This window comes from Pyxidicoccus xibeiensis, from assembly GCF_024198175.1.
GTDB classification, from domain to species: Bacteria; Myxococcota; Myxococcia; order Myxococcales; family Myxococcaceae; genus Myxococcus; species Myxococcus xibeiensis.
The window spans coordinates 1-57,671 of sequence record NZ_JAJVKV010000006.1; the positions used below are offsets into that span (position 1 = coordinate 1).

A 57,671-nucleotide genomic window follows, 5' to 3' on the forward strand; every position below is an offset into this window, starting at 1 on the left:
TTCCCTGGCCCGCCGCTTCTTCGCGCCCTTGGCTCTCACCCCTCCTCGACAACCACGCCATACTCAAGAAGTCGAGCGCTTCGGCTCCTACCCTGAGCATCTCCCCCCCCTTTTTCGACGGTCTGACTGTCGGACAGGTTTGCGCCATGCTCCGCCGGTAGGGGCCCTGCCCCATGCGCCCCGCTCAGGATGAGCGCCCTCACCTGAAGCGGGACACCTCCGCGACAGACCGCCCTGGCCCCACGAGGGCCCGCTCACCTGGAGCGAGCGGGCCTCCCGCGACGCGGAGCCTCGCCTCAGGCCCGCTCGACGCGGACCCTGGCGGGCAGGCCGTTGAGGCTGACCTCCTCCTCCTGGCCGGTGAGCCCCTCGGAGCCCACGTGGAGCTCAGCGGCCAGCGTCTCCCGGGAGATGAGCTCCCGGGAGGCCTCCGTCACGCGCTTCACCCGCGCGTCGCCGTCCACCCACACGCGGATGCGGTCCGAATAGCCCAGCGCCAGGTCCTTGCGCGCCGCCTGGACGCGAGCGAGCAGCTCGCGCACCAGGCCCTCGTCCACCAGCGCCTCTGTCAGCTCGGTGTGCAGCACCACCACGCCGACCCCGGCACCCGCCGCCGCGTAGCCGGGCTGGGCCTCCACCAGCGTCTCCAGCTCCTCGGCGGGGAAGACCAGCGCCTCGCCGCCCACCGTCATCGCCACCTGCCCCGTCTGGAGCAGCTCACGGTGCAGCACGCGGCCATCCGCCGAGTCGAACGCCTTGCGCACCGGCGCCAGCTTCGGCCCGAGCCGGCTGCCCACCGCCCGCAGCTGGGGCCGCACCCGGTAGCGCACCACGTCCGCCTCCGGGCTGCCCGGCTCCACGAAGTGCACCGCGTGCACGTTCAGCTCGTCCGCGATGAGCTCCCGGTACACCGCCACGCGCTCGGTCAGCTCCCTGCGCGCGAGGATGACGTCCGCGCGCGACAGCGGCTGGCGCACCTTCAGCTTGTTGTCCGTGCGCACCTTGAGGCCCAGTGACACCAGCTCGCGCACCGCGCCCATCTCCGCCGCCAGCGCCTCGTCGATGAGGCTCACGTCCGCCTCCGGGAAGCGCGCCAGGTGCACGCTCTCCGGCTGCGATTCAGGCCACGGCTTGCGCACCAGGTTGCCCCACATCTCGTCGGCGAAGAACGGGATGAAGGGCGCCGCCAGCGCCGCCAGCGTGGTGAGCGTCTCGTACAGCGTGAAGTACGCGTCCTGCTTGTCCTGCTCGAAGCCCGGCGCCCAGAAGCGCGAGCGTCCCCGGCGCACGTACCAGTTGGACAGCGCGTCCACGAGCGCCACCAGGCGCTGGGCCGCGTCATACACCTGGTAGCCGTCCAGCGAGCGGGACACGTCCCGCAGCGCCAGCTGCACCTCGGAGAGAATCCACCGGTCCAGCACCGGCCGCGCCTTCACCTCGCGCCAGCCCTGGCTGTGGCGGGTGGCCTTCCACGGCGCGTCCGAGGCGTCCGCGTTGCCCGCCGCCGGGTTGAAGCCGTCGATGTTCGCGTAGATGGTGAAGAACGCGTAGACGTTGCGCAGCTTGACGTGGAAGTCCTTCTGCAGCAGCCGCACGTTGGACAGCGAGTGCCGGGTGTTGGACCAGGTGGGGCTCGCCGCGTAGAAGAACCAGCGGAACGCGTCCGCGCCGGGAGCGCGGGTGGACGGGTCCTGCAGCACCACGCGCGCGGAGGGTGCCAGCCGGGGCACCTCCACCGGCATCACGTCCGCACCCTTCGAGGACGGCGCCACGCCGAGCGCCTGCACTTCCGAGGGAGCCAGCAGCATCACCCGGCGCTTGAGCTTCTTGTGCGCCTTCACCGTCACGGGGACGGCCACGTCCGGCCGGTCCGGGCGGAACAGCCGCACGCTCGCGCCCTCCTGGAGGTCCAGCCCCTCCAGGTCCTCGCGGGCGATGAGCGCCACGCCGGCCTCACCGGGCGCACCGGCCTCCGTGGCCGAGAGCACCGCGAAGTCCATCCGCACCTCGTCCAGGATGATCTCCGGCGGGGTGTAGTTGCCCTTGGACTTGGACTCCTTCTTGCCCTCCTTGTCCGAGACGTGGCCCAGCACGATGCAGCTCTTGTACGGGTGCGGCAGCCCGCGCGGGGGTGACAGGCCCATGCGCCGCTGCGTCTCCTCGTCGAAGAGGAGCGTGCTCACCATCAGCAGCGAATAGAACCAGCCGCGCGTCTGGTCGATGGCCTCGGAGATGAAGTCCGCGGGGAAGGTGCGGTCGAAGGCCTCGCGCGAGCCCGGCGCATGCGGGAAGCCCCACTGCGCGAAGGGCATGCAGCCCGAGTCGAACCACACGTCCACCACCTCGGGCACGCGCCGGAAGCGACCCGGGGTGCCGGGCTTCTCGTACGTCACCTTGTCGATCCACGGCTTGTGGGCGATGAGGTGCTCGGCGTTGGCCTCGTGCGGCTTGCCCTTCAGGAAGGCGGCCAGCTCGGCCTCCACCGCGCCCAGGGTGCTGCCCGGCTTCTCACGCAGGGCCTGGAGTGAGGGGACGGCCTCCACCTCGCCCGTCTCCGAGTGCACCCACAGGGGCAGCGGCGTGCCCCAGTAGCGCTCGCGGGACAGGGCCCAGTCCACGTTGTTCGCGAGGAAGTCGCCGAAGCGGCCTTCCTTGATGTGCTCGGGCACCCAGTTGACCGCGCGGTTGTTGGCGATGGCCCGGTCGATGACGGAGGTGGTGCGGATGTACCAGGCGGGCCGGGCGTACTGGATGAGCGGGTCGTCATCCGCGCGCCAGCAGAACGGGTACTCGTGCCGGTACTGCTCGGCGTGCACCAGCAGCCCGCGCTCCTTGAGGTTGCGCTGCAGCTCCTTGTCCGCGTCCTTCACGAAGCGGCCGGCCACCAGCGTCAACTCGTCGGAGAAGGTGCCGTCCGGCTTCACCGCGCAGAACAGCTCCAGCGCGTCCGGCTGGGCGAAGCGCTCGCGGTCCGCGCGGAAGGCCTCGTAGTCGTCCTCGCCGAAGGCCGGCGCCGTGTGGACGATGCCCGTGCCGCTGCCGAGCGCCACGAAGTCCGCGCCCACCACGCGCCACGCCATGACCTCCGTGCCCCCCACCTTCAGGGGCAGCGTCACGTCGCCCGCGCGCTGGTGGTACACGTCGTAGGGCGGCACGTAGCGCAGGCCCACCAGCTCGCGCCCCTTGTGCGTGGCGAGCACGGGCAGGTCCTTCTTGAGCTTCTTCGCCAGCTCGTCCCGCTGGCCGGCGGCGAGGATGAGCTTGCGGTCCCCCGCGTCCACCGTGACGTAGTCCAGGGCCGGGTTGACGGCCGCGTACATGTTGGACGGCAGCGTCCAGGGCGTGGTGGTCCAGATGAGCAGCGCGGTGTCCGGCGTGTCGCGCAGCGGGAAGGCGACGTAGACGCTCGGGTCGTCCACCGTCTTGTAGCCCAGGCCCACCTCCGCGGCGCTCAGCGCGGTGCCGCCCTTGGGCCACCACCACACCACCTTGTGGCCCTGGTACAGCAGGCCCTTGCGGTACAGCTCGGCCAGCGCCCACCACACGCTCTCCACGAAGCTGCGGTGGTAGGTGACGTACGCCTCCTTCAAGTCCACCCAGAAGCCGATGCGCTCCGTGAGCCGCTCCCACTCGGTGGTGTAGCGGAAGACGGACTCGATGCAGCGCTCGGTGAAGGGCTCCACGCCGTAGCGCTCGATTTCCGCCTTGCCGTGGATGCGCAGCTCCTTCTCGACCTCCACCTCCACGGGCAGGCCGTGCGTGTCCCAGCCACCCTTCCTTGGCACCTGGAAGCCCTGCATCGTCTTGTAGCGGGGGAACAGGTCCTTGATGACGCGCGTGAGGACGTGGCCGTTGTGGGGCAGGCCGTTGGCGGTGGGCGGTCCCTCGTAGAAGACGAAGGTGGGAGCCCCCTCGCGGGCCTCCAGGGAGCGCTCGAAAATCCGGCGCTCCTTCCAGAAGGAGAGGATGCGGCGCTCTTCCGCGGGGAAGTCCAGCTCCGCGGGGACCGCATTGAAGAGGGGGGAGTCCGTCGTGAGACGGGGGACAGTGTCCTCGGCGTGGTGCGCTTTGGGAGACTGGCCCGTCGTGGCCTTGCTCTCGTCGCTCATGGCCGTGGGCCGTAGCACGCCGGTGGGGGCGGATTCAACGCACGCACCGGGAGTGTGTTCGGGAGCCCAGCGGTTATCCTCCGTGCAGCGCCCGGAGCGCCTCCTTCCACCCGAGCGCCTGCGAGGACTTCATGCACCTGGATGACTACAGCCGCTACGACGCAATGGGACTGGCGGAGTTGGTTCGCCGCAAGCAGGTGAAGCCCGAGGAGCTCCTGGAGGCCGCGGTCGCCGCCATCTCCCGGGTGAACCCGCGCCTCAACGCCGTCATCGACGTGCGCGACGCCCAGGCGCGGGAGGCCCTGAAGCAGGGCGTACCGGACGGCCCGTTCCATGGCGTGCCCTTCCTCATCAAGGACCTGGTCGCTCACGCCGCGGGCGTGCCCACGGACATGGGCAGCCGGCTGGCCCGGGGCACGGTGTTCCCGACCGACACCGCGCTGATGGCCCGCCTCAAGCGCGCGGGGCTGGTGACGGTGGGCCGCACCAACACCCCCGAGTTCGGCAACAACGCCACCACCGAGCCCGTCCTCCACGGCCCCACGCGCAACCCCTGGAACCTGGAGCGCAGCCCGGGCGGCTCCAGCGGCGGCTCCGCGGCGGCGGTGGCGGCGGGCATCGTCCCCGTGGCCCACGCCAACGACGGCGGCGGCTCCATCCGCATCCCCGCCGCGCACTGCGGCCTGTTCGGCCTGAAGCCCACCCGCGGCCGCATCTCCATCGGTCCGGACATGGGTGAGGCGCTCAACGGCATGGGCATCGAGCACGTGGTGTCCCGCACGGTGCGCGACAGCGCGGCGATGATGGACGCCACCTGGGAGCCGGAGCCCGGCGACCCCTACTACGCGCCCCCGCCTCAGCGCCCCTTCCTCGAGGAGGTCCGCCGCAAGCCCGGGAAGCTGCGCATCGCCCTGTGCCGGACGGCCTTCTCCGGCGTGCCGGTGAGCGCCGACTGTGTCGCCGCCGTCGAGGACGCGGCGAAGCTGTGCGCGGAGCTGGGCCACGAGGTGGTGGAGGCCGCGCCCGTCTACGACGCCGCGATGCTGAACACCGCGATGACGACGGTCTGGTCCTCGGCCATGGCGGGCTGGGCCGTCCCACTCTCCCAACTGACGGGCCGTGCGCTGGGCCCCGAGACCCTGGAGGCCACGACGCTCGCCGTGGTGGAGCACGGCCGCAACCTCAAGGTCTCCGACCTCCAGGCGGCGCTGGCCGGCTTCAACCAGGTGTCCCGCATCATGGGCGCCTTCTTCCAGCAGTACGACGTGCTGCTGACGCCCACCGCGGCGGTGCCGCCCTACAAGCTCGGGGTGCTGGACGCCACCGTGCCCAGGAAGCCGGAGGAGTGGTACGCGTACGTCTTCAGCCTCATCCCCTTCACCGCGGTGTTCAACGTCACCGGCCAGCCGGCCATGTCGGTGCCGCTGCACTGGAACGGCGAGGGGCTGCCCATCGGCCTCCAGTTCGTCGGCCGCTTCGGCGACGAGGCCACGCTGTTCCGCCTGGCCGGCCAGCTGGAGGAGGCCCGCCCGTGGGCCCAGCGCCTGCCGCCGGTCCACGTGACGAAGGCCGGCTGACAGGGGCGTGAGGCAGGAAGCCTCCGAAAGTGCGCCTGGGGCTCACCGCTCACCGCGGAGAGCCCCGCCCGCACGTCGCGAGTCGCTCAACCCACGGTGATGCGCGCGAGCGCCTCCCGGAGCCGCTCGGGCATGGCCACGGCCTTACGCGTCTGGCGGTCCACGAAGACGTGGACGAAGTGGCCGTGGGCGGCGGCCTGGGCCTCGCCCTCCTTGAAGATGCCGATGCCGTACGTGACGGAGCGGTTGCCCAGCTTGTCCACGCGCAGCCCCGCGCGGAGCTGGTCCGGGTACGCGAGCGGCGCGCGGTAGGCACACTTCGACTCCACCACCAGGCCGATGATGGGGCTGGTGTGGATGTCCAGGCCGCCCTCCTGGATGAGGTAGTGGTTCGCGACGGTGTCGAAGTAGCTGTAGTACGTGACGTTGTTGATGTGGCCGTACACGTCGTTGTCCATCCACCGGGTGGTGATGGGCAGGAAGTAGCGGTAGCGGTCCGCGGACTCGTCTTGGGACACGGCTCTCTCCAGGGGACTACCAGTAGCTCAGCGCCTGACGGAACAGGTCCGTGAGGACGGGGCGGGACATCTCGCGCGGCGCGTTCTGCAGCAGGCGCTGCTGCGGGAAGGCGCCCTCGGTGAGGGCTCCGACGTCGGCCTCCGTGTAGCCCACGCCGCCCAGCCCGTTGGGCATGCCCACCGCGCGCATGATGCGGATGAGTTCCCGGGCCAGCACCTCGCCGGCGTCGCCGGGAGCGGCGCCCCGGGAGTCCGCGCCCAGGCCCTGGGCGGCCTCCAGGTGGCGCTCGGGGCTGACCTCCGCGGTGAACCGGAACACGGCCGGGGCATTGACGATGACGGCCATGCCGTGCGGCACCAGGGGCTCGTCGTCAGGGTAGCCCGAGGGGCGGAAGTCCCGCACCAGCCCGGCCACCGCGTAGGCCATGCCGTGCGGCGCGTGCACGCCCGCGTTGCCGAAGGCGATGCCCGCCAGGGTGGCGGCCCACATCACCTGCTCCCGGGCCTCGGTGTCCGCCGCGTCCTTCACCGCGCGCTCCAGGTACAGGCCCATGAGGCGCAGCGCCTCGCGGCAGCCCAGGTCGCTCCACGGGTTGGCGCCCTGGCTCATCGGCCGCAGCGAGGGCTTCGCGGGCGCGGGGCGGTGCGTGTACGGCCGCGCCGTGTAGGACTCCAGTGCGTGGGACAGGACGTCCAGCCCGCTGGCGGCCACGACTTCCCCGGGAAGGGTGTCGGTGCAGTCCGGGTCGATGAGCGCCTCCGTGGGGCGCAGCGCGTGCGAGGCGATGCCCGTCTTCGCCGCCATGGACAGCAGGTCGAAGATGGTGATGCCGGTGACCTCGCTGCCCGTGCCGGACGTCGTGGGGCAGGCGATGTGCGGCTTGAGCGGGCCAGGCACCGGGCGGCCCGCGCCGACGGGCGCGTTGACGTACGTCAGGAAGTCCGCCGGGTACGTGGCGTAGAGGTTCGCGCCCTTGCAGGTGTCGATGACCGAGCCGCCGCCGAGGGAGACGTACCCGTCGGGCTTCGCCTCCGTCGCGAAGCGGGCGGCCTCCAGGAAGGACTGGTCCGTGGGCTCGATACGCACGTCGGTGAAGACGACGACGTCCAGCCCGGCGGCGAGCAGCGACTGGCGCACCTTCTCGAAGTGCGGCAGCCGCGCCACGCGCGCGTCGCTGAACAGGGCCACGCGCTTCATCCCCAGCGCGCGGGCCCGATCTCCCACCTCCGCCAGGCAGCCCCGGCCGAAAGTCACTCGGGACGTATCCACGGTGAAGGCCCCGTCACAGCCCTCGCCCACGGGGTGGTAGTGGCAACAACCCATTGCGTCCTCCTCCTCACGGTGCGGACGCAATGTACAGCGGATGGAGCGCGCGCCTCCGTCAGAATGGAGGCGCTCAGGCACCATGCCGCCCGCTCCGGTCGGCCAGCGGACTGTCAGACCCGACACACTCCCTCCCGACGGAGGCAGTCACCTCCGCCGGGCCCGAACGCGCCACGAGACAGCTACCCAAAGCAGCGGAGTTACTGGCAGAGGTTGTATGTCCGCAACTCTTTGCAGGCATAGAACATCTGAACTCTTGCTATTCTGAACCCGAGCGACCTCCGGCACTCGATGACCTCGCCTTGCTCATTGCAGGACCCAAGTGCAGGTGGATACCCGGAGCAGACGCTGGAGGCCTCTGCGTACGCTCGGGCCCAGGCTTCGCTTTCCGCCTCGCCGCATGATGAGTCGAAGCCAGTTGTCTTCGCCTGAAGAAGGGGGAAGGGGCAATGCTCGGCCATGCGCGGGGAGTCCGGGGGCAGCGGGTCCGTCTGCACGTTCGCGGGCTGGCTCGAGCACCCTTGGACACCAGAGTGGAACAGCACGATTCGAGGCACGTTGTCGGCACCCCGATGGGTGAAGTCAACGTAGAGACAACCATTCCACTGCCACCCCGCCGGCACGGCGAGGTGGAGGTTGACACTTTCCTGCGTCAGATTCCGCGGCTTGGTCCACACGGACCCGAATGGCGTCGACGTGCATGCCACAGGGGTGAGCTTGAGATAGAAGGGGTCAGTGCTACCGTCTGTCTGATAGCATTCACATGCCGCCTGCGCGCTGCGCGAAACGAAGAGCACGGCAAGGACTGCAAGCAACACCGTTGGACGCATTTCCTGGGCCTCTAGCGGGAAGAATGATGCCCGGCGACTCTGTCATATCGAGCGGCCCTTCCTCTACCGCCGGAGCCCCAGCAAGGCGCGCGCCTCCGTCAAAGGCGCGCGCGGGGGACGGCGTCAGTCGTAGCGGCTGGTGAGGCTCAGCTTCCACGCACGCAGCGTGCCGCTGCCCACACCCGCCGGGTTGGCGATGCGCAGCCGCCAGCGCCCGTTGACGGACGCATCACGGGAGATGCCCCGCGTGACGGAGATGCGCGACGGGGGCGTCCCCTCGTTGGGGCCGTCCCACAGCAGCGCCGTGTCCCCGCCCGGGTCCACCAGCGTCAGCACCAGCCGGTGGGGCGCGGTGTGCGCCAGGTCCAGCTCCACGATGATGTCCTCGGGCACGGTCGCCAGGCCCACCACCGGCTGGGAGGTCTCCACCAGCGGGCTCGTCGACGAAAGCGTCACGTCCGCGTAGTGGGTGAACGTCCCCGCCATCCACGCGGGCCGGCACCAGCCCTCCGACAGGCCGGACGGCACGCCCGCGCAGACGTAGCCGGCGTCGCACGGCACGAAGACGGAGCAGGTGCCATTGCCCGTCTGCGGAGGCGGGGCGCCCACGCAGCGGCCATAGGGGCTGGAGTTGTCATTGGGCCTGCCCTCACAGACGAGCCCGGCCTGGCACGTGCTCTGGTCCGTGCACGGGTCCCCGGCGGGAGCCGCCCGCGTCCCGGTCTTGAGGAGATTGAGCGCGGCGGAGTCCACGTGGGCCAGCCGGGACAGCTCCACCATGTGGAAAATGGGGCGCGCGGCCAGGATGCTCTGCACCGCGGCCGGGGCAAGCCCGAAGTCAGTCGCCAGGTTGGAGCCGCTCCGGGTGTTGGCGGCCTCCAGGGCGCGGCGGGCCTCTGCCACGTTGAAGGGCACCCCATCGAAGCTGCCCACCAGCGCGTCCACCGGCAGCTCCGTCACCCGGCCGGTGCCCCGCGCGTACCACTCCAGGTCCGCCAGGGCCGCCGGGCCCACGTAGGGCACCGCGTCCACCTGGGCGATGGAGACGAAGCGCCGGTCATCCGCCGTGTTCTCCACGCCGTCCGGCCCCGCGCGCCAGGCAATCAAGCCCTGCGCGGCGCGGACGTCCAGCGGCACCTCCGTGTCCAGCACGGCCAGCGTGGTGGAGCGGTCATTGAGGAAGGCCAGCACGCCCGTGGTGGCAGGCGTGCCATCCGCCAGCGCCTGCGTCTGGGACATCAGGACGGCGGGCGACGGCTCGGTGGAAGGAGGGGCCCCGCAGCTGACGAGGACAGGAAGGACCGTGGAGATGGATAGAAACAGGGAGAGTCTGGAGGTCATGCTTCCCCGTGTATCCCAGGTCCCTGACACAGCCCAGCCAGCGTTCACGTCCGGCGGCAGAGGGTTGGCGGCGGAGGGTGCCATCAGCATCGTTGAGCCAGGAGTGACCTCTCCATGGCTCGCCTGCACGACAGCCCAGAACATCTGGACCCGCGGGCGGGGCGCGAGGTGGCTCGGGCCGAGGCGCCAGCCTGCCAGGACGGCGAGTCGCACGGCTCGGGGCGCCTCCTGGAGCTGGTCTTCGCCAGCATCAGCGAAGGGGTGGTGGCAGTCGGCGAGGACGGGGCCTTCCTCCTCTTCAACCCGATGGCGGAGCAGATACTGGGCGTCGGAGCGATGGACGTGCCGTTCTCGGAGTGGGCCCACCGGTACGGCCTCTACCTTCCCGACCAGGTGACGCCCTACCCCATCGGGCAGATGCCCCTCGCACGTGCCATGCTGGGCGAGTCCGTGGGCCGGACGGAGATGTTCCTGAGGAGCGATGCGAGGCCGGCGGGGGCCTGGCTGCTGGCGAGCGCCCGGCCCATCCGGGACGCGGCCGGCGTGCTGCGCGGCGGGGTCACCGTCTTCAGCGACATCACCCGCTTCAAGCAGTCGGAGGAGGAGCTGCGCAAAGGGGAGGAGAAGTACCGCTCGCTCTACCGGAGCACCCCGGTGATGATGCACTCCATCGACCGCGAGGGGCGGCTCATCAGCGTGAGCGACTTCTGGCTCACCACCCTCGGCTATGAGCTGGGCGAGGTGCTCGGCCACAGCTCCGTGGAGTTCATGACGCCCGAGTCCCGCCGGTACGCGCGCGAGGTCGTCCTCCCCGAGTACTTCAAGACGGGCTCCTGCAAGGACGTCCCGTACCGGTTCGTGAAGAAGAACGGCGAGCCCATCGACGTCCACCTGTCGGCCATCGCGGAGCGGGACGCGAAAGGGCACATCTTCCGCTCGCTCGCAGTGCTCATCGACGTGACGGAGCAGAAGCGGACGGCCGAGGCGCTCGCCGAGAGCGAGAAGCGGCTGCGCGCCATCCTCGACAACGCGACGGCGGTCTTCTTCCTGCTCGACCCGGAGCAGCGCTACATCTTCGTGAACCGCGAGTGGGAGCACCTGTTCCACCGCAGCCGCCGGGAGGTCGCCGGCAAGACAGTCTATGACGTCTTCCCCGAGGACATCGCCGAGGTCCTCCACCGCAACAACCAGTCCATCCTCCAGACCGGCACGCCCCTGGTCCAGGAGGAGCGCATCCCCCACGAAGACGGGCTGCACACCCACCTCACGCAGAAGTTCCCGCTCATCGACTCCACGGGGGCCACGTACGCGGTCTGCGGCATCTCCACCGACATCACCGAGCGCAAGCGGATGGAGGTGGCCCAGCGCTTCCTCGCCGAGGCCAGCCGGGAGCTGGTGACGTCGCTCGACTTCAGCGCCACGCTCCAGCGTGTCGCCGAGCTGGCCGTGCCCTCCCTGGCGGACCTGTGCATCGTGTTCATGCCGGGAGAGGAAGGCGTCCTGCGACCGGTGGCCGTCGCCGACAGCTCGCCGGCCCGGGCCGCCAGGGTGCGGGAGTTCCTGCATCGCCACCCTCCCACGCCGGACGCCCCCCAGGGGCCGGCCTGGGTGATGGCCACCGGGCGCTCGGAGTCCTCGCGAACGTCGCGGTGCCTGCTGGACCCCGCCGCCCTGGAGGACGCCCGATGGGACGAGGTCCGGACGCTCCAGGACAGGCCCTCCTTCTGTGTGCCGCTGCGCGCCAGGGACCGCATCCTCGGCGTGCTGTCCCTCATCTTCGCGCACGCGGACGCCGCCTCCCCCGTCACGGACCTGGCGCTCATCGAGGAGCTGGGACGCCGGGCCGCCTACGCCATCGACAACGCCCAGCTCTACTGCAAGGCGCAGGAGTCCATCCGCACGCGGGACGAGTTCCTGTCCATCGCCTCCCACGAGCTGAAGACGCCCCTGACGTCCATGAAGCTGCGCGCGCAGCAGATGCAGCGGACGCTGGCGCGCCAGCCCGGCAGCCCCGAGCTCGCCGGGAAGGTGGCGGGCATGCTGACCGTCTTCGACGAGCAGCTGCGGCACCTGGCGCACCTGGTGGAGCACCTGCTCGACGTCTCGCGCATCAACGAGAGCCGCATCGACCTGCGGCTGGAGGAGCTGGACCTGGTCGAGGTCGCCCGCGGCGTCGTGGACCACCTCCGCGAGCCGCTGGAGCGGGCCGGCTGCGACTTCGAGCTCGCCGCGAAGACGCCGGTGCCCGGCCGGTGGGACCGGCTCCGGCTGGAGCAGGTGATGTTCAACCTGCTGACGAACGCGATGAAGTACGGCGCTGGCAGGCCCATCCGCCTGGAGCTGGTGCCCCTCCCGGACAGGGCGCGGCTGCGCGTGGAGGACCACGGGATGGGCATCCCCCACGAGGCGCAGGCCCGAATCTTCGAGCGCTTCGAGCGGGCCTCCTCCCGCAACTATGGCGGCCTGGGGCTCGGGCTCTTCATCACCCGGCGCATCGTGGAGGCGCACGGCGGGCGCATCTGGGTGGAGAGCGAGCCGGGAAGCGGCGCCCGCTTCGTCGTCGAGCTGCCCCGGACGTCCCAGGCGTGAGCGGCGCGTGGGTGGCCCGCGGCCTTCGTCCCCGGGGGCGGCGGCTTCGTCCCCCGCCGCGGCGGTTCCGTCACATCACTCCCGGACGTGTGCAGCCGCACCGGTATCAAGGCCGCATCCGCGCGACCCGCGCGTGAGCGCTTGATTCCACCGGTACAGACCGCGGCAAGGAGCACACGGATGTCATTCCACACGTCGAGAATCGGCCTCTTCCTGGCGGGGGCGCTGGCCCTGGCCGGAGCACCGGGCTGCCAGGAGGAAGACCCACCTCCCCTGCCGGAGCCCTCCCGCGAGACGGGCGTCACCGCCCAGGGCCTCGCCTGCGGCAACAGCCTGGTACCGGTGATGACGGGGGCGACGGCGCCCTCCGGCACTGTCACGCGCTCGGGCGTCCTCGGCGCGTCCTACGAGGCATGGCAGGCATTCGACGCCGTGGACTCCGCCGCGTCCATGTGGCTCTCGCAGGTGGGCCAGGCTCCCGCGTGGCTCGCCTACGAGTGGCCGGATGCGGCGCGGACGGTGACCCACTACGCCATCACCTTCGTCAATGGCGGCCTCACCTCCCGGGCGCCGAAGAGCTGGACGCTGGAGGGGTGGAACGGCACCGCCTGGGTCGTGGTGGATACGCGCAACAACGAGGTCAACTGGGGCGGCACCGAGCGGCGCCGGTACCCGGTCCCCTCGCCGGGCGCCTACCGCAAGTACCGCGTGAGCTTCACGGACGACAACGACGCCCGCGCCGGCATCGAGACCATCTCCATCGGCCGCCTGGAGCTCCTCAGCTGCGCCTGTGTCATCAAGAACGAAGTCCCGGACATGACAGGCACGACGGTGCCCTCCGGCACGGTGACGCAGTCCAGCGTCTTCGACGGTGACACCCTGGGCTGGAAGGCCTTCGACGCCGTGGACACGGGCGCGTCCCTGTGGATTTCCTTCCCCTCGCAGGCGCCCGTCTGGCTTGGCTACGAGTGGGCCAGCGGGACCCGCACGATTACCCGCTACGCCCTCAGGCTCGCCAATGGGGACCTCACCTCCCGCGCGCCGAGGAACTGGACGCTGGAGGGCTGGAACGGCACCGCGTGGGTGGTGGTGGACAGGCGTAGCAACGAGGGCAACTGGGGCTGGACCGAGCGCCGGGAGTACGCGGTGGCCTCACCGGGCGCGTACAGCGCGTACCGGCTGCACGTGACGGACGACAACGACGCCCGGACGGGCATCGAGGTCATCTCCCTGGGCCGCATGGAGCTCCTCACCTGCGTCATGGACGTGACGCCTCCGGCCAGCCCCGTGCTGACGGGCTTCAGCCCCGCGTCGCCTTCCACCACCACGCAGCCCGTGCTCGCCGGCACCGCCGAGGCCAGCTCCACCGTGCGCCTCTTCTCCGGAAGCGCGTGCGCGGGCACTGCGGTCGCCACGGTGGTGGCCTCGGCGGGTGGCGCCTTCTCCAAGGCGCTGACCGTGACACCCAACACCACCGCCACCTTCAGCGCCACGGCGACGGACGCCTCGGGCAACGTGTCCGCGTGCTCTCCCGCCATCAGCTACCGCCATGACACCATCGCGCCCGCCATCCCCGTGTTCACGGGCTTCATCCCCGCGTCGCCGGGCAACACCCCGCAGCCGGTGCTCGCCGGCACTACCGAGGCCGGCGCCACCGTGCACTACTTCGCCGGGGGCTCCTGCGCGGGCTCGGGCACGGCGCTCGGCACCGCGGTGGCCGCGGCGAACGGCGCCTTCTTCCGCACGGTCTCCGTGAGCGCCAACACGACGGCGACGTTCAGCGTCATGGCAGTGGACGCCGCGGGCAACACTTCCGCGTGCTCGCAGGCCGTCAGCTACCGGCATGACAACGTCGTGCCCGCAACCCCCGTGTTCACGGGCTTCACCCCCGCGTCGCCGGGCACGTCCCTGACGCCGCAGCTCGGAGGCACCACGGAGAAGAGCGCCGGGGTGACGCTTTTCCGGGGCAGTGGCTGCGTGGCGCCTTCGGTGGCCACCGTCACCGCCGACGCCACCACCGGTGCCTTCACCTCCACGCTGACGGTCTCCGCCAACCAGTCCACGACCTTCTCGGCACGCGCCGTGGACGCGGCGGGCAATGCCTCCACCTGCTCGGCTGCCGTCACCTACGTGAATGACTCCAGCCCCCCGGGGCTCACGGTCATCGACGGCATCATCCCCTTCCCGACACCGCCCTTCGTCGGAGCGGTGCGCGCCCAGACCGAGCCCGGGGCGCGGGTGGCGCTGTTCTCCAACGCGACGTGCACCGTGCAAGTGCCGTCCGGCACCGAGGTCGTCGCGAACACGAGCGGCGGCGTGCTGCTGCCGCTGACGCAGGAGCAGGTGGGCTTCCTGGTGTTCGCGAGGGCGCGCGACGCGGTGGGCAACACGTCTTCCTGCGTGTCCTTCGTGGCGGACTGCCCGGTGGGCCGGGGGGACTGCGATGGGAACCCGGCGAACGGCTGCGAAGCGGACTTGATGACCGACGAGGGGAACTGCGGCGCGTGCGGCACGACGTGCGACGGAGCGGCGTCCGCGAGTGCCGTCTGCGGCGCGGGCACCTGTGGCCTGGGCTGCGCGGTGGGCACCTTCGACTGTGACGGCGCCGCCGCCAACGGCTGCGAGTCCTCCACCGCGTGCGACAGCGCGGTGTGCCAGGTGGACGCGCCCGAGGAGCTCCTCGTCACGGCGCTGTCCGTGGTGGAGGACCCCGTGCGGACCACCGGGACGGGCGCGTGGACGTTCGGCACGCTGATGCGCCAGATGAATGGCGGGATGGACCCGTCCGGGCTGGTGCGCACCTGGCTCCGCACCTGGGAGCAGAATCAGCTCGTCGGGCCTTCCTTCGTGCCGGCCCGCACGAGCATGAGGCCCATGGTGCTCGGTCCGTGGGAGGCGCGCAGCGGCGGCGCCAGCCAGCCCCTGGACTTCAGCACCGCGCCCTTCCGGCTGCTGGCCATCGTCAACCGCATGGACCTGCGGCGCGAGGGCGTGCACTCGGGCGAGGGACGCTTCGTGTTCGGCGTGACGTCCGCGGGCGGCACCCCGCTCCCGTTCACCGTCATCCTCGAGTACACGCTGCCGGGCGGCGGCCCGGAGGAAATCCAGCGCTGGGCGCGTGACTGGCACGAGCTGGGCCGACTGGGCGTGTCCCACCCCACCTACAACGCGAAGCTCCAGGCGCTCACGGACCGCTTCACGAAATCCTTCGTGACCCAGGGCGGCTTCCTGGGCAGCGCCATCAGCCAGGTGCGCACCAACGAGAACGCGCTGGACTTCGAGTGGGAGCTGCGCGAGTTCCACTTCGGCGCCCAGGGCCTCGTCCCCGCGCCGGTGGCGCTCACGCCCGAGTTCTTCCTCAACGGCTCGCCCCTGGTGAGGGACTTCGTCAACCAGAACCAGGCCGCCATCCTCGCGGGGACGCACGAGGTGCCGCCCCTCTTCCAGGGCCAGCCCTTCCTCGCGGGCTCGTCGCTGACACCCTTCGACTTCTTCTGGCAGGCCCCGGGCACGGACCCGGAGGCGCGGCACCAGTTCTCGCTCAACACGTGCAACGGCTGCCACGCGGGAGAGACGCGCACGGGCTTCCTCCACGTCGGGCCGCGCCCACCAGGGCAGGAGGCCTTCCTCTCTCCGTTCCTCTTCAGCCCCTCGCCCATGCCCGACCGCATCACCTCGGCGCCGCGCGTCTTCAACGACCTGGGCCGGCGGGAGGTGGACCTGGAGAACCTGGTGTGTGGCGTGTCGCAGAACCCCTCCGTGAGGACGGGCGCGGTGGGCGAGGCGCTGCTCGCACCGCGGGGCTTCCCTCCCCGCTCCAACCTGCCAGCCGGCCGCGTCCACTGACGCGAGGCCCCTTAAGCGGGAGAAGGCACGAGAGCGGCTGGCGTAGCACGAGCCACGCCGCTCCTTCGCTTCCTGGACGCCGCGGCCCCACCCCGCTACGGTCCGCCGCCATGTCGGCACCCACGACGGGCTTCTGGGGCCCGAGCACCTCGACGGTGGACTGGTGCGAGACCAACTACGAGCACCTCCACCACGTCGGTGAGCTGTTCAACTCGGCGTCCAGCCTGGTGCTGGTGCTGGTGGGCCTCGTCGGCCTGGTGCTGCACCGGGGCGTGCTGGAGCGCCGGTTCCTGCTGGCCTTCGCGCTGCTGTCCGTGGTCGGCGTGGGCAGCACCGCGTTCCACGCCACGCTGCTGCGCGAGTACCAGATGCTGGACGAGCTGCCGATGCTCTACCTCGCCATCGTCATCGTCTACATCCTGCTGGAGAACCGCCCCCAGCGGCGCTTCGGCACCTGGCTGCCGCTGGCCCTCTTCGGGCACGCGGTGCTGGTGACGTACCTGACGGCCTTCACGCGGGGCCAGGCCCAGTTCTTCCTCTTCCAGGTGAGCTTCGCGTCCCTGGAGTTCTACGCGCTCGGCCGCACCTACTTCCTCCAGCGGCGCAGCCCGGACCCGCGCGCGAAGCGCCTCTTCCGGCTGGGCATCGGCGCCTATGCGCTCGCCATCGTCCTGTGGCTGAGCGACATCCAGTTCTGCCCCACGCTGAACGGGACGCTCCCGGCCAACGGCATTCCCAACCCTCAGTTCCATGCGTGGTGGCACGTGCTCGTGTCGCTCGGCTTCTATGCGCTCCTGCTCGTCATCGCCCATGACCGGCTGGGTACGCTCGGGCGCCGTCCCCAGGTGCGCTCCGCCGCCAGGACCATCCCCCGCATCCTGCCCGCGGACGCCTGAGCCCGGCCGCGCAAGCCCTCGTAATCTCTGGAACTCCATAAATTACAGAGACAACCTCATTGCAATGTTGCCGTATTGACGTTCCGAGTCTTCGTGACGGAGAGTAGGGCTTCCCCCGCCTTCCCTCCTCACGAGGCATTTCTTGCTCAAGCGTTATCGGTGGCTCGTCGCGACCTCCGCGGTCGCGGTGGTCTCGGTCGTTGCCGTGCCCTCAGGTGCCAGTGCGTACAAGCGCTGGAAGGCGCGCGACGCGCGCACGAAGATGGCCAACTTCCTCCACGACGCGCGTGCCGGAGAGCACTCGCCGGAGGTGCTCTCGGAGCTGGCCGCTTCGCGAGCGGAGGCGGAGCCCGAGGAGGGCGAGGCCGAGGGCGACGACCCGCTGCGCCGCCAGATTGCGGCACGGATGATGTGGGGCGTGCCTACCGCGGAGGTGCTGGAGCACCGCTCACGGGTGGCACACGCGGAGGCGAAGCGGTGGGCGCGGATGCTGCCCCGGCCGCCCGCGGCGTGGGACTGGCTCAAGGCGCCGGCCGCCACCAACAAGGCCGTCGTGTCCGGCCTGTCGTGGGTGAACCTGGGGCCCACCAACGCGAACTTCCAGTACAACGGCACCCTCTACAACGAGGTGGACTCCGGCCGCGTGTCCGGCATCGCCGTCCACCCGGCGGACCCGCAGGTGGTGTACCTGTCCACCAGCGGCGGCGGCCTCTGGAAGACCTTCAACTTCGGCGTCGCGGCGCCCACCTGGCATCCGGTGAGCGAGTCGCTGGGCAACCTCGCCATCGGCGCGCTCGACCTGGACCCGAGCCACCCGGACACGCTCTACGTGGGCACGGGTGACTTCGTGGACACCCCGGGCGGGCACGTGGTGAAGACGGAGGACGGCGGCGCCACCTGGAGCGCCCCGGTGCGGCTGACCGGCCAGTACCCCGCGGGCTCCGGCGGCAGGGCCGTCAAGGCGCTGCGCATCCGCGCGGTGAAGGCGGACCCCGCCAACGCCAGCATCGTGCTGGCGGGCACCGACGTGGGCCTGTTCCGCTCCACCGACGGGGGCGCGAGCTTCACCCTGGTGGACCTGCCCAACAGCGCCGCCCCCCAGCGGCCGGAGAACGTGTGGAACATCGCCCATACGGGCGCCGTCGACGGGGTGAGCCGCTGGGTCATCAGCGGCGTGTATGCGTGTGACGCCGCCTCGCTGCCGCCGGACCCGAGCGTGGGCCAGGTGGCGAACGTGGACTGCACCTCGGGCAACCCGGGCGACATCTGGACGAGCACCGACGCGGGCGCCACCTGGAGCTCGCGCCGCGCGGCCGGCACCCTTCCCTCCACCGCCGTGGGCCGCATCACCCTGGCGGCGGGCACGCCCTCGGGCGCCGTCCCGCCGGTGACGGTGGTGTACGCGCAGCTGGGCAACCAGGACGAGTACAACGGCCCCGCGGGCGCGGGCTACTGGCGCTCGCCGGACTCGGGCAACTCGTGGACGGCCATCAACGGAACGCTCGCCAACCGCACCAACTCCTCGACGGACTGCACCACCGTCAACGTGAACAGCGCGCAGGCCTGGTACAACGCGGCGCTGGCCGTCGACCCCGCCAACAACAACAACGTCCTGGCGGGCGGCATGCTGTGCGGCCTGCGCACCACCAACGGCCTGGCCGCCTCGCCCACCTGGGAGAACGTGGCCCACTGGCTGCCCAGCGGCGGCGGCGCGTCCGTCACCGGCGGCACGCTGGACTACGTGCACGCGGACTGGCAGCAGGCGCGCATCGTCCGCACCGGCACGGGATACGTCGCCATGGCGGGCACCGACGGCGGCCTCTACGTCTCCACCAACCTCTTCAGCGGCACGCCGACGCAGGTGGTGTGGAACGGGCAGAACCGGGGCATCGTCACGCACCTGAGCTACTCGGTGGCCTCGGGGGACCCGGCCACGGGCAACCCGTACCTGGCCTACACCGGCCTGCAGGACAACGGCACGCGCTTCCGGGACCCGGCCGCGGGCGCCGCCTCCACCACCTTCAACCAGGTCATCGGCGGCGACGGCTTCGGCGCCACGGCCGCGAGGGACACGGCGTCCGGCAGCACCATCTACTGGGCGAGCGTCAACGGCAGCCGCCGCTTCTGCGTGCCCACCGCCGCCAACAGCTTCTGCAACTCCGGCACCGCGTGGACCACGCGCAACGCCTCGACGGTGGTCGGCTGCACCGGCGGCGACGCCCAGCCGTTCCTCATCCGCTATGCGGCGGCCACCGCCAGCCCCAGCGTCAACACGGTGCTGACGCTCACCGACTACGGCGTGCACCGCATCAGCGGGACGAGCACCACCTGGCAGGCCATCAGCCCGTGCCTCACCGGCTTCACGCGGCTCATCTCCACGTCCGCCAACCATGACGGCGTGTACGGCGTGGCCATGTCCGGCGGCCGCTTCTACGTCACCAGCAACTGCCAGGGCACCACCACCGCCTGCACGTGGACGCGCAGCAGCATCCTGGGCTTCGACGTCAACGGCAACGGCAGCATCACCCTGGACGAGCAGGTCTCCTACACCACGCAGGTGGCCTTCCCGCCCACCACCCCCGCGGGCCGCAACCTGGGGGACGTGTACGTGGCGGCGAGCGCGGCGCCCCAGGCGCTGGACGGCCTCACGGTGGTGCCGGACGCGCTGGGCCACCTCTTCATCACCCAGGACCGCGGCGCCACGTGGGCCCCGCTGCACGGCAACGGCACCGGCGCGGACCTGCCCAACGTGGGCATCAACGCCGTGAAGTACGACCCGTCGGACCTCACCAACAACACGCTCTACGTGGGCACCGAGCTGGGCGTGTACCGCACCACCGACGGCGGCCAGACGTGGCACCGCTTCGGCAACGGCCTGCCGCTGGTGAGCGTGACGGACATGTTCATCAGCCGCACCGGCGCGATGATGCGCGTGGGCACCTACGGGCGTGGCCTGTGGGAAATCTACCCGTCCGCCACCGCCGAGAAGGGCGTCAGCGGCAACGGAGACTGGAACCGCGACCAGCAGCTCGACTTCGAGGACCTGGCCGCCGCCGCCAGCCGGCTGGGCACGGACCCGTCCACCACCGCGCGCCCCTACTACGACTGGAACACCGACATGACCGGCGCGGTGAACGGCACGGACTCCGCCGACCTCACCGAGCTGCTCAACCGCATCGGAGGCCGCCCGTGAGCCGCGCCTCCTCCCCTCCTTCCCTGGAGATGTTCCCCTTGAGCCTGAAGAACCTGGCCCTGCTCGTCTTCACGGGCGCCCTCATCCTGAGCGGCTGCGGTGGCGGCTCCAAGCCCCCGCAGAACCCGCCGCCCACCCCGGTGGTGAAGAAGCTCGCCTTCGCGCAGGAGCCCGGCTTGCTGGCGGCCGGCGGCACCTTCTCCCCCACCGTCGCGGTCGCCGCGCTGGACGAGGCCGGCAACCGGGTGACGCAGCCCGTGTCCATCACGGTGGAGCTGGGCGTCAACATCCCGAATGGCACGCTCTCCGGCACCCGCACCGCCACCACGGTGGATGGCGTGGCGAGCTTCCCCGACCTGTCGCTCGACAAGGTCGGCTACGGCTTCACGCTGCTCGCCAGGGCGCAGGGCGTGGACTTCGTCACCAGCCGCCCGTTCGACGTGGGGCCGGGGCCGGCGAAGGGCCTGGTCTTCTTCAACCAGCCCACCCGCGAGGTCACCCACGAGCGCTTCGTCAGCGTGGTGAACGTGGGAATGGTGGACGCCCACGGCAACTACGTCCTGGACGGCACGGGCGAAATCACCCTGACCCTCAGCGGCGGCGCCACGCTGGTGGGAGTCACCACCGCCCGGACGGACGCGGGCAACGTCGGCTTCTCGGACCTCTCCGTGCACCAGGTCGGCACCTTCACCCTCATCGCCTCCAGCCCCTCGCTGGAGAGCGCCACGTCCGCGCCTGTGGAGATCATCCCGGGCCCTCCCAGGTACGCCGTCCTCCGGAGCCAGCCCGCCACCACCACGGCGGGCGAGCCGCTGGCGAAGGGCCTGGAGGTGGAGGTGCGTGACGAGTACGACAACCTGGTCACCCACTACACCGGTCCGGTGGTCGCGGAGCTCCTGGACCACCCCGTCGAGGAGACGCTGCGTGGCACCACCCGGGTCAACGCGGTGGCGGGCGTCGCCCGCTTCGATGACCTGTCGCTGACGAAGGCTGCCCAGGGCCGGCGCCTGCGCTTCTACAGCCCGAACTCCGAAGGTGCCACCTCCCAGCAGTTCGACATCCTGCCCGGGCCGGCCAGCGTCCTGGCCTTCACCACGCAGCCCTCCAACCTCGTGGCCGGCGCCGCCTTCACCCCCGCGGTGGCGGTGGACCTGCGCGACATCTACGGCAACCTGGCGACGACCACCGCCGCCGACGTCCAGCTCACCCTGGCCAACAACCCCTCGGGCGGCACACTGTCCGGGACGCTGACGGTGAGCGCTACGGGCGGCGTGGCCACCTTCCCGGGCGTGGCCCTGGGGAGGGTGGGCACGGGCTACACCCTCACCGCGAGCGGGGCGGGCCTCAGCGCCACCTCCGCCGCGTTCAACGTAACGGTGGGCGCCGCCAGCCGGCTCGCCTTCGACGCACAGCCTTCCAGCGTCGCGGCCGGCATCGCCATCGCCCCGGCGGTGACGGTGCGGGTCACCGACTCGCAGGGCAACACGGTGTCCACCCCCAGCGCGAGCGTCACCGTGGCCTTCGGCAACAACCCGGGCGTGGGCATCCTCAACGGCACCCGGACGGTGACGACGGTGAACGGCGTGGCCACCTTCTCCACCCTGTCCGTCACCCGGACGGGCGTGGGCTACACGCTGACGGCGGCGGCCACCGGCTTCCCCACCGTCACCAGCGCCGCGTTCAACGTGACGCCGGGCGCGGCCACCTCGCTGGCGTTCCACCGGAACCCGCCCAACGTGGTGACGGCCGGCGCGGCCATCACCCCGGACGTCCAGGTGAGCGTGCGCGACGGCTTCAACAACGTGGTGACGACCTCCACGGCATCCATCACGATTTCGATGTCCACCAACCCGGGCGGCTCCACGCTGGGTGGCACCCGCACTGTCGCGGCGGTGGACGGCGTGGCCAGCTTCCCGGGCCTGACGCTGAACCGGGTGGCCAACAACTACCGGTTCGCGGCGGCGTCGCCTGGCCTGACGGGCACCACCTCCGCCCTCTTCAACGTGACGGCGGGCCCCGCCAGCCAGCTGGCCTTCACCGCGCAGCCGGCGAGCGTCGTCTCGGGCGCCACTCTCGCCACCGTCCGGGTGACGGTGCAGGACGCCCTGGGCAACCCGGCCGCGACGACTGCCTCCACGGTGGCCCTGGCCCTGGGGAACAACCCGGGCAACGCCGCGCTAGGCGGCACGCTGTCCGCGACGACGGTCAGCGGCGTGGCCACCTTCTCCAACCTCACGCTGGACAAGGTGGGCACGGGCTACACGCTGGTGGCGTCCTCCGGCACCCTGCCCACGACCACCTCCACCGGCTTCAACGTGACGGCGGGCGCGGCCGCGCGGCTCGCCTTCACGGTGCAGCCAGGTGACACGCCCGCGGGCGTGGCCTTCAACCCGGCCGTGCAGGTGAGCGTGCAGGATGCGAATGGCAACCCGGTGACCTCCACCGCGAGCATCACCCTGGGCCTGGGCAACAACCCGGGCGGCGGCACGCTGGCGGGCACCACCGTCCTCGGCGCGACGGGCGGCGTGGCCACCTTCCCGGGCGTGTCCCTGGCGAGGGCCGGCACGGGCTACACCCTCACCGCCACCGCCACGGGGCTGGCCACCGCCACCAGCACGGCCTTCGCCGTCGCGCCGGGCGCGGGGACCCGGCTGGTCTTCACCGTCCAGCCCACGCGCGTCTTCGTCGGACAGGCCGTGAGCCCGGCGGTGCGGGTGGCGGTGCAGGACGCCTTCGGCAACGTCGCCACGGGCGCCTCGGACAGCATCACCGTGGCCCTGGGCAACAACCCCTCCAACGCCACGCTGGCGGGCACCCTCACCGCTCCGGCCTCCAGCGGCGTGGCGGCCTTCACGGACCTCGCGGTAGACGCGCAAGGCACGGGCTACACGCTCATCGCGAGCACGGAGGGCCTCACGGGCGCCACCAGCGCGGCTTTCGACGCGGTGGTCGCCGGCACCCGGCTCGTCTACACGGCGCCGGCCGCGAGCAGGCGCATTGCCCTGGTGCGCAACCCGGCCTCCACCGACACCTCTGTGGTGCTGGACCTGGTGGCCCAGGAGGCGCTCACGGGCTACTCGGTGGGCATGAACCTGCCGCTGGACGCGAGCCTCGTGCAGGCCGGGGCCAACGTCATGGTGCCGGGCACGGCGCTGCCCGCGGGCACGGCCCCCACCGCTGCCTTTGGCCGGCTGCCGTCGAGCGGTCCGCTGGCGGGCGTGCTCTCCAGCGGCCAGAGCCAGAAGGCGGCGGGCCCGGGCGCGGTGGCGGACGACTCGGCCATTCCGGCGGGCGCGGTCCTCTACACGGTGCAGCTGGAGCTGCGGCCCGGCGCCACGTCCGGCGTGGTGTTCGACGGCGCCGCGCTGGGGCCGAAGTTCAAGGCGCTGCTGCGCGACAAGCTCGGCACCGACGTGGTGGATGGCAGCGGGTTCGCCATCGGCCGGCTCGCGGTCGAGTAGCACGGCCTGAAAATACGCCCGCGTCAGGCTCCACCTGGCGCGGGCGTCAGGCTCCTGAAGAGGACGAGAGTTCCCGAGAGGCCTCGAGGTGGCGCAACGCTCGCGCCCGCTTCGGCCGTGTCAGGTCCCGTGCATGGCGGCGTCGGATGAGTCCGCCGTCGCCACCCCTGATGAAAGGCTCGTGGATGTCTCCTTCCCGGAACCCGCGTCGCACTCACGCCATCCTCTTCGGTCGCAACCCGCACCAGTCCGACACGTTCGACGTCGAGGCCGACGCAGCCGAGGCGCTCGGAGTCGACACGTACCAGGTCGACCTGTGGACGCTGCTCAACGGCAACGCGGCGCGGGCCCTGGCCGCCGTGCCCGACCGGGGCGAGCTCCGGCTGCTCTACCGCGGCTGGATGCTCACGGAGGAGGAGTACGGCGCGCTGGACGAGGCCGTCTCCGAGCTGGGGCACCAGCTGATGACGACACCGGAGCAGTACGCGGCGGCGCACTACCTCCCCAACTGGTACCCGCGCCTCGCCGCGTACACCGCGCGCTCCGTGTGGACGGAAGGGCCGGACGCGAAGGAGGCCTGGCATGCGGCCAGGGCGGCGCTCGGCCCCTCGCCGTGGATTGTGAAGGACCACGTGAAGTCGGCCAAGGAGCGCTGGGAGGAGGCCTGCTTCGTGCCGGCCGGCGCGACGCTCGACGACTTCGAGCGGACCTGCGCCAACCTGCTGGAGGCGCGCGGCGACCGCTTCGAGCGCGGCTTCGTGGTCCGCCGGTTCCTGCCGCTCAAGGCGTATGGGCGGACGCCGTCGGGGCCGGCCCACCTGGAGTATCGCCTCTTCTTCGGGCACGGCCGCCTGCTTGCCGCAGAGCCGTACCATGAGTTCGACGTGGAGGTGCCGGACTTCACCGCTTTCGAGGCGCTGGGCCGTCGCATCGACTCGGGGTTCTTCACCCTGGACGTCGCGATGCTGGAGGACGGCGGCTGGGCCGTGGTGGAGGTGAACGATGGCGGCGTGTCCGGCCTGCCTGCCAGCCTGGACCCTCGCGACCTCTTCGCCGCGCTCCTGCGGCTCCGGTAGGTCCGGGCCGCCCCAGGCGCTCCGAGAGGAGCCGGTTGGTACGCTTCTCCGGCGCAGACGCACTGCGCCGAAGAAGGAATGACATGTCGAAGCGATTGCTGAACAAGGTAGCGGTCATCACGGGTGGCAACAGCGGTATCGGGCTGGCGACGGCCCAGCTGTTCGTGGAGCAGGGCGCGAAGGTGGTCATCTTCGGGCGGGACGCGGCGACGCTGCGCACGGCGGGCGAGCACCTCGGCGCGGCGGCGCTGACCGTCCAGGGCGACGTCACCCGGATGGAAGACCTGGACCGGCTCTACGCGCGGACCGCGGAGACCTTCGGCAAGGTGGACGTGGTGTTCGCGAACGCGGGCGTGGCCCGGCTGAGGACGCTCGAGAACTCGGACGAGGCGTTCTTCGACGAGGTGATGGCCATCAACCTCAAGGGGACCTTCTTCACGGTGAAGAAGGCGCTGCCCCACCTCAACTCGAAGGCGTCCATCATCCTCAACACCTCGGTTGTGAACTCGCTCGGCATGCCGATGACGAGCGTGTACGCGGCCACCAAGGCCGCGGTGCGCTCGCTCGCGCGCAGCCTCTCCGCCGAGCTGGTGGACCGGGGCATCCGCGTCAACGCACTGAGCCCGGGCGGCATCCAGACGCCCATCGCCATGAAGATGGACAACACGCGCGAGGAGCTGATGGCCTATGGCCAACGGTTCATGGCGCGACTGCCCATGAAGCGGATGGGCGGAGCAGAAGAAGTGGCCCGCGCCGCACTGTTCCTCGCCTCGGAGGACTCGTCCTACGTCCTGGGCTCCGAGCTGGCGGTGGACGGCGGCATCACCCAGCTCTGACGGAATCCACGAAGCCATCCAACGCAGCGCGTATCTGAGAGACACACAAGATGGTGGAATGTGACCGCCACGGGCTCAGCTTTGGAAGCCGCTGTTGCGACCATGTTGCAACGGCTATCGACCACGCTCTGTCTCTAGCCGCGAAAGTATTCGAGGACGGGATGACAGATGTCCATCATCTATGCCCCAGGTGTGTCGAGCCGGTCGAAACATGGCTTTCTGAGTATCGACGAGGGGCCACACCAACGCTTGAGCCGGAGTACTCCACGACTGGCAGATGCTTTGACTGCATGTGTGAGTGGTATGAGGCTACCGGCTTAGGTGATCTCATCATTGTAGTGAAAGGTGCACGCGAAGACCGCCTGAAGATCGAGCAAGAGCGCGGCGCTTGAGCTGAAGTTCACGGTGTCCCCCCGGCATCGTGCTGACTTAGCGCCGGCCTCCATGGCCCCTGTCGCCCGCCTGCTCGAGCTCGTCGGGGGTCCATGGCAGTTCCAGCGCATCCTGCAGCTCGTAGAGGCTGTCAGCGCGGACGAAGCCGCGCCGGCCCCGGCTCACCCGGAAGCGCACCGGCCGGTCCAGCTCGGGAAGCTCCTCCTCCACGAGCGTGCGCGCCAGCTTCTCCGGCAGGTGGAGCCACACGAAGCCGTGCGGCTCCCCTTCCGGGTCCTCCTCCACGTCGTAGAACAGGCCCACGTCCTGCTCCCGCACGCTCACCGTGTCGGGCAGGGACAGGTACGGCTCGCGCACCTCGGGCGGCACCAGCGCCTCCAGGTCCAGCTCCAGCGGACGAGCCTGGAAGTCCTCCATCGACGACACGCCTTCCAGCGCGGCCTCATAGCGCGCGGTCAGCTCGGGCACCGTGAGCGCGGGCGTGCGGCCGCCGGAGCGGCGCCACACCTCGCGCACCTCGTCGACGAGCGGCTGGTTCCGGCGCACGGCCGGATGGTGCGCCTCCCCGCGCGCCAGGGCCTCCGCCAGAGCGTGCCGCGCGCGTCCGGCCAGCTCGGGCCCCCAGGCGTCGAGCACCTGCGCCTCGCGCTCCGGCTCGAAGCCGGAGTGCTCCAGGCGCCACTGAAGTACGAGTGAGCGCTGGAACGTGTCGTACGCGACCTCCGGGCCGCTCCGGCGCGCGTACTTCCGCAGCAGGTCGGCCGGCACCTGCGTGCCCTCGATGGAGGCGTGGATGGCGCCGGAGCGGTCGGCGAAGTAGCGAAGCGTCCCCGCCACCGCGCCCCAGCTGCCGCACACGCTCGTCTTCGCGACCTTCGCCGGCTCGCCGTCCGCCGTCAGCTCGTCCACCACCAGGTCGAAGGGCATGAAGCACGCGAGCAGGTCCGCGAAGCGCCGGTGCACCCCCTCGTCGGCGGGCGGCAGCTGCTCGGGCAGGTCCTTCCCCACGCTGCGGTAGACGCTCGCCATGGCCAGCGCCGCGTCCTCCACCGCCTTGACCAGCACCCCGCGCCGGTCGGCCCAGCGCCCCAGCGCCTCCGTGTCGAACAGGTGGCGAGGCAGCCCGTACACCTCTCCCACGAAGCCCGCCTCCCGGTATGCCTCGGCATACAGGCTGTAGGCGGTGAGGTGGTCACTCCCGGGGACGAGCACGCCCTCCAGGTCGCGCTCGTCGCGCGTCATGCGGTGCAGCGACTCGATGGCGCTGCACACGGCGAGGAAGGGCAGCAGCGCGTCCTCCGCGTTGACGATGAGCTCCGCCCACTCGCGCTCCACCGGCAGCGCTTCCACCGCCCGGCCGTACGCGGTGAGCCTTCCTTCCGCGTCCACGAGGTTGCGCGTCCGCAGCCGGTGGAGCACCTGCGCATAGGCAGCGCGGTCCAGCGGCACCGGCAGGTCCAGCGCGTCGGCCCGCACGCCCAGGGCGGCGGCGGTGAGCGCGACGCGCTCCGTGTCGCCCGCGAGCTGGAACTCTGGCGCCGTGGGCCGGAGGGCCGCGAAGTCGACGACCCGGTCGCTCAGGATGAAGACGCGTCCTCCTTCCACGCGGCCGTGGACGCGCCCGGCCATCTGGAGGAGCTCGTTGTTCCCCAGGTGGAGGCGCGTGAGCACGTTGCGCCCGCCCTCGATGAGGTTGGCGAAGCGCGTGTCGTCGATGACCACCGTGTCCAGCCCGGGCACGTTGAGGGCGCTCTGCCCCGCCGCCGTCATCGCCAGGAGGTACGGCCGGGGCTCCGTGCCCTCGAGGAAGGGCCGGATGACCCGGATGGGCTGTCCGCCGTGGTAGTGCACCGCGTGGATGCGCGGCCAGTGGGTGCGCACGTGCAGCGCGGCCTGCTCGACGGCCGCGCGCGTGGGGAGGAACAGGCCCACGCCGCGGCGGCCAGCCTGGACGTCGGTGAGGAACGTGTCATCGAGGAACGCGAGCGGCGCCCGCCGGTCGACGACGACGGTGGCCGCGCGGGCCGGGTCGAAGGCGGTGACCTCCAGCACGTCGGCGCTGTCCAGGTAGCGCACGTAGAAGGAGGGGTCCACGGTGGCCGACAGCCAGATGAACCGGCAGCCCACGCGCTTGCCGAGCGCGAGGCACAGCTCCAGCTCCGCCGACGTCTGGTGGATTTCGTCGATGACGAGCGTGTCGTGCGGCCGGATGTCCCCGTGCTGGAACCAGCGCCGGGCAATGCCTGTCGTGACGATGATGACGTCACAGGCGGCCGCCTCGGGCGTCGCCTCGCGCTCGCGGTTCACCACGCCCACCCGGAGCGGCGCGCCTCCCGTGCCAACCACCTCCTCCGCGATGGGCCGGATGGCGAGCGTCTTCCCCGTCCCGGTGCCGGCGACGATGCCGAAGCCCTTCCCAGACCGGGCCAGCTCCCGCAGGCGGGCGCCGTGGTGCCGTTCCAGCCAGGTGTCCAGGTGGACGCCCATGGCCAGCTCGATGGTCTCGCACGCCGCGCGCGTGGGGGCGATGACGATGACACGTCCACCCGGCGGCACTGCGGCCTCGGGGGGAAGGGAGCGGTCGAGAGGGGTACGCACGTCCGTAATCACGCACGGAGGGCGCTCGCGAGGAAGCCCGAATCCACCGGTGCTCGCGAGCCAGCGTCGCCTCGCGGACCCTCGCCGGTAGACGATGGAGGCTTCCCGACGGAGGCCCCAGCGAGGACGCCCGAATCCCGCCGTGCCCCAAGCCAGCGTCCCCCCCGCGGCCCCTCGATGGAGCGCGGTGGAGGCTTCCTGACGGACGGCGTGGGCGTCAGTCCTCCGGGTCCCTCAGCACGCGCGCGGCCGGCGGTGGCGCCCTGCCCTCGATGGCCGCACGGCGCACGGCCCGGTCCTCATACCTGCGGGCCATCATCGCGCGCAGGCTGAAGGGCACGCCGCGCTCCATTCGCTGGGCGCGGACCCGCAGCTCCGCGCGAGAGACCTTTCGGAGGTGCGTGAGCCCCACGAGGATGCGGTTGGCCGTCTCGCGCGCGTCAAAGGCATGGAGCTGCGCGAAGCTCGCCTGCCAGGTCTGGAGCATCGCGGGGAACAACGGGTTGGGCGCCCTGTGTACGTTGCTCACCACCGCCCCACCCGGAGCCAGCCGGGCCTGGGCCGCCAGCAGGAACTCCCGCGTCGTCAGCCGCGCGGGGACGCCTCGGGGACCGTAGGCGTCCAGGAGGATGACGTCATAGGCGGGGCCCGGTGCCTCGAGGAAGCGACGCCCGTCGGCCACGTGCGCATGGAGCTGGGAGTCCTCGCGGAAGCCGAAGTAGCGCCGCGCCACCTCGAGGACCTCCGCGTCGCTGTCCACCGCGTCGATGTGGGCCTGGGGCAGCACGGCGCGCAGGAACATGGGAATGGCGCCTCCGCCCACTCCCACCATCAGGATGCGCCGGGGCTCCTCGACGAAGGCCACCGCCGCGACCATCGCCTGCGTGTATTCGAGCTCCAGCCGCAGCGGGAAGCCCGGCCCCACCACGCTCTGGTACGAGCTGTCCCAGCCGAACTGGAGGTAGCGCCGTCCCAAGCGGTCCTCGCTCACGATGCACCGGCGGCCGCCGGGCCTGCCCACGTACAGCACCGTGCGCGGAGTGCCGAGCCAGCGCGAGACGCGCGACAGGAGCATCAGCGACCGCCGGGCTTCGCCGCCTGGACGCGGGCCTGCCCGCCTGGACACACCCGGGCGGAAGAGGACGGCCCTCCAGGGTGCCTCTCCCCACCAGGGTCCTCCTGCGCGCATCCACGTCACACGAGAACCTCTATCACCCGCCGCCACCGGGAGGGGCCTGTACCTGCGCCCCTCGCTCCGACTCCAGCCTCGCGAGGACCCGGGCGAGCCGCGCGCGCCGGAGGACCCCGTCCGGCGCCCTCCCCTACCCCGGCATGACCGAGGACAGCATGGCCCGGCTGGCCTCAATCACCTCGGGAGGCGCCACCTTCAGCGAGCCAGCGTTGTAGGGCGGCTCCGGGTCGTACTCGATGCCAAGCTGGATGCACTGGGCCACCATCGGTCCGACGGCCTTCCCCGCGAGGGCCAGTGCCATGTCGATGCCGGCGGACACCCCCGCGGCGGACACAGTCTTCCCATCGAACACCACCCGCTCCGCCACGGGCGTCGCACCAAAGGTGCGCAAGGCGTCCATTGCAATCCAGTGCGTCGTGGCGCGCTTGCCCTGGAGCAGCCCGGCCGCGCCCAGGATGAGCGAGCCGGTGCACACCGACGTCGTCCAGGTGGACGTCGCATCCAGCGCGCGCAGCCAGGCCTGCACCCTGGGGTCGGCCATCGTCTTCGAAGGGTCCGGGCTTCCGGGGACGACGACGATGTCCGCGCGCGTCACCTCTTCCAGGCGCTTGTCCGCATGGAGCTTCACGCCCAGGTCGGTGCGGATGGGGCCTGCCTCCACGGCGGCCAGGTGGAGGCGCACCTTCGGCAGCAGGCCGAGCACCTGGTACGGGCCGATGAAGTCCAGCGAGGTCATGTTGTCGTAGAGCAGGAACGCGATGTCCATGGTGAGGCTCCCCCAATCGAGTGTGGTGGAGGGAAGGCTACGCTTGCGGCCAGCTGGCAGCCCTGCCAATGATTTGACGATGTCTGCCAACCCGAGCCGATCGCCCCGACGCGTGGTGATTGTCGCCTTCCCCGAGGTGCAGCTCCTGGACATCGCGGGGCCCTCGTCGGTGTTCACCACGGCCACGAAGCTCGTGGGCCCGAAGAAGCCGGGCTACCACGTGGAGGTCGCGGCCCTGCGGCCCGGCCCCGTGGCGACGGAGGGCGGACTGCTCCTCCAGGCAACTGTGCCGCTCGCGCGGGTGCGCGGCGAGGTGGACACGCTGCTCGTCCCAGGGGGCATGATCACCATGAGCCCGGACTCGGAGCTGGCGCTCTCCCCCCACCTGCGCCGCCTGGCCGGCCGCTGCCGGCGGGTGGCGTCCGTCTGCACGGGCAGCTTCCTGCTCGCGCGGGCGGGCCTCCTGGAGGGCAAGCGCGCCACCACCCACTGGCTGGCCTGCGACGCGCTGAAGGAGCAGCACCCCGGCTGCGAGGTGCAGGGCGACCAGATCTACCTCCGGGACGGGCGCATCTGGACGTCGGCTGGAGTCACCAGCGGCATCGACCTGGCGCTCGCGCTCGTGGAGGAGGACCTGGGCCGCAACGTCGCCCGGCAGGTGGCGCGGCTGCTGGTGGTGTATCTCCGCCGGCCAGGCGGGCAGAGCCAGTTCAGCGTGCAGATGGCCTCGCAGTGGGCCTCGCGCGCCCCCATCCGCGACGTGCAGGAGTGGCTGCCGGAGCACCTCCAGGAAGACCTGTCCGTGGAGAAGCTCGCACGGCGCGCGGCGATGAGCCCGCGCAACTTCGCCCGGGCCTTCCGTGATCAGGTGGGCGTGACACCCGCCCGCTACGTCGAGCGGATGCGCCTGGAGGCCGCGCGCGCCTCGCTGGAGTCGACGCAGCAGACGGTGAAGGAGATCGCCACCGAGGTGGGCTTCGGCACCCTGGAGACCATGCACCGCGTCTTCAAGCGGGCGCTCGGGGTGACCCCGGCCGACTACCGGGGTCGCTTCGCCGCCCAGGCCTGAGGCGTCACTCCTGCCGCAGCACCAGCAGCCGCACCTCGGTCATGTCCTCGATGGCGTACTTCACCCCCTCGCGTCCCAGCCCCGAGCCCTTCACGCCGCCGTAGGGCATGGTGTCGACGCGGAAGCTGGGCACGTCGCCGACGATGACGCCGCCGACCTCCAGCTCGTCCCACGCCCGCATCGCCTTCGACAGGTCCTGCGTGAAGATGCCGGCCTGCAGTCCGTAGCGGCTCGCATTCACCCGCTGCAGCGCCTCGTCGAAGGTGCGGAACGACTGGAGCAGCACCACGGGCCCGAAGGCCTCCTCCGCGCACAGCGGCGCGTCCTCGGGGACGCCCTCCAGCACGGTGGCCTCCAGCAGCGCGCCCTTCCGCCCTCCGCCCGTCAGCACCCGCGCGCCCCGCGCCACCGCGTCCTGGATCCACCCCTCCAGTCGCCGCGCGGCGGGCTCGTCAATCATGGGGCCGAGCGTCGTCGCCTCGTCCCTCGGGTCTCCCGCGCGCAGCGCCCGCGCCCGGTTGACAATCCGCTCGCGCAGCGCCCCGTACAGCTCCTCGTGCACGAGCACGCGCTGCACGGAGATGCAGCTCTGCCCCGCCTGGAAGAAGGCGCCGTGGGCGATGCGGTCGGCGACGAGGTCCAGGCGCTCGGCCTGGTCCCGGTCCACCACGCAGGCCGCGTTGCCGCCCAGCTCCAGCACCACCTTCTTGCGGCCGGCGCGGGCCTTCAGGTCCCACCCCACCTTCTCCGAGCCGGTGAACGACAGCAGCTTCAGCCGCTCGTCCTCGATGAAGGGCCCCACGTCCTCCAGGCGCGTGGGGAGGACGGAGAAGGCGCCCTCGGGCAGGTCCGTCTCCGCGAGCACCTCCGCCATCAGCAGCGCGCTCACCGGCGTGCGGTCCGACGGCTTGAGCACGAACGGGCAGCCCGCGGCGATGGCGGGCGCCACCTTGTGCGCCACCAGGTTGAGCGGGAAGTTGAAGGGCGTGATGAGGGACACCGGCCCCACGGGCACCCGCTGCGTGAAGCCCCGGTAGCCCGCCGTGCGCTTCGACACCTCCAGGTTCAGCACCTCGCCGCCGTCGCCCACCGCCTCGCGGGCCGCCGCCTTGAACGTCTCGATGAGGCGGACGACCTCCCCCCGCGCGTCACGCAGCGGCTTGCCCGCCTCCAGGCACAGCGCGAGCGCCAGCTCCTCCGCGCGCTCCTGGAAGCGGCGCACGCAGTGCTCCAGCACGGCCTGCCGCGCGTACGGCGGCATGCGGCGCATCGGGCCGGCGGCCCGCGTCGCGGCGGCGATGCCCTCCTCCACCGCGGCCGCGTCCGCGACCGCCACGCGCGCCACCACCTCTCCGGAGTACTTGTTCGTCACGGCCAGCTCGGCGTTGGGCTGCCGCGCGCGGTTGGCCAGGTAGTACGGGTAGCGTTCAGCCAGCATGACGTTCCTCCCCTGCTCTCGTGTGTCCATGGTTCAGCGCCCCACGCCTTCCTCGGCGCCCGCCAGGAGCGCGTGCGCGTTGCCCGAGTAGTCGATGGGCAGGTCGATGACGTGCACGCCGCCCGACTCCAGGCAGCGCGCCAGCGTGGTTCCGAACTCCGCCGCGCTCGCCGGGCGGTGGCCCTGCGCGCCGTACGCCTCCGCATAGCGGACGAAGTCCGGATTGCCCAGCGTCATGCCGAAGTCCGGCAGGCCCATCTCCCCCTGCTTCCAGCGAATCATCCCATAGCCGTCGTCACGCACGACGACCACTGTCAGGTCCAGCCGCAGGCGCACCGCCGTCTCCAGCTCCTGCGAGTTCATCATGAAGCCCCCGTCGCCGCAGACGGAGAGCACCTTGCGCCGGGGGTGGACCAGCTTCGCCGCGATGGCGGACGGCAACCCCGCGCCCATCGTCGCGAGCGCGTTGTCCAGCAGCAGCGTGTTGGGCCGGCGGCACCGGTAGTAGCGGGCGAACCAGAGCTTGTACATGCCGTTGTCCAGGCACACGACGCCGTCGTCGGGCATCGCGCGGCGCACCTCCGCCACGAGCCGCGCGGGGTGGATGGGGAAGCGGTCTTCCGCCGAGCCCTGGGCCAGCTGCGCCTCCAGCCCCGAGCGGGCCCGCTCGAACGGCGCGAAGTCCCAGTGTGTGCGCGGGCCCACGCCCTCCGCGATGCGCCAGACCGCATTGGCAATGTCCCCCGTCACCTCCACCTGCGGGAAGTAGACGGGGTCCACCTCGGCCGACGAGAAGTTCAGATGGACCACCTTGCGGCGGTGGTCCCGCATGACGAACGGCGGCTTCTCGATGACGTCGTGGCCCACGTTGATGATGCAGTCCGAGGCCTCGATGGCCCGGTGGACGTAGTCGCCGTCGGACATCGCCGCCGTGCCCATCCAGAGCGGGTGGGACTCGTCCACCACGCCCTTGCCCATCTGGGTGCTGAAGAACGGGATGCCCAGCCGGTCCACGAAGACGCGCAGCAGCTCCGACGTGAGCTTGCGGTTGGCGCCCGCGCCAATCATCAGCAGCGGCCGGCGGGCGGAGGCGATGGTCTCCACCGCCAGCGCGATGGAGGCCTCGTCGGCCACGGGCCTGCGGTGGGTGCCGGGCGTCAGGGGCTCGCCCGTGGTGCTCTCCCGCGCGATGTCCTCGGGCAGCTCCAGGTGCGTCGCGCCAGGGCGCTCCTGTTCCGCGATGCGGAACGCCTCGCGCACCGCCGAGGGGATGTGGTCCGCGGAGACGAGCGTGCGGGTGGACTTGGTGATGGGGCGCATCATCCCCACCACGTCGATGATTTGAAAGTGCCCCTGCTTGCCCGCCTTGATGGGCTTCTGCCCCGTAATCATCACCATGGGCATGCCGCCGAGCTGCGCGTAGGCCGCGGCGGTGACGAGGTTGGTGGCCCCGGGCCCCAGCGTCGCGAGGCACACGCCCGCCCGCCCGGTGAGCCGGCCATACGTGGCCGCCATGAAGCCCGCCGCCTGCTCGTGGCGGGTGACGACGAAGCGCACGCTCGAGCCGCGCATCGACTCCAGCAGGTCCAGGTTCTCCTCACCCGGGAGTCCGAAGACGCAGCGCACGCCCTCCGCTTCGAGCGCTTTGACGAACAGGTCCGATGCCTTCATGGGGTCCTTCCTCCGTGATGGGCAAGATGTACGAGCGGGGCTCGATTCGTACATTCGTTTGTTCCCATCGAGTCGATAGGCACCATCTATGATGGCCGGATGGAGCTCCGTCACCTCCGCTACTTCACCGCCGTCGCCGACACGCGGCACTTCGGGCGTGCCGCGCGGCGCGTCCACGTGTCGCAGCCCACGCTGTCGCAGCAGATCCGCCAGCTGGAGGAGGAGCTGGGCACGCCCCTCTTCGAGCGCGCGCGCACCGGGGTGCGGCTGACACAGGCGGGAGAGCTGTTCCGCACCTACGCGTCACGCGCGCTGGAGGACGTGAATGCCGGGCAGGCGGCGGTGGGGGCGCTGCGGGGGCTCGCCACCGGAGCGCTGCGCGTGGGCTACCCACCCAGCATGCGCGGCGTGGTGGTGCCCGCGCTGGCGGCGGTGCTGCGCAAGCACCCGGGGCTCGCGCTGAGCGCGGAGGAGGCGGTGGTGCGGAGGCTGGAGCGACGGCTGGCGGACGGCAAGGTGGACGTGGCGCTGGCCTATGCGCCAGCGCGCTCGCCGGACCTGGACGCGGAGCCCGTCTTCGACAGCCGGCTCGCGCTCGTCGTCGCGAAGGGGCACGCCCTGGCGGGAGCCGAGTCCGTGGGGGCGAAGCAGCTGGTGGACGAGCCCTTCGCGCTGCTGTCACGCGGGCTGCGGGTGCGCTCGCGCGTGGACGCCTACTTCGCCGCCATGCGGCTGGCGCCCCACATCGCGCTCGAGTCGAACGCGGTGGGCACCGTGCTCGCCATCGTACGCGCGGGGCTCGCCGTCACGGTGCTGCCGGAGCCACGCCTCGCGGACGCCGAGCGCCTGGTGGTGAAGCGGCTGTCCCCGGCGCCGCGCTCGGAGCTCGCGGCGCTCCTCTGGCGCAAGGGAGCGCCCCGCTCGCCCGCGGCGGAGCTGTTCGCGGCCGAGGTGCGCTCACGGGCACGGGCTCCGGGAGAGCCCGCCCCGTGAGTCGGTGGCGCCGCGCGCTCAGCCCCTCACGACACCGTCATAGACGCCGTAGCCACCGGGGATGAAGAAGTCCTTGCCCGGCTCCAGGCCGAAGGCGTGCAGGACGGTGGCCGCGATGTCCTGCGAGCGCGGCGCCCGCATCACCCGCTCCCCGGACTCCTCCACCAGCGCCACCGGGGCGCCCATGGGAGAGCCGTTCATCGTCTCGTCGTATCCGCCGAGCATCTGGTTCCCCTGGATGCCTCCGCCCACGAGGATGGCGCAGGTCGCGGGGTGGTGGTCGCTCCCCTGCTTCGGGAAGGTCCGCCCGAAGTCGCTGTAGACGTAGACCAGCGTCTCGTCCAGCAGCGACCGGGACGGGTCGCTCCGGCTCGGCGTCAGGCTCATCTCGAGGCACATCCGCCCGACCTGCTCGAACGCGATGCGCAGGTGGTTGGTGTGTATCTGCGGCCCGTTCGCGCTGTGCGAGTCGAAGGTGTTGTTGGCGAAGCTGGAGGCCCGCAGGTTCACCGACGTCACCAGGTCGGACTTCAGCAACTGCAGCGCGAAGGAATACGCGCCCATCGACGCGCCCGTGCCGCAGGCGTCGGCGGAGCCGATGCACGCCGTCCAGTTCTCGGGATAGTCCGGGTCGGCCTCGAGCTTCTCCCAGGACGGCGTAGTGGCCAGCACCGAGAGGATGTCCCGGCGGAGGGTCCTGCTCGCGCCCTTGTAGGTGTCGTAGAGCTGTTCGAGCATCGCGTCCGTGCCGCTGCTGGACACGCCGCGCACCTCGCGCATCGCCGTCAGCAGCGCCGCATCCACTGCGGTCGCGGGCACCGTGCCAGCGAGCGCCGCGCCGTCGAAGGCGACATCCGGCACGTCGCTCCGGGTGCGGAGCCCCTTCCAGGCGCTGTCGCGCTTTTCGGACAGCGTCGGCTCCACCGAGGCCGCGGAGAGCAGCACCGTGGGGTTCGCCAGCGCGGGCAGCCCGAACGCGCCCGGCAGCGTGCCGCCCAGGCTGACATTGGGGATGGGCCGGTCCGGGAAGCGCCGGGACAGCGCGTTGGCGATGACCGCATGCACCGAGGGGGCGCGGAAGTTCGAGCCCGCCACGCCGCACATGCTCGCGATGATGCCGCTGGTGTGCGCGGCCGTGTTCTGGTCCGCGCCTACCAGCAGCGCGGCCTTGTCGAAGAGCCGGTACGCGGGGTCCGCCCACGCATAGCCCCAGGGCCGGTAGTTCTGCTGGTTCCCCGAAGCGGGGTTCAACCCGGTCCTGTCCGCCGGGTTCGCCCAGTTCCAGAAGATGGGTCCGCGCAGCTTGCGCACGGGACCGGGCGCATCCAGGTCCGCTGGCGAGCGGTCGAAGTTCTCCACCTGCTCGGGCAGGTAGCCAAAGGGGATGAGCCCGCCCTTCGGTGTCGGGATGAACTTGTTGATGCCCGCGCGGGTCAGCGGCGAGAAGAAGGTCTCCCAGTGGAGCCCTCCATCCAGCCAGATGCCCAGGAGCTTGGTGGGCCGCCCCGAGGCCGCCTGCGCCGACGCCACCGGCAACCCGAAGCGCGTCAGGAGCCCGACTTGAGCGGCCCCGAGGGCCAGCTCGAACAGCTTGCGACGAGTGAGCTTCATGGGGGCCTCAGTAGAAGATCCAGTACGGGTGGCGGATGAAGTACGAGCACACGCCCACGTAGGCCGGCTCGGTGTCGGTGGGCGTCGCGAGCGGCACGAAGACGCCCGCGTACAGCGCGTCCACCTGCGCGTCGGTGAACCGCTCGCCCAGGAAGTGCAGCGACCACCGCCGCAGCGTGGCCTTGACGTCCTCGGGGTTGGCGGTGCGCGGCGTGCCGGTGGGGAACAGCACCGTGTTCCCCGGCTTGGCCAGCGCGCGGCGGCACCACCGCTGGGAGACCTGCGTCAGCGTGAGCACGAACGTCGGCGACGGGCTCCGGTCATGGGACACCTGGTTGATGACGGAGCCGCCGCCCAGCGCGTGGTAGCGCTCGCCGGAGATGTTCTGCCGCGGCATCGGCAGGGCGTCCGGCGGCTGCAGCGGGTAGTTGTCGTCCCCTCGCGACTCGGCCATCGGAATGCCGAACTCGTTCGCCGAGCTGAAGTAGTCGTCATGGCCCAGCCCCAGCTGCTGGTAGAGCGCCCGTTGAATCTGGGTGGCGCTCATGCGGGTGATGCGCGGCGCATCGGGGTTCGGGCGCGGGTCCCGCTGCTGCGCCGCGAGGCCCTGGACCCAGGCACGGATGTCGGCCACCGACAGCGTCGCCGTGCCCTCGGTGACGAGCTGGGCATAGGACTTCTGGCCGATGGGCATCTGCTTGAAGGCGCCGGTGCCCCGGCCCTCCAGCAGGCGCACCAGCTCACTCTCGTCCGGACTGCCCGGCTTCACCATCCGGGCGTCGGACACCAGCAGGGCCTGGAAGGCCTCGGTGGAGGCGAAGTAGCCGCGAGCCCCCTGCGAGTGACAGCCCTCGCAGTGGGGCCTGAGGCCCTCCATGACGCGCACGGTCTCCGAGGTGGCCGGCGTGGAGCACGCGGCCTGCCCCTGGGCGCGGAGCGCGGACGGAGTGCCTTCCCCGCTGCATGCGAGCACCCCTGACAACACGAGGAGGAACGAGAAGCGGTTCATGGTCAGTGCCCCCTCTGGAAGAGGTTCGACTGGGTGAGGGACTTGACGAAGGGACGGACCTTGCGACCTCCCGCGATGAAGCGCGTCACCTGGTCGTCCAGGTAGCCCGCCTCCGCCGCCGGGTCGATGTCCCGGCCCAGCACCTGGGCATGCAGGTGCCGCACGACGCACTTGTCGAAGGCGCCCGCCGCGACGATGAGCTTCGCGAAGCCGAGCGGCCCCACCGTCCCGTCGCTGACCTGCCCGAGCAGTGTCTGCTCCGGCGGCAGGAAGTCGAGGAAGAGCACCTCGGGGTTGGTCTCCGCCTGGGCCACGGTGACGGGGGTGAGCAGCGTGTCGGGGGCGTACCACCGGTTCCAGTGGCTGAACGGGTCGACGCCGTAGGGGTACGCGCCCGTGCGCCACCGCACCGGCCAGTGCCAGGCCGTGCCGACGCCGGGCATCAGGTACTTCGCGCCCCAGCCCTCGAACGCGTCTCCGTGCTTCGCGAAGCGCTTGAAGTGGAGCGCCGCGGGGTCCAGCCGGCGGTGGCAGTGCTGGCAGGGGCCCTCCGTGCCCGGGTCCCTCCGGTACTCGTTGAACTCCTGGCCCGAGGGCGGCGCCAGGACTTCGCACGCCAGCGTCTCCAGCGCCCGGGCGCCGCGCACGCGCTCGCGCGGGTAGGCCGCCAGGAAGCCCAGGCTGGTGAGCATGCCGGCGGCGGGAATGCCGCGCGAGGCACCCGTCTGGGTGCGCGGGTCGAACGTGTAGTCGCGCTCGGCCAGGAAGAAGGGGTTGCGCGCGGGGACCTCGTACTCCCTCCATGCGAGCGGGTCTCCCGGCGAGTGCTCGGGGTCCACCGGCGCGCTGGAGAACCGTGACGGCCGCCACCACGAGTCGTCGTCGAGCAGGCTCGTCACGCCTCCCGCGAGGCCCTGCATGACATAGGCGACCTGCAGGCTGGTCGGGCCGACGGAGTAGGTGCCGAGGATGAGGTCGGTGACCGGCCGGTCGTGCCACGCGATGTGGGCGAAGAGCCGGGCGGGCTCCTCGGAGACGAGCCGCCGCTGGCCCTCCGGGTTGTAGGGCACGTAGTCCTCGTGCCCCGGGTACTGCTGGAAGTCGGCATGGCAGCGCACGGCATTCGGACCACAGCCGCAGGTGCCCACCGGACCCAAGCTGGCACAGGTCACCGTCACGGGACGGCCGCTGTTCGGGTCGAGAGCGGTCCCCGTGAGCGCAACACTGGCCGCCAGGCCCACCAGCGTCACCGTCGTCCCGGGAGCCCACCACGGCTCGATGGAGCGCTCGTCCACCGGCGAGCCATCCGTCTTCAGGCCGGTGCAGGCCGTGTCGTCGCCTCGGTAGAACTTCCACGCGCCGGCCTTCGCCGTTCCCGCCGCGCACCGATGGATGGAGCGCTGCTGCTGCAGGCCATACTCCGGCGCGTCGGCGGTCCGCGGGGTGAGCGGCAGGTTGAACCAGTCACGCGCCTGCTCGAACATCGTCCGGTAGAACACCGGCTGCTGGAGCGTCTGGTCGACGAAGGTCGCGACGAAGGCCCGCTGCGCGGCGTCGTCGCCCGAAGCCCCCAGCGCCGCGTACTCCTCGCCGGTCGGCGGAGTGCCGCGCAGCGCGAGCGACGCCCGGCGCAGCAGCCGGCTCGGAGAGAGCAGGTCGTTCCTCTCGCCAGCGTCCGGCGTCTCCGTCGGGGGAACGTCGACGCAGCCCGCGTCCTGCGGGTCCCCGGGCGGCTCGGTGGGCGGAATCCCTCCAGCCGAGCCGGAGCAGCCCACCCAGACCACGAGTGGCAGGACCCACCAGAGAGGACTCGACCCGCGACTCGGGGCGGGTGGCTCCAGGCCAGCATGAAGAGGAATCGAGACGCGACGTTTCATCGGCGGCCATTCAGCAACCCATGTGCCATGAGCATCCAGAAGCGGACACACCGTGGCCCCTCCTGTGTGGCGGCATGCGCGCGGCGAGAAGTGAAGCCGGCACAACGGGGGATGTGCCCCCCACGTTGAGGCCCCTGCCCCCCAGTCTCAGGGCGTGAGCATATGAAGCGACCGCGACGGTCGCACCGCGAACACGCGGTCCTCCACCAGCCGGATTGCCGCCACGGCGGCACGCTCTCACCGTGCGTCTTTTCTGGAAGGAGGCCTCCCTTGAAGACTTCCCGCTGGTCCTCGCCGCGTGGGCTCGCCGCGCTCGCGCTCTCCGCCGTGGTGCTCGGAGGCTGCGACGACAATGACGAGGCTCCGTCGGACTCGGAGCGCGCCACGGAGGCCCTGCTGCGCATCTCGCGCGACGCGCCCACCGCGCTGCCGGACGACGTGCCGGAGCCACTGCTCCGCGTGACGTTGGGAGCCGTGGAGTACAACCTGCGTGAGCTGCTGGGCCGGGAGGAGGGCACGCGTCCCTCCGCGCGCATCGTGGCCGCGTACAGGACGGTCGACACGCCGTCGGACGCGCCGCCCCTGGGGACACCGTCCGCGAGCCTTCCCGTGGACTCCACACCGTCGGCGCCCGCGGCCCAGGTCTACGAGTGCCGCCAGGTCGGCGTCGCCTTCACCTGGACACAGGTCCAGCCCGAGGCCGGCCTGCGGCCCTTCACCACGGGGGTTGTGCCGGGACTGGAGACGCTGGTCCTCGACCACTTCCGCTACCCGGGCGACATCGACTACGGGGCGCCCACCGGGACGCCTCCGGCCGGTCCTGCCTGGCGCGTGGCCGCCCCGGCACTGAACGGGGGCGAGCCCACCTCCGGGCAGACGCTCTTCGTTGGCGTCGCCGATGCCTCGGTGCACAACGGAGCGGGCAGCGTCCCCCTGCTGCGACTCTCCAATGCCGCGCGCATCGACCAGGGGCTCCCCTCGGACGTGTTCTCCCGGACCACGGCCGACGGCACCCAGCGCGGCTATGTGCTCCGGCTCGCCACCGCGGGAGGCGTCGCGCCCACGACGGGCTGCACAGGCACCGGGGACCTCGGGAAGCGGGAGCGGGTGCCGTACTCCGCGGCCTACTTCTTCGTGGAGGTCCTCACGCCGCCGTGACGGTGACCTCCACCTTCGAGAGGACGTGGTCCAGCACCGCCGCGTGCCTGACCAGGTGCTCGAAGCGCTGGAGCACACCGGGGCTGGAGTCGAACAGCCGCGCCAGCTCCTCCGAGGACGCGGCCACGCTCCCGAGTACTTCGAAGAGAGCAGCGTCCGCCACGGAGGGAGCGGAGCGGCCCCCCGCGGGCCAGGCTCGCGCTCCCCCCGTGGGCACTCACCAGAACTTGAGCTTCTTCACCGCCGACTTCGCGCCGTCCTTCATGGCCTTCGCGCCGTCCTTGACCGCGTTGCCAATCTTCTCCGGGCCGACGGCGCCCACGACGCTGGACACCGTGGAGACGACGCCACCCACCTGGGAGACGACGGGGATGTTCGTCGCCGCCAGGGCCGAGCCCGCGGCGGTGATACCCGCGGTGACCTTCTTGCCCACGGACGCCTTCGGGTCGCGCAGCGTCGACACGAACGCGGCGGTGTCCGCGGCGGCGATGGCGACGTTGACGCCGGGGACGAAGCGTCCACCCGCCCTGCCCGCGAGCTTCGCGGCCTTGAGCCCGTCGGACGCCATGGCCTTGGAGGCGCCGTTGGCGACGGCCCGCTTCATCTTCGAGTCGGCGACGTGCTTGAGGTCCCGGACCGACACGTCACCGCCCGCGCGCAGGTACTTCTGGGCCATCGCCTTCGCTGTCTCCCCTGCCTTCGTCCGGACGGTGTTCCGGTGGTGCGCGGCCGCGTCCCCGGGCGCCGTCAGTCGCGGCCCGTTCGCCTGCTTGTCGATGGCGTCGCGGAAGCCCTTCGTCACGTCCCTCACCGACTGCCGGGCCTCCCGCAGCTCCGCGAAGCCCTTCACCGTGTTGAGGCCCACGGACGCGAAGCTGGCGGTCGACCCGAGGGCCTTGTTCTTGCTCTCGCGGTCCCAGCCCTCGCGGAAGCCGGCGCGGATGTCGCTGACCATCGACGCCCCGGCGAACGGGAGCTGGGCCACGCCGAGCGTGCCGCCCACGCCCGAGGCCGTCCGCGTGAACGGGGTGTTGCGCGCGGTGACCGTCTTGCGAGGCTGGTCGTTGACGAGCGGAAGGGGCGTGTTGCCGAACTTGAGCTTCTCCGTCCGCACGTCACGGCCGCCCTTCGCGAGCATGAAGACGTCGGCGATGCTCTTCACGCCGTTGGCGCGGACGCCATTCCCGTCGTTCTTGTCCGCCACGCGGTCGATGAGGTTCTTCTTCGACTCCTTCTTGGCCTCGGCCTTCTTCGGCTCGGCCTTCACGGGCTTGTAGGTCTTCCTGCGGGCGTCGGAATTGATGCGCATGGGCGGGGCTCCGGGGGGAATGTTTTCAAAATGGATTGTCGACACCAGAGCCTGAAGGTTGCCCAAAGACTCTCAATTATCGATACGCATCGCCGACACATCCAATCAAAGACAATACAATCCCATCCACAAACACCGTGGACAGGAAGAGGGACGCAGGGGGACCTCTTTCGGAGGACACGCGCGGGCCACGGGTGGCGCATTTCCTCCGGAAGAATCCGGCCGGCCAGCTCGCAACCCCACGGAATCCGGGCGTTCTGGGTGCTCCACCCGCGGGACTCAGCCGGGCGTCGGGTCCTTCATCGCGGAGCGGATGCTCAGGTCGAGCTGGCTCTGGAGCTCACGCAGGAGGCTGCCCAGCGCGGGCGTGTCGACACCGATGCGGATGGCGAGCCGGGTACGGACCTCCGCTCGCAACCACTCACGGGCCTGCGCGAGCCAGCGCTTCACCGTGGAGCGGTCCACGCGGTAGGCCCGGGCAAGCTCCGCCGTTCCCAGCCCCTCCACCAGGTGCAGCCGCAGCAGAGTCCGGGCCCGGGGCTCCAGTCCCTCGAGGGCTTCCCGGAAGGCCTGGGTGAAGTCGTCACGGTAGCGGTCCTTGATGTAGCGCCGGTCCGCGTCGTCGACGGGCGACGCCACCTCTTCGAGCCGCGAGTAGTCCCCCTCGAGTGGAGCCTTCCGCTCCCGGAGCAGGTTCAGCGCGGTGCGCAGGGCGGCCACGCGAAGCCAGGCCAGCAGGGGGCCCTGGCCTTCATAGTCGGCCATTCGCGGCGGGCGGTCTCCGCTGGGGAGGAAGAGCTTCACGCGCAGCAGCTGGAGGGCCTCCTCCGTGGTCGGAACGTCCATTCCCCGCTGGAGCAGGGCCTTGCGGAGCTGCGGGATGAGGCGTGCCTCAAAGCTGGCGAGGGCCTCGGCATCACCCCGCGCACACGCCTGTGCGAAGGCCAGGTCTTCCCGAGGGTCCGTGCCGTTCATCGTCATGCCCCCCTACGTCGGCTATCGTGTCCTCGTCATGGACTGTTTCGACACCCGACAGCTCTTCGCCTTCGCACGAGGTGAGCTGGGCGAGGAAGCAGCCGGGTCGGTGGAGCAGCATCTTGATTCCTGCGCCGTCTGTCGAGCGCTCCTCGCGGAGGCGGCTCGCGGCCCGGACGACGCCAGCGTCCCACACACAGAGGGAAGTCCGGTCCACCCGTGGCTCCAGCGAGGCGCCCTCCTCGGACGCTACGTGGTGCTGGAGCGTATCGGCGCAGGAGGAATGGGCGTCGTCCATGCGGCGTACGACCCGGAGCTGGACCGACGGGTCGCGCTCAAGCTCATCCGCATCGACTCGGTCAGCCCGGCGAAGCAGGAGCAGGCCCAGGCCCGGCTGCTGCGCGAGGCCCAGGCCGCCGCCCGCGTCGTGCACCCCAACGTCATCACGATTCACGACGTGGGCCGGTTCGGCGAGCACGTCTTCCTGGCCATGGAGCTGGTGGACGGCACCACGCTGCGTGAGCACATGCGCAGTCGGGACAGCGACTGGCGCGGGCTGCTGGGGCTGTTCCTCCAGGCCGGACGGGGGCTGGCGGCGGCGCACGCGCAGGGGCTCGTCCACCGGGACTTCAAGCCGGACAACGTCCTGGTGGGCCGCGACGGGCGTGTCCGCATCACCGACTTCGGGCTCGCGCGCATCGTCCACGGACTGGATGAGTCCTCGGGGCCTGCCTCCGGGCAGGACACGGGCGCGCCGAAGCATGGACTGCTCACGCGCTCGGACCTGGTGCTGGGCACGCCCGCGTACATGTCCCCCGAGCAGAAGCGGGGGGAGCTGTCGGATGCGCGTGGCGACCAGTACAGCTACTGCGTCGCGCTCCATGAAGCGCTGTATGGGAAGCGGCCGCCGCGGCCGGGGCAGCCGCGAGGCACCAGCGAGGACGATGCGAGGTGGCCATCGCGCGAGGCCGGAGTGCCGGCGTGGGTGCACCGGGCCCTCTTGCAGGGGCTGGCGGAGGCTCCGGAGCAGCGACATGTCTCCATGGACGCGCTGCTGCGGCGGCTCAGCGAGGCCCCGGGGGCGAAGTGGCGCCGGGCTGGCATGGCGGCAGCGGCGGGGCTGGTGCTCCTCGCCGGTGGCGCGGCCCTCCACCGGTCCACGTCGGGAGACCCGTGCGGAGGCAGTGAGCAGGCGCTCGTCGGCGTCTGGGACGCGCCCCGGAAGAGCGCCGTGCGAGCCGTGTTCGAGGCCAGTCCCCTGCCCTACGCGTCGAGCGCGTGGCGTGAGGTGGAGCGGACGCTGGATGGCTACTCGCGCGACTGGGTGGCGGCGAGCCATGAGGCGTGTGTCGCGACTCGGGTGACGGGCCACCAGCCGGAGCGGCTGCTGGACCGGCGGGTCATCTGCCTGGACCAGCGGCTCAAGGACCTGTCGGCCGTCGTGGACACGCTGGCGGGAGCAGATGCCCAGGTCATCCAGAACGCGGCGCGCGCGGCCCATGGCCTGGAGCGCCTGGCGCCGTGCGCGGACATTCCGACGCTTGCGTCGCCGGAGCCTCCGCCCTCGGATGAAGGGACGCGCCAGCGGATGGAGGGCGTCCGGACCCGGCGCGCGGCGGTGCGGGCGAAGCTCAACGCCGGGCAGGTGATGCCCGCGCTGGAGCTGGCCACGTCGGTGGCCCGGGAGGTCCACGAGGTGGGCTACGGCCCGCTGGAGGCGGAGGTCCTGGACCTGCTCGCGGAGACGCAGGGGCAGGCCCGCCAGTACCGCGAGGCCATCCGGACGCTGCACCGGGCCATCCAGGCCGCTGAGTCGAGCCGCCACGACTGGCAGGCCGCGGAGTCCTGGGCCGGGCTGGTTCGGCTGCTCAGCTTCGTGGGCACGGAGCTGGACCCGGACGAGGAGGCCCCGCGCCACGCGGCGGCGGCCCTGAAGCGGCTGGGTGGAGACGCCCACATCGAGGCCATGCTCTCCAGGAACCTGGTCAGCCTGCATCGCGCCCGGGGCCGTCCGGCGGAGGCGCTGGTGGAGGCGCAGCGGGCGCTGGAGCTGGCTCGCAAGCTCTACACGGCGGAGGACCCGGAGCTCGCCACGGCGCTGCTCAGCGTGGGCCAGACGCTCGGGATGCTGGGGCGCCATGAGGAGGGCCTTCCCTTCCTCCGGGAGGCGGAGACCATCTACGGCGGGACGTATGGGCCCGAGCATCCGAACCTGGCCGTGGTCCTGGACATCCTCGCGGTGCACGAGGTGCAGGCGGGCAATCCCGCGAGCGCGCTGGAGTATGGGCGGAAGGCCCTGGCCATCTTCCGACGCGTCCATGGCGACGAGCACCTGATGACCGCGAGCACCCACCACAATCTGGGCGGCTTCCTGCTCGAGCTGGGCCGGGCGGAGGAGTCGCTTCAGGCCTTCGGGCACGCGGCGCGAATCCGGGAGAAGGAGCTGGGGCCCGGGGACGCCAAGCTCGCGGCCTCGCTGTCCGGCATGGGGCGCGCGCTCGCGAAGCAGGGGCGCTACCGGGAGGCGGCGGAGCACCACCAGCGGGCGCTGGCGATTCGCGAGAAGGCGCTGGGCCCGGAGAGCACGCAGGTGGGCCTCGACCTGCTGGGGCTGGGCAGGGACCTGGTGGAGCTGAAGGCACCGGGAAAGGCCCGCGTGTACCTGGAGCGCGCGGTCGCCATCTTCGAGCGGCAGCCGGCCGGGACGTCGGAGGCCAGCCTGGCGGATGCGCGGTTCGCGTTGGCCCGGGCGCTCGCGGATGAGGGACGCGAGCCAGAGCGGGCGAAGCGACTGGCTGACCAGGCCCATGAGTACAACCAGCGGTTCCCACGGGAGCGCGCCGTGGAGCTCGCGGAGACCGGGCGCTGGCAAGTCCCGGGCGTCGTACGGCGGCGGGACTGACACGTGAACCCGGGGGATAGCGCTGACTTCGGCCTACTCCGCGAGTAGTCTCCGCATTGACGGGCGCACCGCAGCGTCATTTCGCGAGGCACGGCATGGAACCTGGCCCCCTGAATCCGGCACGCCTTCCTCCCGGCACGCCCAACTACCGCTCGCCGGAGGCGTGGAGACATGTGCTCCGGCCCCAGGACGACATGGCGGTGCCGTAAGCGCCAGGGCCCGCGGACGATGTCTTCGCACTGGGTGTCACCGCGTTTCGGCTGGTGACGGACGAATACCCGGTCTCGATAGATGCGAAGGACGAGGCCTCGCGCCGCTGGTACCTGGAGGGCATCTCGCCCCCGTCACCGATTGTGACAAGGAGGCCTGTGTTTACAGGGGCGCCTGTTACATCCCGGTCTTCCCGCCCTTTCGTCCCCCCACCTCGAGCCCTACGGGTCGCGATGACAGTCAATAGACACCTCATGCGGCACGCCAACCGTACCAACTGGCGTCAAAGGCTCGCAGGTACCGGACTGGGAGCGCTACTCGCACTCGGAATCGGACGGGTGTTGAGCAAACCGGCTGCGGAAGTAACCGCGGGTCTCAGAACCGGAGCCGCAGATGACACAAGCGCTCGCGGCACTGTGGCCGTCGGGGACGCCGCACTGAAGGCCTCGATGACACCTGTCCAACCACCTTCAGCGTGGTCGCCTGTATTGACGACGGCTACCACCTGACGAAACGCGAGATGCGACGGACCCGGGTGTAGTCGGTGCCGTCGCTGGCAAGCATGAGCTCCGCGGCATTGGTCGAGCGCATATGGGGGCCGACCCTGCCATCCTCAATCCCGGGGTCGGCGTCGGCACCCAGGTTGTAGATAAAGCAGGTGCTGTAATGCTGGGTGACGTTCGCATAGTGCGTCGCGCACTGCCCTCCCGCGTACGAATCTCCGTCATAATCAGGCGCCGACCAACCCGAGGCGAACTGCCATGTGTAGATATGTGAATGGCCGCTGAGCCGTTGAGGGTTCTGGAACCGCATCGTACTGGTGTCAAAACCGTCGACACTTGCGGTGAAGACGACGACAGCCTTGCCACGCAGATCCTCGATGATGTCCATGTACTGGACGACGCTCACGAACTCCGTCTTGCGGTAGAGATAGAGGCTGCCGTCATAGAAGTTGGAGTCCAGGCTGGGACGGCCTCTGCGCCCCAGGCGCTCGGCGTAGGGGATGTTCCAGAAGTCCATCGTGTTGGTCCCAAGCACGCTGTTGTAGACCAGCGCCCAGCCCCCTCCCTGGGTCTCCATGTCGCAATAGGCGGTGATGGCCTGGGCTCCGTCGGGCTTGAGGTAGTAGACGCCCGAGAGGCGGACTCCCGTGGAATAGAGGTGCTGGCAGCTCTTCATGGCGAGGTCGGGGGTCTCTCCGTACCCCGGTTCCCCCGCCAGGACAGGGACCGGGTGAAGCACCATCGACAACGCGATTGTTGCGCCAAGGGCAGAGCACAAGGACTTCGAAGACATGCAGGACCTCAGGTGCGGTGGGTGAGACCTTCAGCCTAGCGAGCGCACGAAGACACGGCCAGCCGCTTCCGCGCGCGGCCCTCGCGCGCCTCCGTCTCCTTTGGGAGAGCGTCAGGACGCGAACCAGGGCACGGCCGTTGCGTATCGTGGGCTGGAGGCAGACGGCAGCCCTTCGCGTCGTGGCGGCCTGATCGCACAGCCCCAACAACGCGTGGACAGCAGCGCCATCAGGGCGGTTGCAGGGTCCGTTCAACGCGATTCGAGCGAACGCGCTTGCGCGTAATGAACCAATCGGTTAATTTCCCAATCGGTTAATTACCCCATGCCGATCGACCCACTCAGCGCCACCTTTGCCGCACTCGCCGACCCGACCCGGCGCGCGATCCTCGCGCGGCTCTCGAAGGGTGAAACCTCCGTCACGGAGCTCGCGCAGCCTTTCGAAATGAGCCTCCCTGCCGTGACGAAGCACCTCAAGGTGCTCGAGCGCGCGGGGCTGATTACGCGGAGCCGCGAAGCGCAGTGGCGCCCCTGCCGACTCGCGCCGAAGCCGCTGAAGGACGCGAACGCCTGGCTCGAGCACTACCGCGAATTCTGGGAGGCCAGCTTCGACCGGCTCGAGGACTACCTCGCCGACCTCCAGGGACAGAAGCGCCCGGCGCGCGCCCGCAAGGTTCCAACCCCGAAGAAGCCCAAACGAGGAGCACACACATGAATGCAGCGCTCGACCTCAACGAACTCGCGAAGCGGCAGCTGGAACTCTCGCGGCTGATCAGCGCCCCGCGCGCGCTGGTCTTTCAGGCGTTCACCGATGCGAAGATGATCTCCAACTGGTGGGGGCCGAACGGCTTCCGCACGACGACGGTGAGCAAAGATGTGCGTCCGGGTGGCGCGTGGAAGTTCACCATGCACGGACCCGATGGCACCGACTTCCCGAACCACATCGTCTACACGAAGGTCGTCCCCAACGAGCGGCTCGAGTGGGATCACGGTTCGAAGGAGGGCGAGGTGATGTTCAAGGCAGTCGTCACCTTCAAGGATGAGGCGGGAAAGACGCGCGTCACGTTGCAGCACACGTTGCCCACCGTCGAAGCGCGCGAGCAGGCGGCGAAGTACGCAATCGAAGGTGGCAATCAGACGCTCGCGCGACTCGAGCAGCACCTCGCGACGCAGCAGTAGTCGCTCGTCGCTACGGCACCGTGCGCGCGAGTGCCCATGTCAGCGCGGCTTCGAGCTCAGCGAGCTCTGCATGGTTTCATCAATACGCGCCGGTCGGGACCGGTTGGCACCGGCGCATGATGCGGTAGAGGATGCGCCATGTCTTTGAATGCCTACGATCTATCTGCTGGCGTGTTCGTCCGCGGATTGACCAACTTGAAAACGCAGTTGACGAAGGCCGAAGACCATGCCGCTGCCAGTGGCAGCGGTGAAGCGGCGTTGCTGGACGCACAACTCGCTGCGGAAGGGCGCATGCGCGGCGTTGCGAGTCACGCGCCAGCTGACCTGCACATGTACACGCTCGCCGCTCAAGTCCACTGGGCCGCGGAGGGAGCCAGGTTGGCGATCGCGCAGTTGCTGGGTGCGCCACGGGTGCCGGCCGCGAACGATGCAAAGAGCTTTGCGGATCTGCACCAGCGGCTCGATGCGACGATCGCGTACCTCCGAGAGAGCGCGCCAAGCGACCTCGAAGCCGGCCTCGATCGCACGATCGTGATCGAGCACCACCGTGGCTCGATGCGCTCCAGTGGCCGCCAGTTTCTGATCGCATTCGCGATCCCCCACTTCTTCTATCACGTGACTACCGCCTACGGCATCTTGCGCAACCAAGGCGTGCGACTCACCATGGGCGACTTTTTGGGCAACTGGGGGACGAGTTGAGCTGAACTACGCCACCCGCTCAGCGGGCCGTGAAAGCGGACATGGAGAATCGCCTTCTTCAAAGCCCTCTCACAGATGTTGTTGTCGAGTGGGCGGAACCTGTCAACGCGAGTGAGACAGCAAGTTCGTGAGATTACTGCGCAGCCTCCTGTGAGGTGGCCAGCCGTGCGGGTTGTGGCGCGAGGCGAGCCGGCGCGGCATCGGCTCCTTTGAAGCCATCTACTTCGCGGTAGGTGTTCATCAGCGGCCCGGGGCGGGAGTCATCCCACATCCCCCGCAACCCCTTGCGTCCGGCCCGGACGCAGGCGCGTTCCAACCGGACGCCTCCGACGGGCCCGGCCCCGTGTCCCCACGACGCACGCCGCGTCCCCCCTTGCCCTGAACCCCCGGCATGGCCTGTGCTTCTGCGCGCGGGCACCCTGGAAGGAGCCCGTGCCTGACGCGGTCTCCCCCTCCTCCCGGGGTTCTGAATGGCAACGCAGCAGGGCTCCCTGGTCATCGCAGGCACCGGCATCCAATGGGCCGGGCAGACGACGCATGCGGCCCGCACGGCCATCGAGGAGGCCGACCGCGTGCTCTTCGCCGTGGTCGACCCGTGGACCGTCCAGTGGCTGCGCGGCCTGAAGCCCTCCGCCGAGTCCCTGCCCTACTCCACCGGCAACACCCCACGCCGCCTCATCTACGCGGAGATGGTGCGACGCATCCTCGCCCCCGTGCGCGAGGGCTTCCGCGTCTGCGCCGTCTTCTACGGCCACCCCGGCGTGCTCCACACCGCCGCACACGAGGCCCTCCGCCAGGCCCGCGCCGAGGGCTTCCCCGCGCAGATGCTCCCCGGCATCTCCTTCCTCGACTGCCTCTATGCCGACCTCGGCGTGGACCCGGGCCGCGACGGCTTCCAGGTCCACGAGGCCACCGACTTCCTCATCCGCGGCCGCGCCTACGACGCCCACTCGCCGCTGGTGCTCTCGCAGATTGCCGCCATCGGCAACACCGGCTTCTTCGATGCCACCGCCACCCTCCGCATCCAGCACGGCCTGCGCGTGCTGAGCGAGGTGCTGCGCCGCCGCTACCCCGCCTCCCACGAGGCCATCATCTACGAGGCCGCCGTGCTGCCCATCCAGCCGCCGCGCATGACGCGGGTGACGCTGGAGGAGCTGCCGGCCGCCGCCGTCACCGATGTCTCCACGCTGTACGTGCCACCGCTCGGCCCCGCGCCCGTGGATGAGCACATGCTCGCGCTGCTGGGCATGGCCTCCGGGGATGGGCCCAACCGCAGCACCCAGAAAGGGACTGAATGAACAGGGTAGAGAGAGTGAAGTCCGGCAGGAAGACCGCCCGGGCGTCCCGGCCCGGCACCCCGGCCACCACCGCCAGGAAGCCCGCCAGCAAGAACGTCGTAGCCACCACGCCGCCCAAGGTGAACGAAGGGCGCCGGGAGCTGCGGCGTGGCAACCTGTCCAGGTCCTCCAGTCTCCTGAATGAGGCCACCGGCACCCCGGACAAGGCTCGGGCCTTCGCGTACCTCGGCCTGCTCAAGGGCGGCCTGGGCTACCTGCGCAGACCGGAGTCCGAGCCGCTCTGGCCCACCGGCGCCGACGAGGACTTCACCCAGGCGCTCCAGGACTTCCCCAAGGACGCCCCCGTGTGGCGGGCGTGGACCCTGGCCCAGCAGGCCGAGGCCCGCCGCATCCACATGGGCTCGCGCTTCGCCGTGATGTCGCACGAGGCGTTCTCCGCCGAGGTCAAGAGCATCACCGACCTCTTCGACCAGGCCGCGAAGCTGGCGAAGAAGACGCGCAACGGCAGCGGCCCCACGTCTCCCCAGCTCCTCAACTGGATTCACGCGCACCGTGCCGCAACCGACGTCCTGGCGTGCATGAGGAGCCTCGCGAAGCGCGAGCTGTCCGAGGCCCAGCGACACTTCAAGGCGGCCCAGAAGGGCTTCACGGCGGCGCGAGCGGGCTCGCCGGACGGCGTCTACCCGTGGGCCGCCATCTTCAGCTCCTTCCTGGTGAGCATGCGCCCCAAGGTCTTCCCCCGCAGCCGGGAGACCACGGCGCAGGCCGTCGCCGAGGGCCTCGCGGGCTTCGAGGAGGCCATCTCGCAGAGCAGCGACCCGAGGCAGCGGCTCCAGGACGTCCCGGACCTGCTCCGCACCAACGTCTCGTCCCGGCACAAGCAGGCCCATGACCGCATCAAGGGCACGCTCGACCTCATCGCCAGCGTCCAGAAGCCCCTCGAGCGGGCGCTGCGCGAGTGCGACAAGGGCAAAACGAACGAGGCGGCCCAGCGCATCGAGGACCTGCTCGCCAACGAGCTGTCCGGCACCCACCGCTTCGTCACCCGCTGCCTCGCCGGCATGGCCTACTACGGCCGGCAGTACGACGAGTCCATCCGCTACGGCACCCAGGCGCTCACCGAGGACCCGTTCGACAGCGTCACCCGCTACTTCGTGGCGTCCAGCCTCCTGGACAAGGGTGACGAGCTGGGCGCGCCGGTCAGTCAGGCCATGCAGCAGGAGATGAACAACCAGGTGGAGCTGCTGCTGCGGATGACGCTGCACCTGGCCCTCCGCTCCGGCCCGACCCTCACCCAGGCAGGGCTGAAGCAGCGGCTGGGGGATGCGGGCCGCCACCTCGTGTCGCTGCTCGCCGCCCTGGCTCCTCCGCAGAACGGTGGGCAGGCCCCACTCGGCCAGAAGGCACAGGCGGCCCTGGGCGAGCTGCTGGAGCACGTGCAGCTCCCCGAAACCGACCTCGACGAGCGGCTGTCGGATGCCGTCATGAAGCTGCTGGGGGCCCTGCATGGCCCGGCGGCCGGCGAGCGCGGCAGCCTCCACTTCGAGTCCATCCTGTTCGACCACCTCAAGCCCAAGGTCGTGACGAAGTAACCCCCGGAGACCGCCATGGAACAACTGCTCCAATTCCTCACCGAGCTGACTACCAACCCCTTCAAGCGCCTGGCCTTCCAGCAGGACCCGCTCGCCGCGGCGAGCGCCGCGGGCCTGGAGCCCTGGGCGTGCGCCGCCGTCACCCAGTCCTCTGGCGGCGCGCTGGCGCTGGGGGCCCAGGCGGGCGGCTGGCAGAAGTGCGTCTTCGGCCTCGACCCCGGCCCGGACCCGCTGGAAGACCCGAGCTAGCCCGCCCGCACGCAGCACCGGACCCAGCCTGACGCGCGGCCCCACGGAGGGCCGCGCCCCGAGAAGGACGCGACCCCATGGTGACGAACATCGGCGACTACGACATCACCGGCTGGATCCACGAGAGCCGCAACTCGCTCATCATGCGGGGGCGCCGCAGGTCCGACGGCCTCCCCGTCATCCTCAAGATGACCCGGGAGCGCAACCCCACGCCCCTGAAGCTCACGCGGCTGAAGCACGAGTACGCCCTGCTCGGCACGCTGGAGGGCGAGGGCTTCGTGCGCGCCCACGAGCTCGTGGAGGACGGGGGCCGCTGGGCCCTGGTGCAGGAGGACTTCGGCGGCGCCTCCCTCTCCCACCTGGGGATGGCCGGCACGCTGACGCTGGAGGAGTTCCTCACCCTGGCCCTCCAGCTCACCGGCATCCTCGGCACGCTCCACCAGCGCCGGGTGGTGCACAAGGACCTCAACCCCTCCAACATCGTCATGAACCGCGGCACCGGCCGCGTGGCGCTCATCGACTTCGGCGTCTCCACGCTGCTGAGCCAGGAGACGCGCGCCTTCTCCGGCCTCAACGCGCTCGTGGGCACGCTGGTGTACATGTCCCCGGAGCAGACGGGCCGCATGAACCGGCCCATCGACTACCGCACGGACTACTACTCGCTGGGCGCGACCTTCTACGAGCTGCTCACCGGCCAGCCTCCGCTGCTGAGCAAGGACCCGCTGGAGCTGGTGCATTGGATCATCGCCCGGCAGCCCGTCTCGCCCCACGAGCTGGATGCGCGCATTCCGCGCGCGGTGGCGGACATCGTCCTCAAGCTGCTGTCCAAGAGCGCCGACGAGCGCTACCAATCCGCGCGCGGCCTCCAGGCCGACCTGAGCGAGTGCCTGGAGCAGCTGCGCCGCACCGGCGTCATCGCCCCCTTTCCCCTGGGCCGCCAGGACGGCTCCGAGCACTTCCGGCTGCCGCAGAAGCTCTACGGGCGCCAGCCGCAGGTGGAGCGCCTGCTCGCCGCCTTCGAGCGCACCCGCCAGGGCCCGGCGCTGCTGACGGTGTCCGGCGACCCGGGCATCGGCAAATCGGCCCTGGTCCAGGAGGTGTACCGCCCCCTGACGCTCCGGCGCGGCTACTTCGCCGCCGGCAAGTTCGAGCATGACTCGGCGCAGGTGCCCTACGCCGCGCTGGGCCAGGTCTTCCAGTCACTCGTCCAGCAGCTGCTGACGGAGAGCGAGGAGCGGCTGTCGGCCCGCCGGGAGCAGCTCACCGCGGCGCTCGGGCCCCACGCCGGGCTGCTCGCGCCGCTCTGCCCGGCGCTGGAGCGGGTGCTCGGCAAGCTTTCCGCGCCGGCCGACCTGCCCCCCTCGGAGGCCCGCGACCGCTTCCACCAGCTGGTGCGCGACTTCCTCGCGGCCTTCTCCGCGCCCGAGCACCCGCTGTGCCTCTTCCTCGATGACCTGCAGTGGGCCGACGCGGACTCCCTCAAGCTGCTGGGGCAGCTGCTGGCCCCGGGCAGCAGTCCCTCCCTCTTCGTCGTGGGCGCGTACCGGGACAACGAGGTCGGCCCGGGCCATCCGCTGACGCTCACCCTGCGCGAGCTCGAGACGCAGGGGGCAGCGGTGGAGCACCTCGTGCTCGCCCCGCTCGGGCGTGAGGACGTGACGGCGCTGGTGGCCGACACGCTCGCGGTGTCACCCGAGGCCGCGGCCCCCCTCGCGGAGCTACTCGGCGCGCGCACCGGCGGCAATCCCTTCTTCGTCCGTGCCTTCCTCACGGAGCTGCACGCCGAAGGGCTGCTGGCGTACACGTCCCAGGGCTGGCGCTGGGACGTGGAGCACATCCAGCGCAAGGGCATCACCGACAACGTGGTGGACCTGATGAACCTCCGCGTCGAGCGCCTGCCCGCCGCGACGCGGAGCCTGCTGGACGTCGCGGCCTGCCTGGGCGGCCGGTTCGACCTGGACACGCTGGAGGTGGTGGCGGGCCTGGGACATGGCAGGGCCGGCGAGGCGCTGTGGCCGGCCGTCGTGGAGGGCCTCGTCATCGCCCTGGCGCCGGTGCAATCGGCGGCGGACCTGGTGACGCAGGGAGCCCCCCTGGAGCTTCGCTTCACCCATGACCGCGTCCGGCAGGCGGTGCTGAGCCGGCTCGCCCCCGAGGTGCGCTCACGGATGCACCGCGACATCGGCCGGCGGCTGCTGGAGGCGGGCCACCCGGGTGAGCACGAGCAGGGGTTGTTCGACGTGGTGGGCCAGCTCAACCAGGGCCGGTCCGCCATGAGCGACGCGGCCGAGCTGGACGCGCTCGCCGGGCTGAACCTGCGGGCGGCCCGAAGGGCCCTGCAGGGCGCGGCGGCACAGCGCGCGCTGGAGCATGCCCGGGTGAGCATCTCGCTGTTGGGGGCGCAGGACTGGGAGCAGCGCCACGCCTTCTGCTGGGACGTCTACATGGCGGCGCTGGAGGCGGCCTTCCTCTGCTCGGACCTGGAGACCTTCGCCGCGCTGGCGAAGGTGCTCCTGGCGCACGCGCGCACCCTGCTGGACGAAATCAAGGTCCGCCGGCTGGAGGGGCAGCTGCTCTTCTTCCAGCAGCGCACCGACGACGCGCTCAGGCTGTACCTCGACGTCCTGCGCCGGCTGGGGCACGCGCTGCCGCACGCGCCGGGGCCCGAGGACATCGGCCGGGAGCTCCAGGCCACCGCGCAGCTGCTGGGCAACCGGCCCATCGAGGAGCTGGCGGGGCTGCCCGAGTGCACCCAGCCCGAGGCCAGGGCCATCCTCGAGTTCCTCGGGCACGCCATGCGGGCCTCCAGCATGGGGATGCTCTTCCCGGTGGCCATCTGCCGCATCGTCCAGCGCTCCCTCCAGCAGGGCAACTCGCCGGACTCCGTCACCGGCTACCTCTTCTACGGCGCGCTGCTGGTGCAGGGCGGCGACCACGACCGGGCCTGCCGCTTCGGGCGGCTCGCGCTGAAGCTGGCGGAGCGCTACGACATCAAGAGCCTGCTGGCTCAGGTGAACCACTACGGCCCCGCCCTGCTGTTCTGCTGGCAGCAGCCGCTGTACGAGCTGGTGCCCACGCTCGTCGACTCGTACCGCCACGCGCGCGAGTCCGGGAGCCCCTACGACATCGCCAACAACGCGACGGGCCTGTGCCAGATGCGCTTCTTCTCCGGCAAGGACCTGCGTGAGCTGGCGGCGGACATGGAGGGCTACCACGACGTCGTCCGCAAGCAGCGCAACCCGCTGGTGCTGGGCTGGTACGAGCCGCTGCACCAGCTGGTGCTGGACCTGGTCCAGGACACCGCCGAGCCCCGGCTGCTGGCGGGTCCCGTCTACGACGCGAAGCAGCGGCTGGACGGCCTCGGCAGCACGGGCCTGGCGGCCCCGTTCATCCACCACCACTGCCACGCCCTGCTGTCCTATCTCTTCGGCGACGTGGCCGGCGCGCTGGCGAGCGCCGAGGCGGCGGAGCCGGGCTTCATGTTGATGGGCGGCTCGCTGTGGGCGGGCCCCATCGTCCTGCTGCGCTCGCTGTACCGGCTGGCGGCGTGTACGACGGCCAGTCCGGCCGAGCGGGAGCGGCTGCTGGAGAAGGTGGCGGCGGACCAGCAGCTGCTGGCGGCGTGGCTGCCGCACAACCCGCGGAGCATGGAGCACCGACAGCTGCTGGTGGAGGCCGAGCGCGCCCGCGTGCTGGGCGACGTGCTGCGGGCGCGCGAGTCGTTCGAGCGGGCCGTGGAGCTGGCGCGCCGCAGCGGCTACCAGCACGAGGAGGCGCTGGCCTACGAGCTGGCCGGGCGCTTCTGCCTGTCGCAGGACGACGCGAAGCGCGCGCGCCACCACCTGCGCTACGCCCACCAGGCGTACCTGCGCTGGGGCGCGGTGGCCAAGGCCCGGGCCCTGGAGCGCGAGCACCCGCACCTGCTGCCCCGCTTCGCCCTCGCCTCGCTCACCACGCAGACGCTGGCGGTGACGGGAGACGACCAGGACTTCCACCTGCTGGACGTGCTCAGCGTACTGAACGCCTCACAGGCCATCTCCAGCGAGCTGGCGCTGGACAAGCTGCTGGTGCACCTGATGCAGCTGCTCATCGAGACGGCCGGCGCCGAGACGGGCTACCTGATGCTGGAGCGCGGTGGCCGGTGGGTGGCCGCCGTGGAGAAGACGGTGGGCCGCGACGACATCCAGCTGCTGGGCTCGGTGCCCGTGGAGGAGCTGGAGGCCCAGGGGCGACGGGGCGTGCCCACCTCCATCGTCCACTACGTGGCGCGCACCCAGGAGAGCATCGTCCTGGACGACGCCTCCGTCAGCGAGCGCTTCGGCCGTGACGCGTACATCGTCCGGAACCAGGTGCGCTCCGTGCTGTGCTTCCCGCTGTCCCGCCAGGGCGGGCGCGTCAGCATGGTGTACCTGGAGAACAACCTGTCCCGGGCCGCCTTCACGCGAGACAGGCTGCGCATCCTCCAGTTGCTGTCGTCCCAGGCAGTCATCTCCCTGGAGAACGCCCTGCTCTACGAGACGCTGGAGCAGAAGGTGGAGCAGCGCACCCAGGAGCTCCAGGTGAAGAACGAGCAGCTGGCGTCCACCCTGTCCCG

General features: G+C 70.9%; 35 protein-coding genes (1 of these 35 running past the window's edge). 19 read left to right on the top strand and 16 right to left on the bottom strand.

The features are described from left to right. Positions 1 to 296: 296 nt before the first annotated feature. Entirely contained in the window at positions 297 to 4,109 is a 3,813-nt protein-coding gene (gene ileS, locus LXT23_RS26825) for an isoleucine--tRNA ligase (RefSeq protein WP_253983160.1), read from the bottom strand. A 131-nt stretch (positions 4,110 to 4,240) separates the two neighbouring features. Between ileS and LXT23_RS26830 the strand changes: the two genes are divergently transcribed. Further along, complete coding sequence (locus LXT23_RS26830; RefSeq protein ID WP_253983161.1) at positions 4,241 to 5,686, top strand: amidase; 1,446 nt, start codon at positions 4,241 to 4,243, stop codon at positions 5,684 to 5,686. Between the two features lie 86 nt (positions 5,687 to 5,772). Here the strand turns inward: LXT23_RS26830 and LXT23_RS26835 are convergent, their stop codons facing one another. The 3 genes from LXT23_RS26835 to LXT23_RS26845 all read right to left on the bottom strand — a co-directional run bounded on the left by LXT23_RS26835 (position 5,773) and on the right by LXT23_RS26845 (position 9,699). Continuing rightward, the gene (locus tag LXT23_RS26835) at positions 5,773 to 6,204 is read right to left on the bottom strand and encodes an acyl-CoA thioesterase (RefSeq protein WP_253983162.1); all 432 of its coding nucleotides are present in this window, start codon (positions 6,202 to 6,204) and stop codon (positions 5,773 to 5,775) included. A gap of 16 nt (positions 6,205 to 6,220) precedes the next feature. After that, entirely contained in the window at positions 6,221 to 7,528 is a 1,308-nt protein-coding gene (locus LXT23_RS26840; protein ID WP_253983163.1) for a hydroxyacid-oxoacid transhydrogenase, read from the bottom strand. Between the two features lie 953 nt (positions 7,529 to 8,481). Then, the gene (locus LXT23_RS26845; RefSeq protein WP_253983164.1) at positions 8,482 to 9,699 is read right to left on the bottom strand and encodes a proprotein convertase P-domain-containing protein; all 1,218 of its coding nucleotides are present in this window, start codon (positions 9,697 to 9,699) and stop codon (positions 8,482 to 8,484) included. Positions 9,700 to 9,813: 114 nt separating this feature from the next. Between LXT23_RS26845 and LXT23_RS26850 the strand changes: the two genes are divergently transcribed. The 7 genes from LXT23_RS26850 (at position 9,814) to LXT23_RS26880 (ending at position 25,596) form a co-directional block, all read left to right on the top strand. Next, positions 9,814 to 12,288, top strand: coding sequence for a sensor histidine kinase (locus LXT23_RS26850; RefSeq protein ID WP_253983165.1), 2,475 nt, complete (start codon positions 9,814 to 9,816; stop codon positions 12,286 to 12,288). A gap of 180 nt (positions 12,289 to 12,468) precedes the next feature. Next, on the top strand, positions 12,469 to 16,134 hold the full coding sequence (locus LXT23_RS26855) for an Ig-like domain-containing protein (protein ID WP_253983166.1): 3,666 nt from the start codon (positions 12,469 to 12,471) through the stop codon (positions 16,132 to 16,134). A gap of 110 nt (positions 16,135 to 16,244) precedes the next feature. Next, complete coding sequence (locus LXT23_RS26860) at positions 16,245 to 17,030, top strand: ceramidase (protein ID WP_253983167.1); 786 nt, start codon at positions 16,245 to 16,247, stop codon at positions 17,028 to 17,030. 142 nt (positions 17,031 to 17,172) lie between these two features. Continuing rightward, the gene (locus LXT23_RS26865; protein ID WP_253983168.1) at positions 17,173 to 20,223 is read left to right on the top strand and encodes a beta propeller repeat protein; all 3,051 of its coding nucleotides are present in this window, start codon (positions 17,173 to 17,175) and stop codon (positions 20,221 to 20,223) included. 38 nt (positions 20,224 to 20,261) lie between these two features. After that, positions 20,262 to 23,684: a hypothetical protein gene (locus tag LXT23_RS26870; protein WP_253983169.1), complete on the top strand. Its 3,423-nt coding sequence runs from the start codon at positions 20,262 to 20,264 to the stop codon at positions 23,682 to 23,684. 185 nt (positions 23,685 to 23,869) lie between these two features. Next, entirely contained in the window at positions 23,870 to 24,760 is an 891-nt protein-coding gene (locus tag LXT23_RS26875; protein ID WP_253983170.1) for an ATP-grasp domain-containing protein, read from the top strand. 83 nt (positions 24,761 to 24,843) lie between these two features. Beyond that, positions 24,844 to 25,596: an SDR family oxidoreductase gene (locus LXT23_RS26880; protein ID WP_253983171.1), complete on the top strand. Its 753-nt coding sequence runs from the start codon at positions 24,844 to 24,846 to the stop codon at positions 25,594 to 25,596. A gap of 429 nt (positions 25,597 to 26,025) precedes the next feature. Here the strand turns inward: LXT23_RS26880 and LXT23_RS26885 are convergent, their stop codons facing one another. From LXT23_RS26885 to LXT23_RS26895, 3 genes are all read right to left on the bottom strand, one after another. Next, positions 26,026 to 28,587, bottom strand: a complete 2,562-nt coding sequence (locus tag LXT23_RS26885; RefSeq protein ID WP_253983172.1) for a DEAD/DEAH box helicase — start codon at positions 28,585 to 28,587, stop codon at positions 26,026 to 26,028. A 217-nt stretch (positions 28,588 to 28,804) separates the two neighbouring features. Continuing rightward, positions 28,805 to 29,662, bottom strand: a complete 858-nt coding sequence (locus LXT23_RS26890; RefSeq protein ID WP_253983173.1) for a spermidine synthase — start codon at positions 29,660 to 29,662, stop codon at positions 28,805 to 28,807. Positions 29,663 to 29,909: 247 nt separating this feature from the next. Next, the gene (locus tag LXT23_RS26895) at positions 29,910 to 30,545 is read right to left on the bottom strand and encodes a DJ-1/PfpI family protein (protein WP_253983174.1); all 636 of its coding nucleotides are present in this window, start codon (positions 30,543 to 30,545) and stop codon (positions 29,910 to 29,912) included. Between the two features lie 79 nt (positions 30,546 to 30,624). Here LXT23_RS26895 and LXT23_RS26900 point away from each other — a divergent pair, with 79 nt between their 5' ends. Beyond that, positions 30,625 to 31,614 (top strand): GlxA family transcriptional regulator, encoded by a 990-nt coding sequence (locus tag LXT23_RS26900; RefSeq protein WP_253983175.1) that lies wholly within the window; start codon positions 30,625 to 30,627, stop codon positions 31,612 to 31,614. 4 nt (positions 31,615 to 31,618) lie between these two features. Here LXT23_RS26900 and LXT23_RS26905 read toward each other — a convergent pair whose 3' ends face one another. Then, on the bottom strand, positions 31,619 to 33,052 hold the full coding sequence (locus tag LXT23_RS26905) for an aldehyde dehydrogenase family protein (protein WP_253983176.1): 1,434 nt from the start codon (positions 33,050 to 33,052) through the stop codon (positions 31,619 to 31,621). A 33-nt stretch (positions 33,053 to 33,085) separates the two neighbouring features. Next, on the bottom strand, positions 33,086 to 34,723 hold the full coding sequence (locus tag LXT23_RS26910) for an acetolactate synthase large subunit (protein ID WP_253983177.1): 1,638 nt from the start codon (positions 34,721 to 34,723) through the stop codon (positions 33,086 to 33,088). 99 nt (positions 34,724 to 34,822) lie between these two features. On the opposite strand from LXT23_RS26910, the gene LXT23_RS26915 reads away from it, so the two are divergent. Further along, the gene (locus LXT23_RS26915) at positions 34,823 to 35,716 is read left to right on the top strand and encodes a LysR substrate-binding domain-containing protein (protein WP_253983178.1); all 894 of its coding nucleotides are present in this window, start codon (positions 34,823 to 34,825) and stop codon (positions 35,714 to 35,716) included. Between the two features lie 18 nt (positions 35,717 to 35,734). On the opposite strand, the gene LXT23_RS26920 is transcribed toward LXT23_RS26915, so the two are convergent. From LXT23_RS26920 to LXT23_RS26930, 3 genes are read right to left on the bottom strand one after another with little or no spacing between them, the layout of a single operon-like run. Further along, positions 35,735 to 37,327 carry a DUF1501 domain-containing protein gene (locus LXT23_RS26920; protein WP_253983179.1) on the bottom strand — a complete coding sequence of 531 codons (1,593 nt, stop codon included), beginning with the start codon at positions 37,325 to 37,327 and terminating at the stop codon, positions 35,735 to 35,737. Positions 37,328 to 37,334: 7 nt separating this feature from the next. Beyond that, positions 37,335 to 38,336: a hypothetical protein gene (locus tag LXT23_RS26925; protein WP_253983180.1), complete on the bottom strand. Its 1,002-nt coding sequence runs from the start codon at positions 38,334 to 38,336 to the stop codon at positions 37,335 to 37,337. 2 nt (positions 38,337 to 38,338) lie between these two features. Further along, on the bottom strand, positions 38,339 to 40,120 hold the full coding sequence (locus tag LXT23_RS26930; RefSeq protein WP_253983181.1) for a hypothetical protein: 1,782 nt from the start codon (positions 40,118 to 40,120) through the stop codon (positions 38,339 to 38,341). 363 nt (positions 40,121 to 40,483) lie between these two features. On the opposite strand from LXT23_RS26930, the gene LXT23_RS26935 reads away from it, so the two are divergent. Further along, on the top strand, positions 40,484 to 41,371 hold the full coding sequence (locus tag LXT23_RS26935) for a DUF3455 domain-containing protein (RefSeq protein ID WP_253983182.1): 888 nt from the start codon (positions 40,484 to 40,486) through the stop codon (positions 41,369 to 41,371). Here the strand turns inward: LXT23_RS26935 and LXT23_RS26940 are convergent. The 3 genes from LXT23_RS26940 to LXT23_RS26950 all read right to left on the bottom strand — a co-directional run bounded on the left by LXT23_RS26940 (position 41,358) and on the right by LXT23_RS26950 (position 43,661). Further along, positions 41,358 to 41,498 carry a hypothetical protein gene (locus tag LXT23_RS26940; RefSeq protein ID WP_253983183.1) on the bottom strand — a complete coding sequence of 47 codons (141 nt, stop codon included), beginning with the start codon at positions 41,496 to 41,498 and terminating at the stop codon, positions 41,358 to 41,360. The genes LXT23_RS26935 and LXT23_RS26940 overlap by 14 nt on opposite strands. A gap of 90 nt (positions 41,499 to 41,588) precedes the next feature. After that, on the bottom strand, positions 41,589 to 42,680 hold the full coding sequence (locus tag LXT23_RS26945) for a hypothetical protein (RefSeq protein ID WP_253983184.1): 1,092 nt from the start codon (positions 42,678 to 42,680) through the stop codon (positions 41,589 to 41,591). A gap of 279 nt (positions 42,681 to 42,959) precedes the next feature. After that, complete coding sequence (locus LXT23_RS26950; RefSeq protein WP_253983185.1) at positions 42,960 to 43,661, bottom strand: sigma-70 family RNA polymerase sigma factor; 702 nt, start codon at positions 43,659 to 43,661, stop codon at positions 42,960 to 42,962. A gap of 31 nt (positions 43,662 to 43,692) precedes the next feature. Here LXT23_RS26950 and LXT23_RS26955 point away from each other — a divergent pair, with 31 nt between their 5' ends. Continuing rightward, complete coding sequence (locus tag LXT23_RS26955; RefSeq protein ID WP_256561252.1) at positions 43,693 to 46,557, top strand: serine/threonine-protein kinase; 2,865 nt, start codon at positions 43,693 to 43,695, stop codon at positions 46,555 to 46,557. A 708-nt stretch (positions 46,558 to 47,265) separates the two neighbouring features. Here LXT23_RS26955 and LXT23_RS26965 read toward each other — a convergent pair. Next, the gene (locus LXT23_RS26965) at positions 47,266 to 47,946 is read right to left on the bottom strand and encodes a fibrinogen-like YCDxxxxGGGW domain-containing protein (protein ID WP_253983187.1); all 681 of its coding nucleotides are present in this window, start codon (positions 47,944 to 47,946) and stop codon (positions 47,266 to 47,268) included. A gap of 439 nt (positions 47,947 to 48,385) precedes the next feature. Between LXT23_RS26965 and LXT23_RS26970 the strand changes: the two genes are divergently transcribed. From LXT23_RS26970 to LXT23_RS27000, 7 genes are all read left to right on the top strand, one after another. Further along, a complete protein-coding gene (locus LXT23_RS26970; protein ID WP_253983188.1) occupies positions 48,386 to 48,775 on the top strand; it encodes an ArsR/SmtB family transcription factor in 390 nt (129 codons plus the stop codon). Further along, positions 48,772 to 49,239 (top strand): SRPBCC family protein, encoded by a 468-nt coding sequence (locus tag LXT23_RS26975; RefSeq protein ID WP_253983189.1) that lies wholly within the window; start codon positions 48,772 to 48,774, stop codon positions 49,237 to 49,239. Before LXT23_RS26970 ends, LXT23_RS26975 begins: the two co-directional genes overlap by 4 nt. 138 nt (positions 49,240 to 49,377) lie before the next feature. After that, the gene (locus LXT23_RS26980; RefSeq protein WP_253983190.1) at positions 49,378 to 49,938 is read left to right on the top strand and encodes a DUF1993 family protein; all 561 of its coding nucleotides are present in this window, start codon (positions 49,378 to 49,380) and stop codon (positions 49,936 to 49,938) included. 470 nt (positions 49,939 to 50,408) lie between these two features. Next, the gene (locus LXT23_RS26985; protein WP_253983191.1) at positions 50,409 to 51,236 is read left to right on the top strand and encodes an SAM-dependent methyltransferase; all 828 of its coding nucleotides are present in this window, start codon (positions 50,409 to 50,411) and stop codon (positions 51,234 to 51,236) included. Positions 51,237 to 51,250: 14 nt separating this feature from the next. Then, positions 51,251 to 52,828 (top strand): hypothetical protein, encoded by a 1,578-nt coding sequence (locus LXT23_RS26990; protein WP_253983192.1) that lies wholly within the window; start codon positions 51,251 to 51,253, stop codon positions 52,826 to 52,828. Positions 52,829 to 52,843: 15 nt separating this feature from the next. Further along, positions 52,844 to 53,077, top strand: coding sequence for a hypothetical protein (locus LXT23_RS26995; protein WP_253983193.1), 234 nt, complete (start codon positions 52,844 to 52,846; stop codon positions 53,075 to 53,077). Positions 53,078 to 53,154: 77 nt separating this feature from the next. Further along, positions 53,155 to 57,671, top strand: partial view of a trifunctional serine/threonine-protein kinase/ATP-binding protein/sensor histidine kinase gene (locus LXT23_RS27000; protein ID WP_253983194.1) — the 5' portion only. The gene runs 832 nt beyond the window's last position; the window shows 4,517 of its 5,349 coding nt (coding positions 1-4,517); its start codon is at positions 53,155 to 53,157; its stop codon lies off the right edge, out of view.

What these genes read in the sequence shown, in the direction of transcription:
- ileS (WP_253983160.1), bottom strand. Translation starts at nt 4,109, where the DNA reads ATGAGCGACGAGAGCAAGGCCACGACGGGCCAGTCTCCCAAAGCGCAC.
- LXT23_RS26830 (WP_253983161.1), top strand. Translation starts at nt 4,241, where the DNA reads ATGCACCTGGATGACTACAGCCGCTACGACGCAATGGGACTGGCGGAG.
- LXT23_RS26840 (WP_253983163.1), bottom strand. Translation starts at nt 7,528, where the DNA reads ATGGGTTGTTGCCACTACCACCCCGTGGGCGAGGGCTGTGACGGGGCC.
- LXT23_RS26845 (WP_253983164.1), bottom strand. Translation starts at nt 9,699, where the DNA reads ATGACCTCCAGACTCTCCCTGTTTCTATCCATCTCCACGGTCCTTCCT.
- LXT23_RS26850 (WP_253983165.1), top strand. Translation starts at nt 9,814, where the DNA reads ATGGCTCGCCTGCACGACAGCCCAGAACATCTGGACCCGCGGGCGGGG.
- LXT23_RS26855 (WP_253983166.1), top strand. Translation starts at nt 12,469, where the DNA reads ATGTCATTCCACACGTCGAGAATCGGCCTCTTCCTGGCGGGGGCGCTG.
- LXT23_RS26860 (WP_253983167.1), top strand. Translation starts at nt 16,245, where the DNA reads ATGTCGGCACCCACGACGGGCTTCTGGGGCCCGAGCACCTCGACGGTG.
- LXT23_RS26875 (WP_253983170.1), top strand. Translation starts at nt 23,870, where the DNA reads ATGTCTCCTTCCCGGAACCCGCGTCGCACTCACGCCATCCTCTTCGGT.
- LXT23_RS26880 (WP_253983171.1), top strand. Translation starts at nt 24,844, where the DNA reads ATGTCGAAGCGATTGCTGAACAAGGTAGCGGTCATCACGGGTGGCAAC.
- LXT23_RS26890 (WP_253983173.1), bottom strand. Translation starts at nt 29,662, where the DNA reads ATGCTCCTGTCGCGCGTCTCGCGCTGGCTCGGCACTCCGCGCACGGTG.
- LXT23_RS26895 (WP_253983174.1), bottom strand. Translation starts at nt 30,545, where the DNA reads ATGGACATCGCGTTCCTGCTCTACGACAACATGACCTCGCTGGACTTC.
- LXT23_RS26900 (WP_253983175.1), top strand. Translation starts at nt 30,625, where the DNA reads ATGTCTGCCAACCCGAGCCGATCGCCCCGACGCGTGGTGATTGTCGCC.
- LXT23_RS26905 (WP_253983176.1), bottom strand. Translation starts at nt 33,052, where the DNA reads ATGCTGGCTGAACGCTACCCGTACTACCTGGCCAACCGCGCGCGGCAG.
- LXT23_RS26910 (WP_253983177.1), bottom strand. Translation starts at nt 34,723, where the DNA reads ATGAAGGCATCGGACCTGTTCGTCAAAGCGCTCGAAGCGGAGGGCGTG.
- LXT23_RS26915 (WP_253983178.1), top strand. Translation starts at nt 34,823, where the DNA reads ATGGAGCTCCGTCACCTCCGCTACTTCACCGCCGTCGCCGACACGCGG.
- LXT23_RS26920 (WP_253983179.1), bottom strand. Translation starts at nt 37,327, where the DNA reads ATGAAGCTCACTCGTCGCAAGCTGTTCGAGCTGGCCCTCGGGGCCGCT.
- LXT23_RS26925 (WP_253983180.1), bottom strand. Translation starts at nt 38,336, where the DNA reads ATGAACCGCTTCTCGTTCCTCCTCGTGTTGTCAGGGGTGCTCGCATGC.
- LXT23_RS26945 (WP_253983184.1), bottom strand. Translation starts at nt 42,680, where the DNA reads ATGCGCATCAATTCCGACGCCCGCAGGAAGACCTACAAGCCCGTGAAG.
- LXT23_RS26950 (WP_253983185.1), bottom strand. Translation starts at nt 43,661, where the DNA reads ATGACGATGAACGGCACGGACCCTCGGGAAGACCTGGCCTTCGCACAG.
- LXT23_RS26955 (WP_256561252.1), top strand. Translation starts at nt 43,693, where the DNA reads ATGGACTGTTTCGACACCCGACAGCTCTTCGCCTTCGCACGAGGTGAG.
- LXT23_RS26965 (WP_253983187.1), bottom strand. Translation starts at nt 47,946, where the DNA reads ATGAAGAGCTGCCAGCACCTCTATTCCACGGGAGTCCGCCTCTCGGGC.
- LXT23_RS26970 (WP_253983188.1), top strand. Translation starts at nt 48,386, where the DNA reads ATGCCGATCGACCCACTCAGCGCCACCTTTGCCGCACTCGCCGACCCG.
- LXT23_RS26975 (WP_253983189.1), top strand. Translation starts at nt 48,772, where the DNA reads ATGAATGCAGCGCTCGACCTCAACGAACTCGCGAAGCGGCAGCTGGAA.
- LXT23_RS26980 (WP_253983190.1), top strand. Translation starts at nt 49,378, where the DNA reads ATGTCTTTGAATGCCTACGATCTATCTGCTGGCGTGTTCGTCCGCGGA.
- LXT23_RS26985 (WP_253983191.1), top strand. Translation starts at nt 50,409, where the DNA reads ATGGCAACGCAGCAGGGCTCCCTGGTCATCGCAGGCACCGGCATCCAA.
- LXT23_RS26995 (WP_253983193.1), top strand. Translation starts at nt 52,844, where the DNA reads ATGGAACAACTGCTCCAATTCCTCACCGAGCTGACTACCAACCCCTTC.